This is a genomic window from Olivibacter sp. SA151 (assembly GCF_054130995.1).
In genome coordinates this window covers 1,960,829-2,018,499 of record NZ_CP096391.1, presented here as the reverse complement: position 1 = coordinate 2,018,499, position 57,671 = coordinate 1,960,829, and the positions used below count along the sequence as shown (strand labels likewise).

Below are 57,671 nucleotides of genomic sequence, written 5' to 3'. Positions count from 1 at the left end.
AAGGCAAACATATACGAACCCAGCTAAGACAGAATATTACAACAAATTAATGCAGGTATTTAAATTTGGAGGTGCATCTGTAAAGGATGCCGACGGGGTTAGAAATGTTGCCCGTATCGTAGAAGATTATAAAGATCAACAGCTTATTATTGTAGTTTCAGCCATGGGCAAAACTACGAATTTATTGGAAGAAGTAACAAAGGCCTATTATAACCAAGAGCCGGAGCTATACAACCTTTTCGAAAAAGCCAAAAAATTTCATGAACAGGTGCTAGACGAGCTATTTGAAGATAAACAGCATTCCATTTTTGACGAGGTCGCCAATTTATTTGTTGAGATCGATTGGATCATTGAAGAGGAGCCGCAAGACGCTTATGATTACTTGTATGATCAGATTGTTTCTATTGGTGAGCTGGTCTCTTCGCGCATTATAGAAGCATACCTGAGAAAAGTTGATATACATAGTCTTTGGATTGATGCTAGAAACTATATCCACACCGATAATACTTTTCGAGAAGGGCAGGTAAATTGGGAAAAGACCGAACGCAGCATGCGATCTTCGATTCCCGCTCTATTGGAGAAAAATATACTGGTTACTCAAGGCTTTATTGGTAGCACCTCTGAAAATTTCACGACTACCCTAGGCAGAGAAGGCTCTGATTATACCGCAGCCATTTTTGCTGCTTCCTTAGATGCAGAGCTAGTAACGATATGGAAGGATGTTCCCGGGGTGCTCAATGCAGATCCAAAATGGTTCGACTCAACTGAATTAATACCTGAACTTTCTTATTTAGATGCGATTGAGCTTACTTATTATGGAGCCACGGTAATACATCCGAAAACAATTAAACCTTTACAAAACAAGGGGATTGCGCTAGCCGTACGCTCTTTTGTTGATACCAAGAACAACGGCACAATCATAAGGGCAACCAATAATACATTACCGGTCTCCTCTTTCATCTTTAAAGTAAATCAGGTACTCATTTCTATTTTGCCCAAGGACTTTTCTTTTATAGTTGAGGATAACTTCAGTCATATCTTTGATGTGTTTGCCAAACATCGGTTAAAGATCAATATGATGCACAATAGTGCAGTTAGTTTTTCGGTGAGCGTCGATTATGATGAACAAAATATCGTTTCTCTGATTAAAGAGTTGAAAAAACAATATGATGTGGAGTTTACACGCGACTTGGAGCTCGTAACCATACGATATCATAATCCGCAAACAATTGAACGGGTATTGATAAATAAAGAAGTGATCATGCAGTTACAGGATAACTATACCTGCCAAATGCTTATTCGATCGGTGGGTAGTTAGTTCGTTGAGTTGAAGAATCGTCGAGTAGTTGATTAGCTGTTGTGATTATATGGGCGATGGTCGATTGCTGCAAGTTGATTACTAGTCCCTAAAAGCCCAAAAAAATGAACCAAGCGATTTTAAAACCGGAAGTGCAAAATTTCTTGCGGGATCATATCCAAGCATCTCCCGCTTCAATAGCCTTAGGGAAAAGTCCCTTTCCGGATGTAAGCGCCCCTGAACTGGCCGAGCAGCTAGATGGGATGAAGCGAGCTCAAAAAAAATTGCCGCAATGGTTTAATACAACGAATATCTATTACCCGGGCCTCTTGGGACTCGAACAGTCTTCTTCATCACTTACCGGTGCCTATAAAAGAGGATTAATAAATGTCGGCAGCTCGATTGTCGATATTACCGGCGGATTCGGCGTTGACGACTATTACTTTGCTCAACGCGCACAGCAAGTAATTCATTGCGAGCGCAATGCCTCTTTATCACGGATAGCCGAGCATAATGCCAAACAACTTGGCGTTATGAATATTCAATTTTTCCCGGATGACGGCATCAGCTACCTTCATTCCTCCGATAAAGTTTTTGATTTCATTTACATCGATCCCTCGCGACGAATCAAACAACAAAAGGTGTTTAGGCTAAGCGATTGTGAGCCCGACGTAGTTATGCATGGACCTTTGCTTAAACAGAGAGGTAAAACTGTGTTAATAAAAGCCGCACCGCTTTTGGATATACAGGCAGCTGTTCATGAACTTTCGGGAGTTACCGACGTTCACATTATCAGTGCACACAACGAATGCAAAGAGCTGCTATTTGTTTTGCGTAATAACCCTACAAACGCAATCACCTTTCATTGTGTGGCGCTTAGCAACAAGACTTCAGACATTTTGCGCTTCAACGAGGAACAGGAGAAAACGAGCCAGCCTGCTTTTGATAATCCCCGGAGGTATTTATATGAACCGGATGCAGCGCTGTTAAAGGCAGGGTGTTTTAAATATACGGCCGTTCATTTCAACTTATCGAAGTTGCATCAACATACCCATTTATATACCTCCGAAACTTTCAAAGAAGGCTTTATTGGCCGCTGTTTTGAGGTTATTAAAGTAGAAACGTATAGTGATTTCAAAAAAAATAAGAATTCAACTCAAGGAAATGTATCCACGAGAAATTTTCCATTGAAACCGCAAGAATTAAAAAAGAAGCACAAAATAAAAGATGGCGGTGATCAGTATCTATTTTTCTGCACCGGCCCCCAAGAGCAGCTTCTTGTACTATTTTGCAGGAAGCACCGTTAAATTAAGATCACCATTAACTATTCGGCAGAGGGCTTTATATCTTTCATCTCCTCGTGTTCTAATCCACTTACCCCACCCGAAACCACGAGCTTCATGGCATCTGTTGCGCTCATTTTTAGCGGTGTTACACGTTTTGCCTTTACCACACAAACTTGCCCGGCAAAAGAGTAGGAATACGGAAAATAAACAATAACATCTTCCGGCAAGTGTATTTTACGAAGATCGTGCTGCGTAAGAAAGCCGATTTTCTTGAGTCCCGTTTCATTCACTTCTACCAGAACCGGCTCGTTAAATTTTTTCTCATCCCCAACAAATGCTTCTGTAAAATCTTTAATCGACGAATACAATGTACTGAATAGCGGTACTCGGTTTAACAATTTATACAATCGATTATAGATTGGCTCGGTAATAAAATTGGTAACGATCACACCGGCAAGAATTAATATCAGAATCATTATGACAATACCTAAGCCCGGTATATACAGCGGTTGTCCTGTTTCGTCGCGTATCAGCCAACTTAGATTTAAAGCGGAATCAATTGTTGCTACGATCCAAAAGATCAATAGTAAGGCACCTGCTAAAGGCACCAAAAACAAAACTCCTTTGATTAGGTAGTTTAATAACAATCTCAACAATGTTCTATTCGACATTTTATGGGGTAGATTAAATTTATTCAAAGTAATAAACGCGTCTTACGCGTTGTGAAATACTTGTTAGGATTTCGTATGGGATAGTCCCGATCGCTTTTGCCAATGTTTCTGGAGAAAGTTCCTCTCCCATTACCAAAACCTCCTCTCCTTCCTTAACATCAATCCCTGTAACATCCAACATACACATATCCATACAAATATCTCCAACAGTGGGTACAAGCCTTCCTTTTATAAGCATCTTTCCAACGCCATTGCCAAACCTTCGACTGTATCCATCGGCATAACCGATCTTTACCGTAGCAATGGTGCCGTCGCCGTTTAAACGCCCGTTCCTATTATAACCCACTGTATCTCCCGCCTTTATATACTTAACTTGGGTAATCCCCGTACGGAGGCGAGTTACCGACTGCAATGGCAAAGAACGATATTCATCTGCTGAGACACCATATAGCCCGATGCCCAAACGAACCATATCAAATTGTGCTTGCGGAAAGCGGGAAATAGCAGATGTATTAGCTATATGCCTAATAAAATGATAACCTAAGCCACGCGCTAAATCTTGCGTAAAAACATCAAATAGCCGTATCTGTTCTGATGTAAAGTTATCGTGTTCCCGGATCCCGCTTGCCGCCAAGTGCGAAAATACACTTTTTACGACTATTTTATCGGTTCTTTTCAATTTGGCCAATAATCGATCCACATCGTCCGGTTCAAAGCCTAATCGATGCATACCTGTATCCACCTTAATGTGTACCGGATAGGCTTCCATCTTTTCTGAAGGCAACTTGCTGATAAAAGCTTCGAGTTCAGAAAAGCTATATATCTCCGGTTCAAGACGATACTCAATCATTTGTTCGAAAGTATCCTCTCCGGGGCTCATTACTACGATAGGAAGCGTGATACCACTTTTTCGAAGAGCAATCCCTTCATCGGCATAAGCAACCGTTAGGTAATCCACTTTATTAAATTGTAACAAATTAGCAATTTCAAAACTTCCACTCCCATAGGAAAAAGCTTTTACCATTACCATCAATTTCGTGCCTTGCTGCAACAATGATTTATAAACATTCAAATTGTGCTCCAGCGCATTTAGATTGATTTCCAACGTAGTTTCGTGCGTTTGTAGCGTAAGCGCTTTACTGATGTTTTCAAAGCCGAAAACCCGACTGCCTTTAATGAGTATTGTACTATCTCGAATCTCAAGCTTAGGTATATTTGTCAGCAATTGTTCCGTTGTATCAAAGAATTGGGTATCCATACGAAATAATGCTGCATGTTGACGAAGGTGTTTTCCTACGCCAATCAATCGATCAAGTCCTTTGCCTTCGAGCATGGAGGCTACTTTTGTATAAAGTGCCGTTTGATTTTGCCCTACTGTCGGTAAATCGGAAAGTATCAGCATTTTACGTGAATGTTGTTGCTGTTGTTTCAGAAAGTCTAAAGCGATCAGTAAAGATGACAGATCGTTGCTATACGAATCATCGATAATCGAGTTGTTATTAATGCCCTTTTTAAGTTCTAAACGCATACTTACAGGAAGGAGACGTTTCACACGATCAACGATAACCATCGCTTCATAACCTATTGCTAACATAAGGGCCCAGCAACAAACGAGATTTTCTATAGAAGCCTTATCCACGAATGGCACAGTTAGCACATAAGACTGTTGAAGGTACGTTGCTTCTAACACGTATTGCGATCCGTTTTCCTTGAGAGAAGCAGTTACCTCCAGCTGAGCGCCTTTGCCGATTCTCCATGTAAAATGATGTCGACCAGGTACCTCTATTGCTGAATCTACGTATGTCGGGTTATAAACGATTTTATCAGCATCTTTAAAAAGCTTTAACTTTTCAATGGTCTTTTCTTTAGTGGAAGCAAAACCATCATCATGAGCATGGCCGATGTTTGTTAATATACCAATTGTTGGCTTCACCATTCTTTCAATGGCTTCCATTTCACCTACTTTACTAATACCGGCTTCAATAATGGCTAAATTATGTTGTCCATCCATTTGCCAGAGTGATAAAGGTACACCAAGCTGTGAGTTATAACTTTTTGGGCTCCGAACAATGTGGTATTCCGGAGATAGTAATTGATAAAGCCATTCCTTTACGATAGTTTTGCCATTACTTCCTGTAATCGCAATCACAGGATATGCAAATTGCTTCCGATGGTAGGTAGCCAACTGTTGTAATGCATGCAGTGTATCCTGCACAAAAAGCCAATTGCAATTAAGGTAATCGGTAATGTTAATAGCTTCTGGTCTGACAACAAAATTCCTGACACCTGCACGGTAGGCCTCTTGCACATATTGATGTCCGTCTCTCCTTCCAGGCAGCGCAAAAAAAAGAGCGTGTTTCGCATCCGTTATTTTGCGACTATCATAGGCTAGCGTATTAACAATGGCTGAAGGATCAATTAATTCGGAAGCTGCTGCAACAATAGTTGCTATATCTTGTACAGTATAAATCTTATTGCTCATTTCATGCTATATCTGGATATTTGGAAAGACCAAAAGAAAGCCGTCTTTCTTTGAATAGGCAGTGGTTTTAGAACCTTTTTCTAACCATTTACCATTGCAGGTCCAAAATTGAGTATTTTTTAGGAATACGGCAATTTTTTACGACTTTAGAAGTATGGACTACGAGAAAGAGATAAAACAAAAAAAGCTGACAAGACAACAGGCCAAATCAAAAGCGGAAAGCTACTGTGCCTATCAAGAAAGGAGCCAACAAGAAATGCGTGATAAGCTTTACAGCTGGGGGCTTCATCCAGTGGATGTTGAAGAAATTATTGCTGACCTTATTACCGAAAATTTCTTAAACGAAGAACGCTTTGCTTTAGCCTATGCTTCGGGAAAGTTTACGATCAAAAGTTGGGGTAAGATAAAAATCAGACAGGGACTAAAATTGCATCAAATTTCACAGCGACTTATTCAAGATGCTTTGAACCAAATCAACCAACAAGCATATTATGACAAGTTGCGTGGATTGTTAGAAAAAAAAGCAGCGCATTTGAAAGAATCAGACCCTTATAAACGAAGAAATAAGTTGGCTCAGTACGCACTGTCCAAAGGCTATGAAAACGACTTTATTTTTGACATACTGACTAACAATAACTTATAAAATACTTTACATTTTTTTAAAAAATAATTTGCCAGAAATTGAAAACTGCCTATATTTGCATCACCAAAACGGAAAAACGGTCTCAAAAAGATCGAAACAAGCGAAAGTAGCTCAGTTGGTAGAGCGCAACCTTGCCAAGGTTGAGGTCGCGAGTTCGAACCTCGTCTTTCGCTCCGAATCCTTTCTCTCGAGAAAGGATTTTAATTTTAAAAGCTAGTATAGCTGCCTAGGTGGTGGAACTGGTAGACACGCAGGACTTAAAATCCTGTTCGCCTTAAAGCGAGTGCGGGTTCGATTCCCGCCCTAGGTACGAAAGCCGCAGTTTAGCAACTGCGGCTTTTTTTGTTATAAATTATGACCTCTTCGGCTTCGATTGAATAGTAAAAATGTCCAAAATGGGTTTGGCGCGCTGGGGATGGTTATCTACGCTCATCACTTCGTTCTTTGGTTTGGTTCCTTCCGTCAAGGAAAAGAGCACTTTCGTAAAAAACAAAACCGATAACCATATAAAATTTTATCTTAGCATTTTAAATAGCTGTATATATGGCGCAAGAACTACTTCATCATTTACGAAAATTCATTAAAATATCTGCAGAAGACTTTCTTGACGTGATTCCTTATTTTAGCGGCAGAAGTTTACAAAAGAAAGATTTTCTATTAACTGAAGGTCAAATATGTAAATCCAATTATTTTGTGATAAAGGGTTGTTTACGAATGTACTTTGTTAATGAAAAAGGAGTTGAACAGACAACACAGTTTGCCATCGAAAATTGGTGGATAAGCGATTATATGGCTTTTCAATATCAGGCAGCGACGTCTTTTTTTATTCAAGCGGTAGAAAAAACAGAAGTCTTGACTATCGACCGTATCGCGCAAGATAAACTACTTGATCGATTTCCGATTATGGAAAAATATTTCCGTCTAACTTTTCAGCATGCTTTTGCAGCTTCTCAAATGCGCATGAAATACCTATATGACTTCTCCAAAGAAGAATTGTACCGGCATTTTAGTACGAATTATCCTTCCTTCATCCAGCGAATCCCGCAGTACTTATTGGCATCCTACCTTGGCTTTACACCTGAATACCTTAGTGAACTCAGAGCTAAAATACGTTCTTAAACCAGTTTAAGATTTATCTCCAGCTTCTTCCCGACCTTTGAATCCATAAAGAAATACAAATTGTAAGATTATGAAAACGAGAGTCAATGTGCAGGCTGTAGAACCGGCCGCTTATTCAGCTATGTTTGGATTGGAAAAATATTTACAGGGAACTTCACTGAAGAAATCGCATAAGGAGTTGCTAAAAGTGCGGGCTTCGCAGATAAACGGTTGTGCCTTTTGTTTGGATATGCATACAAAAGATGCCATAAAAGGTGGTGAAACAGCACAGCGTTTGTTTTTGCTTAGTGCTTGGCGTGAAACCGATCTATTTGATGAAGAGGAAAAGGCTATATTGGCCCTGACAGAACAAATGACACTTATCCATCAGGGAGGCGTATCTAATGAAGTATATGAGCAAGCCGCCAACCTATTTGACGAGCATTACTTATCACAGTTAATCATGGCTATTGTTACGATCAATGCTTGGAATCGAATCGCGATTACCACCCATTTACCGATTTCCAAATAAACATCCAGTATATATGCGGTGATAAAGAAGATGTCTAAAAAAGTGTCGCTCGACACGCGAAGAAAATATCTTTTTAGGCATCTTCTTTCATTTTTAGTTTTAATTTTGCACCCGCAAAAAAACATTAATGAACTGGAAGAAAACGATCCGCATATCTTTTGTACTCTTTTTATTAATTATCCAAAGTTTATTTCTTATTGCTATTCTTTTAGAGCATCAGCGTACTACTTTCATTCCGATTTTTGTTATCTTCATTTCCATCGCGCTCACCATAACGTATCTTAGGGCACCTCTCCACCACGAAGAACATACTTATGAGCACGTTTTCGTTGCTCTCTGGATTCCTGTTGGTGCTTTATGCTCCTATTATATAAATAACATACTACATTTAGGGCCTGTCATGGCGGCGGGCATGGTAGGAACAAGTGCCTCCTTTCTTCCGAATTTAAATAAGCGTTCACATTATTTAAAACAGCTTCCGCCCGCTTTTTATTGCGGAGCCTTTATCGGGATGTCAAGTACCAAGGTGGCATCAAGTATGCTTTTCATCTTAGCCGCCAGTATATTCACGGGCATGTTGATGATTCTCTCCAAGAGCCTTTTTTCAGGTCTTGGTGGCAAGTTAGGTGTTCTCGCATTTGCCGGTGTAACCATTACATCTTTGATTTTTTTTCTTATTTTCTGATGTCTGTACTGATTTTATTCATTGTAAGCTTTGCTGCCGCAATTAGCACTTTCTATGTCAACGAGCATCTAAAGCAAGGTCCTGTCCGCTCATCAGCCTTTTTATCTTTAACTATTGCGATCTTCTTCTTTTTATTTCCCAAGCTTTTATCCCCATACCTCACGACGAATATTCCTGTGGTTTTTATCGGTTCGTCCTTTATTGGTATGGTATCCGCACGTCTTGTTTCAAATTATTTTTTGATCGGTGCTGCCGGACTTGTCTTTTGCACGGTTTATCTCAATACGAGTAGTTTTTTTAACGGATATGGGGGAGCTTTGGGGACGTCTGCGGCGATTTCGTTACTCGCAGTACTCAGTTTACCTATACTGAAAGCAAGCGGCAAGTTCACAAACGGCTTTCATCTTTTGCGTAAAATCGTTTTTAACAGAAAACTACGAAAATGACCTTGTTTCCATTAACCATCGAAAATGTCAATTACGTACACGATTTTGAAAACAATTAAGAAAAAATTCGCGAAAAAATTATTTTTGCCTCTGCTTTATGGAAGATACGATTTTACCTGACGAGACATATTTTTATAAAAGCCAACCCCTAAGGGTAACTTTCAAGAACATAGACTACGAGGTTAGAATACTAAATAAAGACATCAAGAAGACCGATACATCGGTCAAAATCTTATTAGATGGTATCGTGCAAACCTTAGAGAGGTCAGCATCACAATGGTATTTTAGCGGATCAGATGATGATCCTGCTTTCGCGCAAGCTATCTGGCATTCCATTTCGCTACGATACCGGTTATAATCAATTGCTAAAAGTCGAACTTTCGCCCTTTAAACAATCATTACAATTCTGTTCTTCCTGAAAAATCAGATGGAATCCGAGTTGAAATCGTAATCCTCAGTCCTTGTTGCTTTGGCATTATTTTTAGACAAACACTGGAACCGGATATATTTAGCGTTGTATAAACTACATGTTCCATTCGCTTCAATATGGCCATATTAATTGTCTGATAATGATAGGCGGGTAGTTTTTCGCACAATACATCCCACAAGCTACTTCCTTCCAGATTTACATCGGAATATCCCAATAATTCGGCAGCTTTTTTATCTACCTTTACAATTTGATGCTCGCTGTCCACTTCTAAGTGGCCTACATCCGGCGATACTGTTCGGAGCATAACCTCGTGGAACCGGTCCGGTAATGAGGGAGCAGATGTCCTCTTCATACTTTCTGATCTAAACTATCTATGAAACAATTAAGGGGTATAATTTGTTTGCAAAGTTTGATGCTTAATAAGGCCAACATATTTTTAACAAGTTCGTTACGTAGGCCATACGGCAACGATCATCCTTTGAATAGACAACAAATATTAAACCACGTATTGTAACTGGCTCCGAACACAGCGAAACTAAAATCAAAAAAACTTGTATATCAATAAATTATACGTATCTTTATAGCAATTAATATATTTTTTTATTTTATCTATTACACCATGCAAAAAGGCATAGTAAAATTCTTCAATGAAACCAAAGGATTCGGTTTTATTACTCCACAAGATGGCGGACGCGAAATTTTTGTTCACAGCTCCGGATTGAAAGACCGTATTCGTGAAAATGATGATGTTTCATTTGAAGTACAACAAGGCCAAAAAGGTCCAAATGCAGTAAATGTTAAGTTGATTTAATACAACTCCATGATATTGTCTTTAAACCGCATCAATGCAAATTGATGCGGTTTTATTTTTGATAATTGCTATTCGGTAAACAATGAATAACTCGCGTATCGTTACAGGATCGATAGTACCCCTTAAAAAAGTTTATTGATATCTTTGCAATAAAGTATTTAATATGGATCATACAAGATGATGCAATGGGTATAAAAAAAGAAAATGCAGATTTGAATATTGCCGTTCTTATTGATGCAGATAACGTTTCAAGTACTAAGATAGAAGGTATTTTAGATGAGGTAAAGCGGCATGGCACTCCTTCTATCAAACGAATCTATGGCGACTGGACTAGCACCTATGTTGCCGGGTGGAAAGAACCATTACTTACTCATGCCATCACGCCCATACAGCAGTACAGTTATACCACGGGGAAAAACGCAACCGATTCTGCACTTATAATAGATGCAATGGATATACTCCATACCCAAAAAGTGGATGGTTTTTGCATTGTCTCCAGCGATAGCGATTTTACAAGACTTGCCATTCGACTCAGAGAGTCAGGAAAGCTTGTATTAGGCATAGGTCAAAAGAAAACACCTAAACCATTTATTGCTGCTTGCGATAAATTCATTTATATTGAGATTCTATATAATAGCCGCGAGTCTACAGGCAGTGGAACACAAGCGCTAAATAAAGAAAAGGAACCTACCGAGCGGGAATCTCTTCGGAGTGCGGACGCAGAAAGCATCAGCCATAATTTTCTTAAATTAATAAAGAACACGATTGATGACGTTGCCGATGAAAGCGGATGGGCATCACTCGCTGAACTTGGTGCCTTGCTGAACAAAAGGAAACCCGATTTTGATCCTCGTATATACGGGTTTAGCAAACTGACCCCCTTCTTTAAATCACTTAGTCGACATTTCGAAATCGAAGAAAAGAATGTCGAAAATTCTAAAATCAAACACGTATATATCAAGAATCGGGAACTTCTAAAGCCAAGTCGTAAAAAAGCAAAATAATGACGATGATTAACTCTTCGACAAATAGTGATTATTCAAGCCTATATTAATTCGCTACGCCAAAACTTACGCAAAAAGATATTAGAGATTACTCACCGGGAGGGAATCGCTTTTTTAGCGCTATAATCAGCTCCCGCTTTATTTTCTCATAAGCGGGATCATCTGTCAAATTATAGAACTCGTTGGCGTCCGTTTCATGATCATAAAGCTCGGCTCCTGCTTTACCGGCATCCCATTCGGTATATCGCCATCGCTCCGTACGAACGCTTCGTCCGACTACTCCATTTGGCCTTTTTACCTGAGTATAAGCGGCATTGGGCCATAGGGCGCGCGGATGTTTCACTACGGCTTACGAAATCCAATAGCTCATGTACCTGCAATTAAAACGGCTATACTTTAGGCGGCGGTCATAATTAAAAAAACATTGGTCGATTAATCGCTTCATTTCCCTACTTTCTACGATACAATAAAGGTTGCCCTTCCTTCCGGGCAACCTTTTTAGAAACCGCGTCTAAAAAACCGCTTATCCAAATTGACCTACTTTATAGTCACCAGGCACCGTATGAAAAGCAATATTAAGTCGATTCCATACATTGATTGCGCCAACGGTTAAAGTTAAGTCCACAAGCTCCTCATCAGAAAAATGGGCCTTTGCCTCTTGGTAGATGTTATCAGGCACATCGCAATGATTGACCGCTTCTGCCCAAGCCAAAGCAGCCCTTTCGCGTGCAGAAAAATAAGGTGTTTCTCGCCATGCACTTAAACCATACAGACGCTGCTCTGTTTCGCCTGCGGCTCGAAGTTCCTTGGAATGCATATCCAAGCAATAGGCACATTTATTTATCTGTGATATTCTAAAATGTACTAATTCTTGAAGATTTTTTTCAATTGACGATTTTTTCAAATAGGCACCAACACCGAATAAAGCCTTTAATGCATTCTGTCCTTTAGTCTGAAAATTAATTCTCTGTTCCATGATATATTTTGTTTTTATACCCCTATGACAATTGAGTATTCGCGATTGGACATATTATTTGTTTTTTTTTAACAAGTCAATACAAATTTGAAATTCAACAACTTCGTAGTTATTTATGTTTCTCAGAACAATGAGCTATAGGATCTGTTATTAAATAGACGAGTGTTTTTCGTCTCGTTTTAGTAGCATAGTTGTAAAATCCCTCATCGCCTGTTGAGGGATTTTTTAGTAGGCTTAGCTTATCTGTTTTTCTATCTCTTTGGCAATCTTCTCCAAAAGCTTTACTTCAATATCCGCATTGGTTGTAATAGCAATAATGCCATCCCCACTGTCCTTGAATAGTACTTCACTATTATCGACATCGGTTGTGAAAGACAGCTCCGAACTGTTAAGTGCGGGTTTTATCAGATAGACCTTGCCGGCCACCGTAATATCAAAGGAATCCATGGGTAAATAGTTTACTATAAAACATAGAGACCATTTTAATTGTTTCACCTGTAGTTTTCGATGGGTGCTATTTAGTTAACTACCTTATAACCATTAAATTCATCACAATTAAAAAGTAGCAGGTCATCCAGCAAAATAATCTCTTCTTCTCCCAAGGCAGCAAATTGATTACTGTTAATTGCCTCCAAGTCCCACTTTTTTGGCGTCAATAGGCAATAATTCCCAGTTGAGTGCATTGAAGAAACCAATACAGTATACCCTTTGACAATAAGTTCATCGATCAATTTTCTATCTAGATTAACTTCCATTTCAATAGACTTGATGAGAAAACAAGTGATACCACTTAACTCGTGTGCAAAATGCATCAGACATTTTCATAATTTAAATATTACTTTCCCATCCTACATACTTCTGAGAAAGCTATTGGTTTTGCTGTATAACAAACGATTACAAAAGAAAGTTTGCTATATATATAGTGAGTCAATATAAAAACAGCTTCCACACTGGAAATGCAAGCATCGCTCACAAAATAGTGCGAAAGAAAAAATACGACCATTTGTCATGCCACTTGTCAGTGACAAGAAATTATAAAACAATGCTAGCTAAGCCCTGTCTCCCAAAAATTTACAACAACATTAGTACGGAAAGAACACCATTAAATGAACCATGGCTTAATTTTTGACAACAGCCTTACCTATTACAAATTTTCACACATGATTTTTATTTACTCCATTAACGAAAAACAACTTATCCAAAAAAACATTCAGGGAAAGCTCAAGAACGCGCAAGTTGAAGAGTCCTTCGTATTGGCAATTAGCCAACATTATATCTCTTGGTTGGGACCTTGGTTCCCAGCGAGTGTTAAGAAAAGTCGGCTTTATACGATTCAAGGAAAGGAAATTCTAAAAGCAGATTGGAGTGACCTTATAAAAAAGGAGGCTGAAGTACTAAAGGAGGCTGTCCCTTTTCAAATTGGCTTCTTCAGAAATACAATCATTTTCTTAATCGCTATTGCTGTCCTATCGGTTGTAATGCCAAAGATAAATGCAAAAAAATCAGCGGAAGCTGCCACTCGGAAAGAAACGTTGTACAATCGTTTAAGGCAGTTAAAACAGGGAGATATTTTACGTGTATCTTTTATTAATACCGCAGATGAGCAAAGTATAAATGGAATCGGATTGGTTAAGGTCATGAAGATTGAAGGTGATTCCATCTTTATTGTCAGAAGTAACACCCTAGTAGAAGATAATATGGATAATAGGCAAAATGAACTATCAATCGGGAATTTCGGAGCTAGCCAAGAGCGCGTTATTAAACATCTAATGGAAGAAATTGTACAAGAAGATGTGCTTATTGCTTACCCAAAAGACATGCAAAGAGCTAACTATACTATAGGACGGGTTATTAAATTTGAGAATTGAGATTATGGGTTTTTTACATAGTTTAGGAAGTTCGCTACAGCAAGTGGCGCACCTCAAAGAACAATTACTTTATTGTCATCAATGGATTGATCAACATCAAATTCCGGTAAAAAAAATTGAAGATAATTTAGATGAACAATTGGTTGAGCTGGAAAAATGGAGTCATACGAATAGCTATTCAGCCGTTCTGAAAAAAGGCAAGCTGTGGAAATCAATCACGGTATCCATAGCCCTGTTGATAGGTCTCGTTATCGGGGGAATATACTTGACAAACCTTCTCTTTCCTGAGTATTTTATTCAAAAGCAGGTATTTAGTTGGATGTTTAGTCATATACTACCGGTGACCATTATACTAGCAATTGTTCTTCTTTTTCTCCTAGTAAGTGTTCAAATAGGAAATAGCTATATGAGAAGCACTCGGGGTGGTGGCAAAGCTTATCAGCAAGCATGGAATGAATTCCGTCAACATTTAAAAAATTCTCACACTTCATAACGAATAAATGAACAAGCTGTATTAAGATACCAACAAAAACAAGCAGATAATACTTAATTCTTTTAAATGCATTCTTAAATGTTTCAAAGCATAGGTGAGTTGATTTTCTACCGTTCTTTTTGAAATTCCGAGCTGTTGGGCAATCTCCTCATTAGACAACTGGTCAAATCGGCTCATCGAAAAGATCTCCTGACATCGAGCGGGTAGTGCCGATAAGTAATATTGAACAAGTTGCATCGATTCGTCTTGTACTAGCCTTTCTTCTCCCCTGTTAGTTGTATCATCTTTCAACTTTCGTTCTAAATCGTCCTCATATTCCATTAAATTTTTTCGAAGCTGGGACAAATTCCGGAAGATAATGTATTTGGTAGCTCTCGTTACGTACGCTTCAAATGATTGGATCATCAACGCGTCTCTTCGTAACCAAAGCGAAGTAAACACATCGTGTACTACATTTGCAGCTAATTCTTTATCGCGCAGATACCTATAAGAAGTCGTATAGATTTTTGACCAATATCGATCGTACAAAAAACTAAATGCTCGTTGATCGCTTCGCTTTACCGCGAGCCATAATTCAAGGTCGGTTAGTTTGCTGCTTGACATAATTGGTTTCTGCAAATAAAACACATTCTCGAAAAAAAATAAAATTTTTATGTGTGTGTCTTTAATTTTTTGTCACTACCATAATAACCAGTTAATCTTATGAATCGGGAAGATTTTATTGCACTCTATAAAAAATATACCCAAGGACTGTGTAGCGCCGAGGAAAAGCAACGTTTACGAGAGTATTGGCAGGAGTTTCGGCTAGACGATAAGCCATGGGATGAAAAGTTCGGTATTGAGAACGACATAAAAGAATCCATTTTCGAACGTATTAAAGAAACCACCGCACTTTCATCTTCAGGAAACACGCGAACGGTTAAGAAATTGTGGTACTATGCGGCAGCCGCCATTGTCGGTGTTTTACTAATCGGTTCTTATATCCATCTTTTAAAACCAATGAAACAATCAACGCGGCATATAGCGAAAGCAAGTGAATCTCCTATAGTTCCTGGAAAAAATAAGGCAACTCTGACACTTGCCGACGGTAGCACCATTCAATTAGACGACACCCAAAACGGTACAATAGCCAACGAGGAAGCCTTGATTACAAAAGACGAAGGGCGTGTAGTATATAAAGCAAAGGACCAAAAGACAAAGCAAGATGCAAATATAATTAACACACTTCATGTCCCAAAAGGTGGTGAATATCAATTGGAATTAGCAGATGGTACGAAGGTGTGGCTTAATGCTGGTTCAACGCTCAGTTTTCCCAGTTCATTCGCCAATCTGAAAGAAAGAGTTATCACACTAGCGGGCGAGGCCTATTTCGAAGTTGCTAAACGGACTCAACAGCCTTTCGTTGTCCGAAGTGAGGGCAGCATCGTGCAAGTGCTGGGCACCAGTTTCAATATTAAAGCGTACCCAGAAGAGTCCCTTGTCCAAACTACCTTGCTATCTGGGAGTATAGTGGTGAAAGAACCTACATCAGCAAACACTAAACAACTATATCCAAACCAGCAAGCAGTCGTCCAAAAGAATCGCGGAAATATGCAGTTACGTACAGTAAATCCAGCAGATATTATTTCTTGGAAAAACGGCTACTTTATATTTGATAATCAAAGTATCCAACAAATTATGCCCGTAATTGAACGTTGGTATGATGTGGAAGTAAGCTATCAACAAACTGACAACACCGATCGTTACGGAGGGACCTTTTCTCGCAATGCCAACCTACAAGATATTCTCCGTGATTTGACGACACTCGGCAACATTCGGTTTAAACTTCAGGGAAGAAAGCTTATTGTGATGGATAACAACGAGTACAAATAATGAAATACGTCAACGTTACCAAATAAAGAAAGGAGAAAAAAGAAACCGGAAATGTTGGCGCATTTCCGGCTCAGTAGCACAGGCTACAGTTAGGTAAATAAATTCATTGCTTCTAAACAATTTTAAACCCAACAATCAAATGTATAAAAATTTTATCGAAACGTCATTCGGTACGATACCGTATTGTTTCCGTCACATCTTGTTAAAAATGAAACTGACCGCATTGCTAGTTGTACTAACCATGTTGCAGGTGCATGCATCCAGCTTTGCACAGAAAATCACCCTTAAGGCTAAAAATGCAACACTAAAAGAGATCGTCGCAAAGATCAGGCAACAGGCAGATTACGATTTTCTCTATAATAATCGTGTTGCACAAGAGTTGCGACCTATTACGGTAGATATGCGAAACAAAGATATCAGAGAAGTACTCGACGCCTGTTTTTCCGATCAGTCGTTAGACTATAATATCCGCGGTAAGACAATCCTGTTGCAAAGAAAAGTATCCGTTATATCACAACAAGAAGAATTACTGACAGGAATTGTAGTAGACGAACGGGACAAACCCTTAGCAGGTGTCACGATAAAAAACAAAAGCAGTGGCGAAACAATTACAACCGATGACGAAGGCCATTTCCAATGCAAAATCAACCTTCACACAGGGGTTATCCTGATTCAATTTTTAGGATATGAAAGCCAAGAGATCAATCTAAATGGCAAGCACACATTACAGGTTTCAATGAAACCTTTGATCAATGATTTGAATGAAGTAGTTGTCGTTGGCTATGGAACGCAAAAAAAGGAGAATGTCATTGGGTCTGTTGCTACGATTAATGCGTCATCTATAGAGAACCGTTCTACTTCCACTTTATCTTCTTCTTTGGCGGGCCTTGCAGCAGGGGTCAATGTGCAAGCGAGCACCGGAAAACCCGGAGCGGATGGGTCCAACATTTTAGTACGTGGAACAGGAACCTTAAACGGCACCTCCCCTTTAGTGGTTATTGATGGTATTGTAGGTTCTATGGATGCCGTCAACCCAAATGATGTGGAGGCAATTTCCGTTTTAAAGGATGCGGCGAGCGCAGCTATTTATGGATCGCTAGGTTCAAATGGTGTTATTTTGATTACAACCAAGAAGGGCACAAAGGGAAAAACAAGCGTATCCTATACCGGCATGACTTCCTTGCTTAGGCCTAACAATGTGCCCGAATTTGTCACTGACTACACCAGGCATATGCGACTGGTAAATGAAGGTTTTATGAATCTTGGACAAGCTGCTATATATACGGACGCAACAATCGATAAATGGGAGACAGCGGCGAAAGATCCGAATGGTTTAACCGAACACGGTATTCCCAATTATGTCGCTTATCCTAATACAAATTGGGGAAAAGAACTTTTCGGAGAACGGAAGTTATTGCAAAATCATAACCTTGCTTTGAACGGTGGAACAGAAAACACGCAATATCTTTTCTCCGTTGGTTATTTTGATAATCCCGGAACAATGCCCTTAACCAGCGCCGACAATATTCGGCTGCGCGTTAACCTCCAAGCTAAAGTAGCCAAATTTCTGACGGTGGGCACCCAAACTTTCGGTGACATCCAGAATACCAGTGTCGTTGACGTTGCAACGGCATATTCTTACTTAACGCAAACGGTTCCAGGTGTATACCCTAGCTACCGCGGTGTTTATGGATTCCCTGCCGCAGCCGAGGAGTCGGCAACGGCCAACAATGCATTAGCCTTCTTAAACAGCCAAGGGGGAAAAAACCAGGTGAACCGCATTAATAGCACAATCTTTGCAAAATTGGACTTGGTAAAAGGCTTAACATTTGAAACAAAAGTTCACTACGACAATTCGTATACAGAGAATAACACCCATCCTATCCCCTATGAGAAATGGAATTTTGCAACCAATCAGCTAAGTACAGCTGCACAAACTCCAGCACAAATGACAACCCGATATTCTTTGTACAAAAGCTATAATGTGATAATCGATAACGTTTTACGTTACAACAACACCCTTGGAAAACACGACTTTGGTGCGATATTGGGTTACAACGAGCAATATTATAACCAATATAATTTTGATGCTGCTAAATTAGGCTTGATACATCCTGATTTAACGACATTAAATTCAGGTACAACCATGACTGGCATTAACGGAGATGAAACAGATTATGGTTTGCGATCGGTATTCGGTCGTCTCAATTATGCTTTTAACCAGCGCTATCTTGGAGAAGTAGTCATACGCTATGACGGCTCGTCGCGCTTTGGAGCCGCGCGTCGCTGGGGCTTGTTCCCTGCATTTTCTGCTGGTTGGCGGATTTCCGAAGAGCGCTTTATGTCGTCTATTAAATCCTTTATCGATGATCTTCGCATTCGCGCCTCTTGGGGCCGAACCGGCAATAATGCTTCCGGCAATTATGACCATTTGCCGACATATGGTACCGTTCCCTATTCTTTTAACAATCAAGCGGTACGAGGCTTGGCGCAGACGAAACTTGGTAACGATTTACTCCATTGGGAAACAACCACGACAACCAATCTTGGCATCTCCGGTATCACGTGGAAAGGGAAGCTTAATTTCGAAGTTGATTTTTACCGGGGGTATACGGACGGAATCCTCTTTGTTCCAAATATTCCCGCAACTACCGGCACTGCGGCAGCGGCGACAATGAATATTGCTGAGGTAAGCAAAAAGGGGGTCGAATTGAGCTTGGGATATCAGGGAAAAGCTAACGATTTCCAATATTCAATTTCCGGCAATTTTGCATACAACACCAATCGGGTTGAAAAATACAAAGGACGCTTGCAGGAGGGCTTCATAACTGATGCCACGGGAAACCGTGTTTATCAATCCAACATTGGCCAGGTTTCAAATGGAAGCAACACACGAATTTTGGAGGGGCATGCTATTAACGAGTTTTACCTGTACAATATCTATCAAGGTACGGGTGACCATTTTTTGGCCGACGGTTCTGTCAACATAAACGGTGGACCGCATGATGGCATGATCCGCACACCGGAGGACATGGAATGGTTAAAGCAGATGGTTGCGGCCGGTTACAGCTTCCAGCCGGCAGATGGTATTGATCCTACTAAGATCTGGTATGGCGATCTGATCTATGCGGATTTAAATGGTGATGGTATATACGGCAATGTCTACGATCAACAGTTTATGAACAAACGTGCCACACCCGCTTACAACTTCGGTTTAAGCGTTAACATGGCTTATAAAGGATTCGACTTTTCTATGATTTGGTCGGCGGCCACGGGAATGTCCTATTATTGGAATACGATTTATTTAAACCAATCGATCGTTGCACAAGGTAAATCAGTTCCACTTTTAGTGGCTGACAATCATTACTATTACAACGAAACAAATCCCAATGATCCGGCTAACAATATCCAAGGACATTATCCGCGCCTAAAGGGAGTCACCGATGCACAAAACGGCCGAACCAGTAATTTCTATTTCTATGATGCATCCTTTGTCAAACTTAGAAATTTACAGATCGGTTATACCATACAGAGTAATTTTGCTAACCGATTTTCCATCTCCAAGCTTCGGGTTTACTTAGCTGGCGAGAATTTGTTAACGTTCACCAAATTTCCGGGTTTGGATCCTGAAGTTGGGCCCGACTCAAATTACCCCACCATGCGTCAATATTCATTAGGCATAAATCTAACCTTTTAAACTCAGATGATCATGAAAAAAATATTCGCGATATTAATGATTAGCGCTCTTTGTAGTTGCAAAAAAGACCTATTGGATACTTCCCCCTATTCTTCTGTTTCCAGCACCACGATGTGGACTACGGATAACCTAACCGATTTAGGTGTCGCCGGCGTCTATAATGCGTTACGATTAAAAATGGGGCATAGCGGACTCGTTTCGCCCTATGAACTGTATCAGATGGACAGATTCTCATTTACAGGACAAGGACGTTGGGATGAGCCCTTGTTAACAGGTACGATTACTGCCGGCGATCCTTTGTTCTTAAATATCTGGCAGATGATGTATGAAGGCATCCAACGGGCCAATGATGGCATAAAGAACATTCCGCAGAAGTCACCATCTAGTACGGAAAAGAAGGCAAGGTATATTGCTGAATGTAAATTTTTGAGGGCCTACTTCTATTTCCGATTAAATCAAGTATATAAGGGGGTGCCTATCTATTTGGAACCTTTCACGGCAACAGAAGCGGTTAAGCCAAGAAATACCGAAGAAGAGGTATGGGATCAGGTTTTAGCTGATCTTAGCGACTGTATTAATGAACCACAACTACCGGAACGATACGCTACCGGAGATGGAAACTATGGACACGTCACCAAGGCAGCGGCCTACGCCTTGCGTGGAAAGATTTATCTATACAAGACCGATTGGGCATTGGCCGCTGCAGATTTCCAAAAAGTGAAGGACGCCGGACATACTTTATTCGCTGACTACAAAGCTCTGTTTAAGGAAGCCAATGAACAGTCGTCAGAGATGATATTTTCAATTCAAAATCGTAGTGAATTTGGTTACGGAAACAATTTCCAGCTATTCTGCGGATGGCCCTCCGCTTACACTCGCGGTTGGAACTATTATATGCCCTCTCCGCATCTCGTGGATCTTTATGAAAACAGGGATGGATCGAAATTCAGCTGGGACGCGGTTATTCCCGGCTACACAAAACTTTCCGTTAATGAAAGGGAGGTGTTTTTCTTACGCAATAACCTAACCGAAAGTGAAAAAGCCGCTGCTGCATTACGTGGTGCAAAAATGGAGCTTTATCTACCACAGGGTAACGAAGAACGCATTAAGGCAGCCTATGATAACCGTGATCCCCGTTTGCAGGCGAATATAGTTACTCCTTATGCAACCTTCCGCGGTGCCTATAATTTTACTAATGTGGAAAGTATACAACATATGCGTTGGCCCTTTAGGGCGCAAGCGCCAATCGATGGTGATATTCAAAGCGACACACAGATCAATTTCTTTTACTTTTATAGAAAGTTTGTAGCCGAAGGGGTTACTGAACTAGTAGACCGGAATTTTGGGCCGATCGATTTTCCTATTCTGCGGTACGCAGATGTGCTATTGATGTGGGCCGAGGCCCTCAACGAACAAGGGCTGCTATCAGAGGCAGTCGAAAAAGTGAATGAAGTACGGGCGCGGGCGGGTGTTGCCTTGTTAAATTCAAATACAGCCACTACCGTGACAGGACAAGAAGACTTGCGCGAGCGTATTCGCAATGAACGAAGAGTGGAATTTCCTAATGAAGGTATTAACTATTTCGATGAATTACGATGGGCTACTTGGAAAGAAAAGGTTTTCCAGGTCGGAAATGGTCGAAAGCAGATTTGGGGTGCCAATGTCAGCGATTATAGCTATAAAGGTGATCATCTGTATACCTGGCCCATACCATCAAATGAAATCCAAATGAATCCCAACTTGAAACAGAACCCAGGTTGGATTGATTAAATCAGCATGCCGTAAATTATTAAAGATGAAAAAGTTTTTATTCCCATACACCTTATTATTGACTTTGCTACTGGTTTCATTTAACCATGACAGGCAAGATATTGTCCAACGAAGTTTCGATCGGGCAGCGCGACAATACACCCTCCTGTTATCCACTGCAACCGATCTAAGTCGCTATCCACGATCGACCGATGCCAACGGAAAAACTAGCTATACTGATATCCATGATTGGACCGGTGGTTTCTGGCCAGGGTGTCTGTGGTATCTATATGAGTATACCAAAGACAATAAGTGGAAAGCAGCCGCTCAAAAATGGACCCATTCATTAGAAGCAAATCAATACAATACAGATCATCATGACATCGGATTTATGATGAATTCTAGCTATGGCAATGCATACCGGCTAACCGGCGACACGTGCTATAAGAAAATACTGATTCAAAGTGCCAAATCGCTTGTTAGTCGCTACAATTCAAAAGTCGGTGCCATCCAATCGTGGAACAGTTTTAGTTCGTGGGATGGCCAATCGGTTTATCAATTTCCGGTAATTATTGATAATATGATGAACCTGGAGCTGCTTTTTCTGGCATCACAGCTTTCAGGCGATAGCTCTTTCAGAACCATTGCCATAAAACATGCTGAAACAACGCTAAAAAACCACTATCGTCCAGATTATAGTTCTTATCACGTGGTCAACTATGATCCTTTAACGGGAGTGGTACTGAGTAGAGAAACGGCTCAGGGTTATGCCGACAATTCGGCTTGGTCAAGAGGACAAGCTTGGGGACTTTATGGTTTTACGGTTATGTATCGGGAAACTAAAGACACGAAATTTCTCCATTCCGCCATCAAAATGGCGGAATATTATATCAATCATCAACACTTGCCCAGTGACCTTATCCCCTATTGGGATTTCCATGTCGGACAAGCAGGTTATCAGCCAAACTGGGATTATGATGCCTCCAAGTTTAAAGAAATTCCAAGGGATGCATCAGCGGCTGCAATTACCAGCTCGGCACTGCTTGAGCTCAGTACTTATATAGAAGAAAGGCATAAACGCTTATTTTACAGCACTGCAAAGAAAATTCTGCAATCATTGAGTACGGACAGGTATATGGCTCAAGCCGGCACAAATGGCTATTTTCTGCTAAAACATAGCGTAGGCAGTATTCCTCATGGAGGTGAGATTGATGTACCCTTAGTATATGCCGACTATTATTTTCTGGAAGCACTTTTACGCATCCAAAAGAATTCACACACTTAACTTATTCACTTATTCAAACCATGACGATCCGATTCTACTTGCTTATCAGTTTATTTTCTGTTATAACCTCTGTTGCCACGCAGACAGCCATTGCGCAGTCTGAACAGACAATGAAGGAACGTTGGCGAGAAATGAATAGAAGTAAGGCCACTGCTTTGGAGGAATTTCAAGACCTAAAATTCGGGCTGTTCATTCATTGGGGGTTGTACGCCATTCCCGGCGGAATTTGGGAAGGAAAAAAAATGGAAGAAATGGGAAGTCCCAGCGTTGCAGAGTGGATTCAGCTTGTCGCGAAGATTTCACGAAAACAATACGCCAAATTGGCGGACGAATTTAACCCAAGTACTTTTGATGCCAATGCTATTGCTAAAATGGCAAAGGACGCCGGGATGAAATACATCGTCATCACCGCAAAGCATCATGACGGCTTTGCGTTGTTCAAATCGAAAGCAAGTCCATTCAATGTTGTTGACGCCTCTCCATTTAATCGCGATATTATAGCAGAGTTCAACCAGGCCTGTCGAAAATTCGGTTTACGTTTCGGCGTTTACTATTCTCATAACATTGATTGGGCCGATGGTGCTGATGCGCAGTATAAAGAAACCAAAACGATGAATGATAGAGAGGGAAAACGAACCGACGCTTTTGGTGCTAACCTGTGGGATCCCAGTCCAAATACTTTTCAGTCATACCTAGACAACAAATCGGTACCCCAAGTCAAAGAATTACTTTACCAATTTAAAGACATACGTTACATCTGGTTTGATATGCCGGGCTTAATGAAACCCGAACAAAGTTTCCGATTCTATAAAACAGTTTATGATATTAATCCCAAGATTATTATTTCAGAACGCATAGGTAATCAGATGGGCGATTATGCTATTCCGGGTGATAATAAGATCCCCACAGAAAAGGACCAATACGCTATTCCCTGGGAAACTGTCGGAACCTTCAATAATTCATGGGGTTATAAGTCCTATGATCAGGATTGGAAAAGTAAAGAGGAGCTACTTTATTGGTTGCTGGAAATAGTTAGCAAAGGTGGGAATTATATGCTCAACATCGGTCCACGTGCCGATGGTTCCGTACCCGAAATGGTCATTAACAATCTGCAATCGATTGGCAAATGGCTTCAGGTGAATCAAGAAGCCATTTATGGCACAAGACCATGGCGTATAAACCATGAAGGCCCTGCGGAATATAAAATTACCGATACAGAACAGCGGGAGAAAGAAGGTTTCACGCTACAGATCAGCCCGACCGATTTTTGGTTTACACAAAAAAACGGTTCGGTATATGCCATGGCCTTGAAAGTCCCATCTAATAAAAACATATTCATAAAAGCACTTAAAAGGACAAATGGCATTGTACAGGAGGTGGAAGTGCTTGGTGTTGGAAAAATCACATTTTCCCAGACGGAAGAGGGATTGAAGGTAGCCTTACCCATGAAGATTGCAGATTTAGCTAACGGATATGCATTGAAAGTAAAATTTAGACCGTAGTTCTTCCTACGCGATCCGTATTTATACTTATTCGTATAAATACGGATTTACATAATAAAAAAAACCTGCATCTCATTCCAACGTTTATCCCATTAAGAATTGAAAGCTTAATGGTTACTATATGTTAGCAATGAACTACCGAGGACCGTTTAGAGTCAGGATTGATGAAAAACCATATCCAAAAATCCTACATCCGGAGGACGCTATTGTTCGAGTTACTCGCTCCTGCATATGCGGTTCTGATCTACACTTGTATCATGGACTAGTACCCGATACACGCGTCGGCAGTACTTTTGGCCACGAGTTTATCGGCATTGTAGAAGATGTGGGATCGCAAGTAACCGAAATTCAGGTTGGCGATCATGTGCTTGTACCCTTCAATATAGCTTGCGGTAAATGTGCCTTTTGTAAACAGGAATTATATGGCAATTGTCATGAATCAAACCCTGAAGCAACTGCTGTTGGCGGTATCTTCGGTTATTCGCATACAGCAGGTGGTTACGATGGTGGACAAGCGGAGTACGTCCGTGTCCCTTACGCTAATGTCGGACCGACCCGCATACCTCCCGAGATGGATCCGGACGATGCGGTATTATTAGCCGATGTGGTGCCTACCGCCTATCAGGCAGCCGAGATGGGAGGCATCAAAAAGGGTGATACAATAGTTATTTTTGGAGCCGGGCCAATAGGTATTATGACGGCAAAATGCGCCTGGCTATTCGGTGCCGGCCGTGTTATCGTTATTGACCACTTGGAATATCGACTGGAATTCGTTAAAAATTACGCACAATGCGAGGCTTATAATTTTCGCTCGATGGATGACCCGGTTCTCTTCATTAAAAAAACAACCGATTGGTTTGGTGCTGACGTGTGTATTGATGCTGTTGGTGGTGACGCTGCCGGTAATGCCATGCAAACCATCACTGGAAGAAAATTGCTCTTGCAAGCAGGTTCGGCTACGGCACTTCATTGGGCAATCAATTCGGTTAAAAAAGGAGGCATTGTATCCATTGTAGGCGTATACGGACCTACCGACAATCTGATCCCCATCGGCAACGTAGTAAACAAAGGCATCACCATTCGCGCTAACCAAGCGTCCGTAAAACGCGTATTACCTAAGCTTATAGATCATGTTATGGCAGGGCGGTTAAATCCCAAAGGCATTATCACACATCGGCTACCACTGGAAGAGGTATCCGACGCTTATCGTATGTTTTCATCTAAGTTAGACAATTGCATAAAACCTGTACTCATACCACCCAAAGCAAAAATATAATATGAAAGAGACAAAGGATTATTCACACATAAAAGGTTGGGGTATCGACGCAGATCCTGAAAACGAACCTACTTACCCCCTAAAAAACTATACAGGTGACGACCATGCTCGTACTCATTGGGACCGCCCAAGTCTACAGGTAAAGGACGTGGAAATCCTCCACTCTAACGAAAGGCCAACTATTAGCGCTGTATTTGGCAATACCTTACCTCCAAAAGGTTTAAGTGGAATCGTTAGACGTTTTGCCTTCAGATACAGCGAAAATCGATACCGCCATTGGTTACCCTTATTGTTGGCCGACCGGATTGATGTGATAGAGGGCTTGTTTGACGACCTACGCCGTGGGCATATCCCAAACATCTTTGCAGAGAAAGGGTATAAAGCACGTTGGAAACATGATCGAAACGGTGTCATTAAAAAAGCGGCAACGGTTGTGGTGGTAACAAGCTGCCTAATGCTTCTTCTTCGACACGGAAAAAATAAGCAGTAATTTATTTTTTTGCCCCAAGGCTTTTCCTATTTTTGGTGCTCAAATGCATCATTATGAAAATATTCGCCCTTGTACCTTTATTCTGTTTGTTACCGCTCGCACCTAAAGCTCAGACCCTCGAAAAAATGACTTGGTTTAATGAGCCCGCCGAATGGAAAATAGATGGTCGACAATTCACGATGGAGGTGACCCCTAAAAGTGATTATTGGCGAGTTTCGCATTACGGATTTACCGTAGATGACGCACCTTTTTATTATGCTAACTATGGAGGTGAATTCGAAGCGAAGGTGAAACTCATTGGCCAGTACCAGGCGCGCTTTGATCAAATGGGTTTAATGATCCGAACCGACCATGAAAACTGGATCAAGGCGGGGGTCGAATTTGTGGATGGTAAACTCAATGTCAGTGCGGTAGTAACGCACGGAAAAAGCGATTGGAGTGTGGTACAATTGGAAAAAATCCCGCCCCACATTTGGATAAAAGCGATAAGACGCTTGGATGCCATTGAATTTTTTTACTCCTTCGACGACAAAAACTATATTATGCTGCGCAACGCTCCCTTAGAGGACAATCGGCCTGTGCAGGTTGGTTTGATGGCAGCTTGTCCCGATGGCGATGGTTTTACGGCCAAGTTCGAAGATTTTACCGTCAAGCATTTACCTGATCAACGTCGGATTGAGTGGTTGAAAAAGAACGCTTCAGAATAATTGCAAGAATTAAAAATATCCTTCCTTTTCTAATTTATTAGACAATGATTATCGTCAATGCTTGGAATTCTGCATTGATTGCCTATTTTTGTTTGCAGTAAACCAAATCGCAGACCTAGTGGCTTTCGAGGAAAAAGAATTGATATTACAAGTATCAAAGGGCAATGAACATGCCTTTTCGCTTCTTTTTCGTCAATATCATTTACACCTAGCTACCTTTGTTTATAAGCTGACAGACTCCTATGAGCTTACGGAGGAAATTGTGCAGGATGTCTTTCTCAAAATATGGACAAACCGAGCGCAATTAACCGCTGTTAAAAATTTTAAAGCCTATCTATTTACTGTTTCGAAGAACCATAGCCTCAATTGTCTAAAGCAGGCGGTAAAAGAAAAAGCAGTCCGCCAACACTGGAAACACGAACACAGTAGGCTGTTTAGCGAAGATGAATTAACAAACTATCATCTTTTGCTTGATCAGGCGATCGATACGCTTCCTCCCCAACAGCAAAGAGTTTATTTGCTAAGTAAGCATGAACACTTAAAATACGCGGAGATAGCCGATCGAATGGGGATTTCTAAAGAGACCGTTAAAAGCTACCTAAAACTTGCAACCAGTACGGTTATCAGCTACCTGAAAAAGCATATTTACCTTCTCCTCTTTTTGCTCATTAAAATAAAGTTTTAATTTTTCGCTAGTCGCTACCCCCTTTTTTTATTTTTTATTGTCTTTTATATAGTCTCGCTTGCTAGCAAGGGACATAACCATTTATAATAATATGAACAGCGTTTCAGAAAGATTTTATTTTTTGCTAAATCGTTTTTTAAATAAAAGCATTCATCGTGAGGAGTTAGATGAACTGTTGTTACTGTTAGATACCCTTCCGAAAGAAGAGATCGATCAAGTGTTACAGGCCATCTATGAGGAGACTCTTGTATCGCCCCTGTTAGCAGAAAAGCTAAAAAGCGAAGAGATGCTCAAACAAATATTAGGAAAGAAAGTAGCGCGCCCGATCTCCAAGCGTCATTCTCTGTCCCTATATGTCAAACTTGCGGCTACCGCGGCAGTCTTAGCGGGACTTGCTTTCGGACTTTTTATTCTCCAGCAAAAAAACAAACCGCTGAATTTGCAAACGACAAACACTGCGCCAAGTAAGGAAAGCGATATTTTACCGGGAGGAAACAAAGCCACCTTAAGAATGGCAGACGGAACTACCATTATACTGAACGACTCACCGAACGGCCTTTTAGCCAATGAGAAAGGTATATCTATAAAGAAAATAGCTGACGGAGAACTCATCATTGATGCCGGTACAATAAAAAATGATGAAACGCCAACACAGCGTTGGAATATCGTAGCAACACCTAGAGGGGGTCAATACCAAATACGGCTCCCCGATGGAAGTAAAGTCTGGTTAAACGCAGCAAGTTCCTTACGATTTCCTTCGCAGTTCCACGGCAATGAACGCAAGGTAGAATTAAGTGGTGAGGCTTACTTTGAGATTGCTAAACATTCAAACAAGGCATTTAAAGTGATTAGTAAGCATTTAGAAGTGCATGTATTGGGCACTGATTTTAATTTATTGGATTACGATAACGAAACGGTAGTTAAAACAACCCTGATTAACGGAGCAGTTAAAATAAAGCGCGGGACACAGGCGAAGTTGTTAAAACCGGGCCAACAAGCATTACTGCATCGCAATGAGACCATTACTATAACTGATCATGCCGACATAGAAAGTGAAATTGCCTGGAAAAATGGCGTCTTTATATTTAAGGACGCTAGTATTCAGCACGTTATGGAACAAGTGGCCAGATGGTATGATATTGAAGTGGAATATACCGGTGTTCGATCCAAGAAATTACTGAATGGAAGCGTTTCCAGAAATGTCAATCTATCTGAGTTGATGAATATGCTTGCCTATACCGGCGTAAATTACGAAATACGAGGAAGAAAAGTCTTGATTAAAAACTAACTGCAAAGCTTCGTCTTTGAGCCTAACCAATAACGTAAACCCAAACATGATGAGCGAATAAAAACAATAAGAATGACAGTAAAACGGAGAGTGCTGGTACCACTCTCCGAAAGCTTGGAGTTATTTCCACATTGGTCTGACAACATTTATTAACCCAAACACAACAAAAGTAATGAAATTTATTTCAAAGGCCGCGCTATGTGATCGGCCGTTCCTGCAGCAATTATTATTGACTATGAAACTTACTGCGTTTATACTACTATTAGCCCTGATGCAGGTCAGTGCCAAAAGTTATAGTCAAGGGATAACCTTAAAAAAGGAAGAAGCTTCCGTCACTGAGATCCTCAAGTTAATTGAACAGCAAAGTGGGTATCATTTTCTGTTCGATAAGATGGATATAGAGAAAGCCAGCCCCATCACCGTCGATCTTAAAAACGTATCCATTGAAGAAGCACTGAAAAAAAGCTTGGAAAACCAACCGCTATCATTCAAAATCATGCAACGAACGATTGTTTTGAAAGGCATCCATCGGGTAGTAAAAAGCGTTGCTACCTTTCAGCAATTTGTCAGTGGAGTAGTGAGAGACGAGAAAGGACTACCCCTACAAGGCGTTAGTATAAAGATAAAAGGTACTAACACCGGTACAACAAGCAATGTAGATGGGCTTTATAAGCTCTCGATTTCTCAGGAAAATGCAACTCTTTTATTCAGCTATATTGGTTATGTTACACAAGAAGCACCCATTAAGAACCAAAACACGATTGATATTACCTTAAAAGAAGATGCGAATACGCTTAATGAAGTGGTAGTAGTAGGATATGGCACACAAAAACGCGAACAAATTACCACCGCCATTGCCAGTGTTAAGTCAGAAGATTTCGTGCAAGGTTCGGTAAATGACGCAGCACAACTGATTCGTGGTAAAGTTGCCGGTCTAAGTGTAGTATCACCCGATGCCAATCCGGTTGCAAGTGCTCAAGTTAATCTCCGGGGAGTACCCTCTATTTTAGCCAGTAGTGCCCCTTTGGTGTTAATTGATGGTGTACCTGGAACGCTGTTTACCGTTGCACCGGAAGATATCGAGTCCATCGATATCCTGAAAGATGGCTCTGCGGCAGCCATTTATGGTACACGGGGCACCAATGGGGTTATTCTGATTACCACCAAAAAAGTAAATGGGGAAACACCCGCAACTATTGACGTCAACACCTATTTTACCACACAAAGTATTGCCAGAAGACTGGATTTTATGGATGCTGCTCAATACCGTCAACGGGTGGCTGAGGGAAGGCCCGGTGCTACTGATTATGGTTACGAGACCGATTGGTTGGACGAAATAACACAAACACCTATTTCACAAGTATATAATATCAGTTTAAAAGGCGGAAACAGTAAAACCAATTATATCGCTAATGTAAATTACAGAAATCTTGAAGGTATTATCAAAAGGTCGAACAACCAAGTACTTTTCCCACGCATTGAGTTTAATCATCAGATGTTTGACGGTAAGTTAAAATTGAATGCCAATATAAATGGTTATCAACAAAAATATTTTTCCGGCGCAGACGGTACGAGCTTCCGAGGAGATGTGTACAGAAACGGACTTACTTTTAATCCGACTGATCGTCTAAAAGATGATAACGGGACGTGGGTAGAGCGGATAGAGAAAACCGACTATATGAATCCCGTAGCGCTCTTAGAAGAAACACAGGGACTCATTCAGAACAACAATTTCAGAACGTTTGGCAATATCACTTATTCGCCTACACAAGATATCCATGTAAAGCTTTTACTTTCGCGCGATCTTTATAATAGCACCCGGGGTTACTACGAAACAAAGAAGCATTTCTCAACCATTCGAGATGGAAGAAATGGCTACGCTTCCAGAGGCACTACACGCACGCAAGAGGATCTGTTAGAATTGACAGCTGACTACCATACAATTATTAAAGACCATGAAATTACCGGCTTAATCGGTTACAGTTGGCGAAACAATAATTACCAAGATTATTGGATGCAAAATTGGGATTTTCCGACGGATGATTTTTCATATAACAATATGGGAGCCGGATTAGCCTTAAAACGCGGACAAGCGCCTGAGAATTCCTTACAAAGCGAGAACAAGTTAGTCGGTTATTTTTTCAGACTAAACTACAATTATAAAGAAAAGTACCTACTAATGGCCAGCATTCGTCATGAGGGGTCTTCTAAGTTTGGACGAAACAGCAAATGGGGTAATTTTCCGGCAGTTTCAGTAGGGTGGAATGCCATTCGCGAGCTTTTTTTCCAAGATGTCAAAGCTCTTAGTAACCTAAAATTTCGGGCAGGGTTCGGCATCACCGGTACGGAACCACCCGATCCGTATCAATCCTTAAGCCTAGTTAACTTTGATACCTATAGTCTTGTTAATGGACAATGGATTCAGGTAGTGAATCCTTCGCTAAATCCGAATCCCGATCTACGTTGGGAGAAGAAAGAGGAGTTAAATATGGGTCTTGATTTTGGGTTCTTTGACAACCGTTTGTCCGGTTCGGTCGACTACTACAGAAGAACCACAAAAGATTTGTTAATGGATTATCCGGTACCTACCCCACCCTATTTGTACAATACGATTCAAGCGAATGCAGCCTCTATGCAGAATAAGGGAGTTGAGTTGCAGGTGAACGGTGTACCTCTGCAAACGGGCGACTTTCAGTGGCGTACATCCGTAAACTTTTCCACCAACAGTAATAAGATTTTATCCTTATCTGATGAGAACTTCCAGCTCGCTAGCGGTTACTTTGATACCGGAGAAACGGGTGAACCGATTCAACAACGTACCCATCGCGTGCAAGTGGGTCAGCCCATAGGCAATTTCTATGGATTTAAGACCGTTGATATTGATGAGAACGGCTATTGGATTATTGAAGGTAAAGATGGCAACCCAAAGCCCATAGCCAATCAACAAGCCGATGACAAGCAAATTATAGGCAATGGGTTACCGAAATATTACGCAAGCTGGAACAACACTATAGTATACAAAAATTTCGATTTGAATATTACTATGCGTGGTGCCTTCGGTTTCCAAATCTTGAATATGCCCGAAATGTTCTATGGCAACCCGGTGATGCTTACACGCGGTAATTTACTCAATTCAGCCTATAACAACGTCTTTGACAAACGTCCACTTGCCGATGATCAATCCCTTAATTACGTAAGTTATTATATAGAAAATGGCGACTACTGGAAAATCGACAATGTCACTTTGGGCTATAATCTTCCGGCTACCGGCAAATACATTAAGCGCGTACGTCTGTATGGATCGATTTCGAACCTAGCTACCATTACCGGTTATAAAGGGATAGATCCCGAAGTAAGTATTAGCGGCTTATCTCCAGGTATTGATAATAAAAATCGTTATCCGTCTACTACTAGTTACACCTTGGGTGCATTCTTAACTTTTTAAGTCCTTGAAAGATGAAAACACTAACATATTATATACCGTTTTTTTTATTCGTCATTATGCTCTCTGCTTGCAACAATGACCTAGACGAAATCTTATATACTGAGGTAACTGATGATCAGTTAACCTACACCAATGCTTATCAGGCAACCGGCATTCTCTATGCCAATATGCGTGAACTTTTCGACCATCACAATTGGGCGGGCGTACAGGAAACTTCCTCGGATGAGTTGGTCATGCCTGCTAATGCCTCTGGTTGGGATGATGGTGGCATATACAAGAGAATCCACTTACATACATGGAATTCAGAAAACGAGCAGATGAGTGCCATGTGGAACAGCTTCTATAAAGGTGTAATCAACGCCAATCGCATTATAAGCTTATTTGAAGCGGACAAAATTCCCTTAAGCGACGGATTAACAAAAGAAAGCATCATAGCAGAAGTAAGAGTAATACGTGCTTTTTTTTATTGGCTCGTTTGTGATAATTTTGGCGATGCACCCCTCGTTACAACAGTCAGCACTCAGCTCCCGGCTAAAGTGTCGAGAGCTGAACTTTATCAATTCATTGTTTCGGAAATCAACGCTGCCATCCCTGCACTAAGTGAAGATCGTGATCAGCTTTTCTATGGTCGATTTAATAAATGGGCCGCGAAATCCCTGTTAGCTAATGTGTATCTCAATGCAGAAGTTTACAGTGGTGCACCCGCTTGGCAAGATTGCATACAACAATGCAATGATGTGATCAGCTCTGGTAAATACAGTCTAAACACCAACTTTAGGGAGATATTTAGCACCTTTAATGAAAATTCTCCGGAAATTATATTTGCCGTTCCCTTCAATGAAACTGTTGGCGGTGGTTTTCTCTTCCATATGTTTTCTTGGCACGCCTCGCTAAAAGCCAAGGCGAATATGCAAGCCACCCCTTGGGGTTCCGGTTCAGCCATGGCCGTACCGCAATTTATCGACAGCTATGATCCAGTTGACGGACGCTTAGCCGACACTTGGTTGATGGGGCCTCAATTTGCCGCCGATGGCAAGACAGCACTTCTGGGTGCATACGATCAAGCCGGCAAGCCGCTTGTATTCACAAAAGCAATTCCGGACGGATTGTACACCGGTGAATCAGAAGGCTATCGGATGAATAAATTTACCGTCAAGATGGGGGCCATGCATAATTTAGATAATGATTTTCCTTTCTTCCGATATGCTGATATCCTGCTGATGAAGGCCGAGTGCCTGTTGCGTAACGGCAGCGCAGATGAAGCAGCGATGTTAGTTAGCCAAGTAAGAAACCGGGCTTTCAGAAATAATCCTGAAAAAGCGAATGTAACCGGTAGTGAGCTACAGCAGAACAGTCGTTATCCTTATGGTTATGTAGAAGATTATAAAATAATAGATGAAGGCAACACGGCACCCATACAATATGGACGCATGCTTGATGAACTCGGGTGGGAATTCGCTTGGGAAGGTCACCGTCGACGCGACATGATTCGCTTTGGCATATTTACCAGCAAAAGTTGGCTATCACATAAACCAAATGGTGATTATCGTATTATCTTCCCGATTCCGCAGCAGACCATCAACTCGAATCCTAATTTAACACAAAACCAAGGTTACTAACATCATGCTTCATACAACGATGAAAACAAAACAAGTTATATGCTTTATTCTTCTTGCTTTCGGCCTAGGCGTTGCAAGCGAGGCGCAAGTACAGAATCGTAGCCCCCTACGTCCTAATCCTTATCTCGAGCTCCCGCTGGGTAATATACAAGCAAAGGGTTGGCTGGCAGATCAACTTAATCGAATGAAAGCCGGACTTACCGGACACCTGGATGCACGTTATCCGCAAGTAATTGGCTCGCGAAACGGCTGGTTGGGTGGCGATGGCGATGCGTGGGAAAGAGGCCCCTATTGGGTCGATGGTTTACTTCCTTTAGCGTATATTTTGAAAGACCAAGCTCTTATTAACAAAGTGAAACCTTGGGTTGAATGGACTTTGAACAACCAGCGTGAAGACGGTTATCTTGGACCTAAACCCCTTGCGGAAAAACCAGAGCCCGAACCCGGTATTCAAAAAGAGCCCGTAGAAGATTGGTGGCCTCGTATGGTTATGCTAAAAGTGCTCCAACAATATTACAGCGCTACAGGCGATAAACGCGTTATTGAAGCGCTGACTAAATATTTTAAATATCAGCTGCAAGAACTTCCCCAACATCCCTTGGACCAATGGTCTTTTTGGGGAAATCGCAGAGGAGCTGACAATTTAATGGTCGTTTATTGGTTGTACAATGTGACGGGCGAAAACTTTCTATTGGATTTAGGTAATCTGATTTATCAACAGACTTTTCCCTATACAAAGGTGTTTTCAGGCGCTTACGGTACAAAGCAGGATGGTATTGAACATCTCTACCCATATAACACCGGCAATACTTATCCATTTAAGCAAGCGCTTATCGATAAATTACATGTTGGTCAGTTGCAAAGCTTCCACTGTGTTAATCTTGCTCAAGGTATTAAAACACCGGTTATTTATTATCAACAGCATCCCGATTCGACCTATATCGAAGCAGTAAAAAAAGCCTTTAATGACATCGCTATCTTTCACGGTCAAGCGCAGGGCATGTACGGTGGAGACGAACCTCTCCATGGGAACGCGCCTACGCAAGGTATTGAATTCTGTTCGGTGGTCGAAATGCTCTTCTCCTTAGAAAGTATGCTGACCATTACAGGCGACACGGAATTTGCCGATCGAATCGAAAAAATCGCCTATAATGCCATGCCTACACAAGCTACGGACGACTTTAATTATCGGCAATATTTTCAAAGCGCAAACCAAGTTATGATTTCCCGCGCCAAACGTAATTTTTTCGAAGATGATGGGCACCAAGGTACTGATCAATGTTATGGATTACTTACGGGGTATCCCTGTTGTACAGCCAATATGCACCAAGGATGGCCCAAGCTTGTGCAAAACCTCTGGTATCAAACGGCCGACGGAGGCGTAGCGGCGCTTTTGTACGGTCCTAGCCACGTAAAAGCACAAGTAAACGGACAGCCCATCGAAATCTCCGAAGACACCTATTATCCTTTCGATGAGCGTATTCATTTTACCATTCATAGCAAAAAGGATTTAAGTTTCCCTTTTCATCTACGCATTCCACATTGGGCAAAAAATGCACAAATTAAGATAAACGGCGAACTAAGTAATGAAGCGGTTAAGCCAGGCAGCATCGTAAAAATCAGTCGCCTCTGGAAAAATGGAGATCAAATAACCCTTGTTTTGCCTATGCAAATTGAAACCAGTCGCTGGGCTGAACTATCCGTTGCCGTAGAGCGCGGACCGCTGGTATACGCGTTGAAAATCGATGAGGATTGGCGTAAAGTGAACGACGGCGACTATTTTGGAGACTACCTCGAAGTGCATCCCAAATCGGATTGGAATTTCGGTTTACTATCGAAAACGATCGCAGATCCTCAGAGCGGCTTTGAAGTCATAAAGAACAAGGCAAACGGTCAATATCCATGGAATTTATCCGGCGCACCGATTATCCTTCAGACCAAAGCTAAAAAAATTCCGGAGTGGAAACTCTATAAAAACATGGCGGGCCCGCTTCCCCATCAATTTACGGAAGCAGCGGAAGAAGAAATCCCAATCACCTTGATTCCCTATGGTTGCACTACCTTACGAATCACACAATTCCCTGTAATTAATTAAAAATATCATGACGAGAAAAAGAATTCTTTGTATCAGCAGTTACTTCCTGTTCGCAATAGGAAATGCTTATGCGCAGGAGACATTGTCCCCTATACGGCCCGTCAACTTTTCGAAGGTTGAAATAACTGATCAATTTTGGACGCCAAAAATCAAAACAGTGAGCGAAGTAACCATTCCGGTCTGTATAGAGCAGACCGAGGTTAAAACACCCCGTATTCGAAATTTCGAGAAAGTGGCACAACATTCGGGCGAAAAACACGAAGGAATTTATTACGATGATTCGGATGTTTACAAAGCCTTGGAAGCGATCGCTTATTCGCTCAAAAACCACCCCGATCAGCAATTAGAGCAAAAAGCCGATGAGTGGATTGATAAAATAGCCGCTGCACAGCTGCCTGATGGATATTTGAATACGTACTATACACTTAATGGATTAGATAAACGATGGACGGACATGGATATGCATGAAGATTACTGTGCGGGCCATCTTATCGAAGCTGCTGTTGCTTATTATAATACCACCGGCAAAACAAAACTCCTGGAAGTTGCTACTCGTTTTGCCGATCATATAGATTCTACTTTTCGGCAACAAAACCGGCCTTGGGTGAGCGGGCACCAGGAAATCGAGTTAGCTTTGGTCAAGCTGTATCATACGACCAAAAGAGAACGCTATTTACAGTTAGCAGATTGGTTTCTTCAACAGCGAGGACGCGGTTACGGCAAGGGCCATACATGGGACGACTTAAAAGATCCGGCTCGCTGCCAAGACGCCGTGCCGTTGAAAGATCAGAAGGAAATTACAGGACATGCGGTGCGGGCAATGTATCTTTATACAGGCGCCGCTGATGTGGGAGCCGCCACAGGCAATACCGAGTACATGCAAGCGATGCAAACAGTTTGGCAAGATGTCGTATACCGTAATATGTATATCACCGGAGGCATTGGGTCCACTGCAAAAAATGAAGGTTTTAGTCAAGATTACGATCTTCCCAATGCCAGCGCTTATTGCGAAACCTGTGCCTCCGTCGGCATGGTTTTCTGGAACCAACGAATGAATCTACTTACCGGCGAAGCTAAATATTTCGACATACTCGAACGAAGTTTGTATAATGGCGCGCTGGACGGTCTCTCCTATAGCGGCAATCGTTTTTTCTATGGAAACCCACTCGCATCACATGGCGGCTACGGTCGAAGCGAGTGGTTCGGCACTGCTTGCTGTCCTTCCAATATTGCGCGTTTAGTGGAATCTTTGGGCGATTATATTTATGCACATTCAGATAAAGCGGTTTGGGTGAACCTATTTGTAGGCAGTAAAGCTGCCATTCCTTTATCTCAAGGTACTGTTGAAATAGCACAACAGACCGGTTATCCATGGCAGGGCGATGTTAATATTCGGGTAACGCCCGATAGAAAAAGAAAGTTCCCGTTACATATCCGCATACCCGGCTGGCTGCTCGGTCAACCAGCTCCAGGCGATACTTATCGATTTTTGGACACTACGGAAAACAAATACACCTTGCAAGTCAATGGTAAGAATGTTCCTTATCACATCGAAAAAGGTTATGTTGTTATAGATCGAATTTGGGACAAGAACGATGCTGTCAGTATTCAAATGCCATTGGAAGTAAAAAAGATTGCGGCCAACGATCAAGTCGTCGCCAATAAAAATCGTATTGCCCTACAACGCGGACCACTCGTTTACTGTGTAGAGCAAGTTGACAATCAGGATAACGCTATGAACTTCATCGTACCTCCGGACGCCCATTTTACAGCAAGCTTTCAAAAAGATCTACTGGGCGGGGTAGTTACTTTACAAAGCAAACTGCCGGCAGCCACTCCATCGAGTGATGGAAAATCGATTCAGGTTACCAAGCAAACGATCACAGCGATTCCTTATTTCTGTTGGGCTAACCGAGGCAATGGTGAAATGCAAGTGTGGTTACCTACTAAAATAAAAAATGTGCTGATTAATTCGAAGGGTCTTTAGTTAAGCTAGCTGTACCGACAATATTAAACTGTACTGTCCTGTTTTCCAATAGTTAAAATGGTTATGTTTGCTTCTAAAGCAACATATACTTAAACAGGCAGTACAGTTATATGAGGTCGTATAAATTTGAAGTATTCACTGTATCCATTGAAAAAAATATTCGTAAGGGTATTTATCAGCCAGGGCAAAGATTGCCTTCAGTACGCGACTTAAAAAAAATGCACCATTTGAGTACAACTACTGTGCAACACGGTTATGAACGACTTGTAAGCCAGGGATTAGTGACCAGCGTTCCAAAGAAAGGCTACTACGTAAGTGAACCGATTACAGACCTGGAAAACACCGTATATCCGATTGTAAGAGATCCGATATTTGTAAATAATCGCTTCCATACTACTTCAGCAAATCTGAAGAGGTCTGTATCCGAGTTTAATGTCGCTGCTCCGGGAGACCTCCTAATTCCTCAGAAACTGTTATTACGCACCATGCAGCAAGTGATCAGGGACAAAAGTGCTGGTCTGTTGCGTTATTACGATTCAAACGGTTTACAGGATTTAAAACATAAAATTATCAGTCATGCGGCCATTTACCGAACGATTATCTCGCCTGACGAATTACTAATTACTGACGGAGCCCTACAAGCTCTTTATATTGGGCTCAGTTCAGTCTGCGAAACCAATGATGTCATTGCCATCGAAAGCCCTTGTATCTTTTCCGTTCTTGAAGTTGCAAGGGTGCTTAAGTTAAAAGTAATAGAGATTCCTTTTACCAACGAAATAGGATTCGACCTCGATTTTTTACGGAAAGCCTGTCTCAAAAACAACGTAAAGGCACTCGTCATTACGCCCAACTTTCACAATCCTACGGGAGCGATGATGACGGATGAGGAAAAAAAGGCCCTACTTTCCATTGCACAAAAAAATGGGCTTATCGTAATAGAGAATGATATTTATGGCGACCTTCCTTTTAATGGAGAACGACCTTCAACTATTAGGAGTTTCGACGTAAGTGGTTCGGTAATGACCTACTCTTCTTATGCTAAAACCTTGGCTCCGGGGCTTCGGCTAGGATGGCTATCGACGGCTCATTTTATGCATCGCGCCGAACAGATTAAGTTCGCTCTGGGAAGTACAGTATCCCCTATTTATCAGGAAACTGTTCATCGCTTGCTATCGAATGCCAGCTATCAACGACATATTCGTTCTTTTAGAGCACAACTCGCAAAAAATGCACAATTTACCATTGACTTACTAAATGAATGTTTTCCAAGGGGAACGCAAATCAGCGATCCAAAAGGGGGGTATAATCTCTGGGTAAAACTGCCAAAGCATATCGATGTTGACCTATTTTATCGTAAATGCGAGGAGACAGGAATCAGGTTTACACCCGGTGACACTTTTTCTTTTTCCAACGCCTTTGAAAATCATTTTAGGATCGTTTTCTCGGACAAATATTCATCTAAGAAAATTGAGGCAATAAAATCAATTGGAAAATATATTCATTAAATGCTGTACTGAAGAGTCTTAGTATTTCTGTATCGAGGATGCTACTGAAATGTTATATACTTTCGTATACTTCATAATGCTACAAGAATGAGAATCATAACTAAATTTACCGTAGGAACGGAGCAGGGAATAAATGACTTAATGCAATTAACAAACACTATTGCCACCGAAAAATATGTACATTTATTGAGCCCGGAAACACTCGAGAATTATCTATCAAAACATTTCAATGAAGATGAGCTTATTCGCGAAATAAATAGTTTATCGAATCAATGGCTCGTTGTATATGCGAACGACAAAGCGGTTGGTTATGCCCGTTTAACCACCAAAGGAGAAAGACCCACCTATTTAAGCCAACAGCGCCTGATCCGAATTGCCGACTTCGGCATTTTGCAAGACCATAAAGAACAGGCGATAAAAGAATCATTATTAGATAAATGCGTATCCGTTTCGAAGTCCTATGATCTTATATGGATTAACGAATATTTGGAGAACCCCTTCGTTTCGTTTTTCGAACAAAATGGCTTTTGTAGAGAAAACGGCGTTTATCAAATGGAAGAATTACCATTAGCATCAACGTATCTGATCAAACGTATCCATTAAAACACAAGAAGCTGTTTAAAAAGTACATGACCGTCGTCATTGCGAACCAAAGGAACGATGGTGAAGCAACATGAAGACGTCAAAAGCGCAGATTGCTTCGTCATTCTTTCTCGCAATGACGCGTTTTTTTGATGGTTAAACATATATAAATTACGTATAACCAATTCAATCGCCCTAAAATCTCAATATCGGCAGCTTCATATCATGATATAGAAGTACGGCCCAATGCTCTTTATTGGCCTTCCGTTCCCACTCTTGACGAAGCATCATTGCCTTTTTACCATCATAATCACTTTTATAGGCGATATGTAACTTTAAATAACCACGTTGCGGTAAATTATCGGCCCCATAGAAGGCTGTTTGTCTCTGTTCTCGTATCCAAAAAACTTGATGAAAAGGAGAATGTCCACCAGTTACCTGATAAGAGATTTCATTACTGATCATCCCCTCACCGTCCTCCATAAAAATCAGGTTTGGTAATTCAGCTAATTTTTCAAGCAGTCGGGGATTGTAAGATGGAACATCCTTCTGTTCCAAGGCAAAAGCCAATTCACGTTTCTGCAAAAAAATCTTCGCTTCCGGAAAATTGGGTACAAACCTTCCCTCTTCCATTCTACCGAGCCCCGCCATATGGTCCTTATGTAGATGAGAAAGTAATATTTTCGTAATTCGCGAAGGCTTTACTTGCTCCTGTTCCAACAAGCTATGTATCAGCGGCTTATTTACATCATCCACTAAACCCAGGCCAACATCTAACAGAAGATATTCCTGATCTGTAATTACTAAAAAGGGATTAATTGCCATCTTTAGATCGGCGGCAGGTGACAATTCATTCAGTTTTGTAAATTCTTTATTTTTACTGACACTGTAGTTACCTTCTTTTAGTGGTATGATTTTCATATTGGAAATAAGCTCCTATGTTTCAGTTAATTTATTCTACTTACCATACTAATACTATGGTTCATTCCGCATTTGAAAGAACCTGGTCGAGCAGCGCCATAAAAATAGCTTTTTTAAGAGAGATTTTATCCCCTTCATATTTAATCAAATTCCCATGGTTTTATGGGGCCTTTTACTCTGATGACTCTATAAGGTTTCCATACGCCTTGAACTAAATAGTTGTTGATAAATCGCTCATTAAAAATTCAGTTCCCACAGAAAAGGAATTTTCAATAAGAAATGGCCTTAGATAGCTTGAAGAAGCGTTGTGTAAAGTTATCGTACACGAATAGTCGCATTATGTACACTTTTTTTTTGCATATAAAAGCAATTTATCTATGTTTGCTCTGGGAACATTGTTTCATAACGTTGATCCTATGAATTTAATCAACCATAATAAGGTCTTAAAAATGCGAACATATAGGGATTGTTGCGATCTCAATTAATATATGAAAACCTTCACTACACACCTTCAGGCGATCAATCCTGACACGCAGGAAATACAAATGTTTATCGGGCCGAATATATTAGCCCAGAACTGGGATGAGGCAGAAGATTATTGCTACAGGAATGGTCTCGGCTATTTAGTAATAGATGGCGAACTTGGAGATCCACTAAGCGAAGATAACTCGGTTAAATCAGTTCTACATCTCCCGTTGAATTAATGATTGGCATTGAACCTAAATAACTCTATCCGTGGATGTTTCCCTATATTCGTTAGCGCACCACGAACTCGCGTGAAGTTTTGGATATATCAGAAACAGGCCCTGTGCAGATATGTTACATTTACGCAAAAACAAATTACGCTTGCTCATTTTATATACAATCAATTAGCTCATATTAAAATCTAAAACTAATAATCACATTAATCAAACAAAATTCGAGTCGACCGGCACGCTCCTTCTTAAAAGGAAAATGACGATTTCACATTTGCGAAGTCATGAAATAACTTCACAAAATTCCCCATTCAATCGTTGATAGTCAAACCGATATACCAAACATCAGAAATTTGACCTAATTTTATCCAGGTTATTAGCGACACTAAATCTACAAGCATGATACAATAAACATATTTTTTTATAACATTTTCAGAGTTATGACTTTATAAGTGAAGTTATAGATTCACAAAAGGATAATGGCATAAAAACATTAATCCACTGTCCTTTTTATTTATTTTCCCAACATCCATTAGACATAAACCAATTATTTTTAAATTATGATTAAAATGAAATTTACATTATGGCTTATGCTTATACTTATAGTCCCATTTCTGCTCAGGGAAAAGTGGGGACATAATGGCGAAATCTTTCCTGCAGTAATGTTGCCGACCGGAGCTATAAAAGTACCTGTCAATCCCGAGGAAAGGGTAATTAAAGACATAAGCTTATATGGTCAGAAAAAATCAGGGGAATGGGAAAAAATCGATACAAAGACTTTACTCGCTCCAATCCCCACTCAATACCATAAGCCTATTATACTTCAAGCATTCGGGTTAAAAAAAAATTCCATTGATACATTACGTTCATCGGGTTTAATTGGAAAACTGAAGAAAAGACTTAAACCTAGAAATGCAAATACAGAGGATATAATCGCCGTTAAAAGATGGCTAAGGGATTGGTTAATAACAGAGGAGTTCGAAAGTTCGGCAGTTAAGGTCGTGCAGACGACAAGACGTGGAAAAACCGCGGGCCATTTATCAGACTTAAAAAACAATTCTTATGAAAGCATTATTAACTTGGACTGAATCTATCCATATTCTTTTATGGAGTCGTATTTTCAACACTACGCAGCTCGGCATTAAATCGCTATGTGCCTTTAGAATTATATTTGGGTTATTTTTCCTATTTGTGAACACACCAAATTTCGCGTGGATTGCCAGCGTTCCCAAAGCGCTATTTTCGCCTCCTCCTTTATGTCTCAGCAATCTATTCAACAGTTTTCCAAATACTGTTTTTTTTCAATCGATCGATATTATCATACTTCTTGGTTTGATTTCCATTACGTTAGGGATTAAAGCACGAATAGGTTCTATTTTCTTTTTGGCTGCCTGCCTGTTAGGGCTTAGTTTTCAATATTCATTTGGCAAAGTGGATCACGAAAACTTAATTTATGCCTTACTATTATGCATGACTTTTTCAAATTGGGGTTGCGACTTAGCTCTTTGGCCGGACAAAGCCTTAAAAACCGAATGGACCAATATGGCATTAGCCGTTCTTAGTGTATTTATCTGCTTCGCAATGTTCACGGCGGGGGCAGGTAAAGCACTTGCATGGGTAGATTTCGATCTGTCAACCAATGGCTTTTTGGGCTGGTCGCAACGTGGAATTTCAGATCAAGGCCGTAATTACTTATTATCAACATATGTTGCTAGTTTTCCACCTCTTCTTTTGGAATCGATGGACTATGCTGCTGTGATTTTTGAGCTCTCTCCGATTTTCTTTCTCTTACATTCAAAGCGAGCTTGGCGATTATGGTTACTTATAGCGTGCTTCTTCCATTTAGGCAATACACTGTTTTTGAATATTCCGTTTATGAGTCAAAGTCTATTGTACTTAATTTTTGTTGACTTTTCGTGGCTATACAAAAAAATAACGAAGTTTTTTTCTGTTAATAAGCTAAAACCCGTCATTTTCAGCTGCGTTGCTATTATAATTGCCTTACGAATAACTTTTTACTTCCTTCAGCCATCGCCATTGTATGGGGAATCCTATTCAGCAAAAGTCAACATGGGCTTAGTTGTTTGGATCGTAGCTATCTTCGTAACGTTAAAAAGTTTACTAAAAGGTGATCCTAAATCGGACAGTTCCAGCTTCCAGTCAAGTACACGTGGTCAGCAGCAACTTACTAAAGGATTAATTCAAAGAAATTGGGCACAATATCGCATTTAATTTGGTAGAAGAAACATATCGTGAGAGCGGCAACTTCAAATACGGTCATTAAATTAGCATCATTCAGCTAAAAACGTCAATTTTTCAGGTATTGCAAAATTACTCGCTCTAACTGTTCAACATCAAAAGGCTTCTTTAGGTAAACATCAGCTTGTGAATTTTGTGCTATTTTATCAAAATCGTTATTAGCTGAAAAGAAAATGATTGGAATATGCTTAAACCGGACGTCCCCCTTTAATAAGGCAATAGACTTTAATCCACCCGGCCCAGGCATCCAATTGTCCAAAAGAATGATATCCGGCGATTTCGCTTGGACTTGCGAAACAATATCCTCCGTTGTATTGCTTGTTTCTACTTCAAGCCCTAATTCCTCACTAATGATGGAACAAAAATATAAAATGTCTTTATCGTCGTCTAGGATAAGGATGCGTTTCGCCATAGTCCACAAAAATAGCACTTGAGAAGCAATTCGCAAATTAACTACTAATTAAATTCATTCTTTTTTCAATTATTAGTGATCATTAACAAGAAACACCTCTCCGTTTCCGTTGATTTCCCAAACGGTGATCGGATTGAAATGATATCCACCCTTGCTTTCCCTTGCTTTAACTAACTCACGATAACTCGGCTGCCGGTATCCTGTTTCATCTATGGCTCTGCTCATGATCAATGTTGCTCTGCCATTCCAATGCCACAAATATCGAAATGCAGTATGGGCCTTACGTAAAATCGGTTCCTGTAGTGAAGCTTCCTGCCAAGACCTTCCCGCATCCACACTTACCTCTACCCGCCGGATCCTGCCTCTCCCGCTCCAAGCAATTCCTCTAATTTCAACCCATCCCCTGGAGATTTGCAACGGATAAGATGGAAATGTAATGATAGAGCGTGCATCCATGACGAAACTAAACTGCCTGATTTTTCCACCGGCTATAGGTTCTGTATACTTCGATGTCTCTTCGCGTGTCATATAAGGCTGATCGGTCAATTCAATTCGTTTTAACCACTTAATTTGCGTATTACCTTCCCATCCGGGCAATAACAGTCGCAGGGGATAACCTTGCTCAGGCCGTATAGCCTCTCCATTCTGTGCATACACAATCATGGCATCATCAAATGCCTTGTTTAAAGGAATACTTCGTGTCATCAAAGCCGCATCCCCTCCTTCTGCAATAAACCAACTAGCTTTACTCTTGATGCCAACTTCTCGAAAAAGTGTCGACAGCATAACGCCGGTCCACTCACTTTGACTGGTCAATCCGCAAATTTCCTGTGGTGTCAACGTCGTCTTTCCGGTCCGAAAATTTCCTGAACATTCAATAAAGCAGATGCGCGTAAATACAGGAAAACGCTTGATATCCTCTAGGGTAAACGACATTGTTTTTTCAACCATCCCATGAATAAGCAGGTCATGCTTGGAGGGGTCAATAAACGGCACACCTGCGTGATCTCGCTCAAAGTGCAAGTCGGCAGGTGTAATTGTTCCATACAGGTCTTGCAAAGGGGTTCTCGCCGAAGTAAAAGATGGCAATTTAACCGGTTTCTCAAAAACTGAACGCGTGCCTAAGATACCGGGAGGCGCTCCTTGAATTTTAGTAGGGTTGGTTATCGGTGCCGGGAGTGTTTGCCTTGCCACTTGCGTAACCCGGCCCAAAGAGTCTTCAACCAATACCAAACCGAGCGCTGCGGTACCCTTTAACATACTTCGCCGATTCATTTTTAAGTTGGATAAGTTATCAGCTGCCCGCGTATTTATTATTTTGTTATCCTCTTTCATATTCACTTAATCATTGGCCCATCACGCCTATCATCCGAAATAAATTTGTATCTATTAGGCATTTTTACTTTAGGCAAAGTAATCGAGTTAATGTGCAGTGTATCCGCAATTAATGAATTGGCCGACAATAAATAAGCCGTCAAATGATAAACTTCATCATTAGTAAGCGAGCCCGGTTCATTATAAGGCATTGCTCTCCTTATATAGTCGAACAAGGTAGTAGCATAGGGCCAGTAATTTCCGATGGTTTTTTCCTTTACGGTACTATCGCCGACTAAGCGATCGTAAGGGTTTCCCTCTCCTTCTGTGCCATGGCAAGAAGCACATTTCTGTTGATAAATTAGCGCTCCTTCTTTTGCATTTCCGTTGCCTGCTGGTAATCCCTTACCATTCGGAGCAACCGAAATTGCGAATTGGGTAATTTCATTTTCTTTTACTATCCTTCCAAAACCAAAACTTTCCGGGTAGTTTTCCTCTCGTGGACGAATAGCTACATCTTTAGGTGATGGTTGGCAGCTCCAAAAAGTACCTATGAAAAATAGAATGGCTGTATACAATTTATTCTTTACGATCATAGGATCCTGCGTCCAAGGTGCTTTTGGTTAAAATATAATTCCGATGCTGACGCTTTAATACCACTTTAATGGAATCTCGCAACTCATTTAATCCCTCTAGAACCACCGTCGAGCCATTATCACTCGTCCTATATTGCAAGACCATTTTATTTCGAATAAGGGGGAGCGGTGCTTTGGCGAAGTCTCTGGATCTTCTAGCCGTTGCCCCTCGTGGGTCGATCATTTGATCTTCCTTTCCAATATGCTGCCAAGCCGTAGAACTTATCCAATCCGCTGGATAAATATCATCAATCGCAGTCTGCCCGGCTCCTTGCCTATTTGGATAGTCAACATTTCGTCTTTTAACGCTTGCAGGGAAGCGTGCCGCAGCAATATTCTTATCTTCCAGATAAAGCGTTTGCGTAATCGTATCTGCATAATAGTGATAAACCCGGCGCCCACCAGCAACACCGGCAATCTCGAAGGTACGATCCACATCGCGGATCGGGCTACCACCCCCATTGGATAAATCCAATGGTTGCGCCTTATTAACTTTAAAGGTTAAGCTACTCCACTTCTCGAAGGTTAAATCCTGCCACCGTAATGAGTCATTTGGATTAAAAGGAATTAACTTGCCATTTAGATAAAATTCATCAACCTGATAATAGCCTCGGAGTTTTGCAACGCCCGGAGATGACGGTTGCTTATAAGGATCATACCAAAAATTGAGCAGTTGCACATAAAACAGTACGCCTAAGAACAAAACGAGGACCACTGTCTTTAAACCGAAACGGACAATATGCTGCCAATTTCTTCGAAATTTAGGGTAGTAATGTCTTGGCACGGTTACTTGTTCCAAAATCATTAAGCGATAGATATCAGGCACATAATAGCTCAGAATAAATGAGCCAAAGAGCACGAAATAAGAAGCATAAATATGCACACCTCCGTCATAAGCAAAATTTACAAAAGTAATGCTGCCTAGTGCACCGACCAGCAGGGCTGCTCCGTAAAAAGTTGTTTTTCTAAAAAACAACAAACTACCGGCCAACAATTCTACAATACCTGCAAACACCTGATACCAGGGTACAATACCGATAGATAACCAGTAGATTTTTTGTGGCGTCAAATCACCAAAATTTGTATTCAACAAGCCTTCTGACGGATAAGGCATTTGAACCGGGAGCACTTTTGTGAAGGCAAAACCGATGATACCGATTCCGGCGCGATAACGAGCAACGACCATTAACCAGTAATACAATTTACGATAATCCCTTGCCTTTTTGTCAACTGCGCTCCATAATAGCGCACCAATTAAGGAAAACAACAATACGATAATCCAGTCATTATAGCCATACCACTCGGGAAGCCACTTAGTTAACATAGGGAAAGAAGGTTGAAACCGCGCAATGTCATATAAGTCACGATAGTGGAGACTCGTCCAATCAATTGCAAATAGATCTGTATACCAACGGATATTCCAAGGAATAGACATGAGAACAAAAAACAAAAACAGCAATCGGAAACCGAACTTCTGCCCCTTGTTCCAAACATGGCCACTAGGGCTCACTGCATTTTGGACAGCTTCTTCTGAAATCGAAGAATGAATAGGTGAAACAATTGATGAATCCATGGCTTTTAAAATTTATAATATGAGTTGGCTGCGTCTGCCCACTTTCTTCGCTTCCTTTAATAGGTATTTCTTATCTATTTTGCGCAAGTGTATATCGATCACTTTTTGAGCAGCATCCTTTCCAATCAACCGGATGGTGCTATCCGAAAAGAAGATCGTTGAAAAAGAAAATTTCGTCAATTCGTTATGGTTTTGTAGGGCATTCAGGGTAAGTCCTCCTCCATCGTTTTTTTCACAACGATAGTAGCGCCTAGCACCATTACCGGCAAATTCATAGGCCTTATCTTCGTCATTGCGATGTATTACTTCGACGTTATGTGTGTCGGGCTTCAGTCCAACTGCCGTTTGTATACTAAGGGTTGGCCATTTTTCCACAACCACATTTAGCCAACGTAAACTGCTTTTGTCGATATACGGAAGTTCCTTTCCATCGTATACAAAAGAACTTACATCATAAAAGCCTTCCCTTAATAAACCGGAACGGGAAGAAAATTGATAGCCCCCCATTCGATATAGCGTATAAGCTCGTTGCCCATAGAGTACGACAAAAAACAATAAAAAGCCGAGTTTTAACACCATTCTTCCAATAGATCTGTAATTTGTTACATATTCGGGTTTGAATCGGGCGGGTACTGCAGCGCGTTCAAGCGTGAGTAACGTATACAGACGAGGCGCATCATAGGCCAGCAAAACAAGGGCAAATTGAATGAGGTATAAGCTATATGTTGCCTCTCCCCCTTCATAAGCCAAATTGGAAAGAAACACATTTCCTGTAAAGCTAAGGATAATGAAAGTTGCGATGAATACAGTTTTTCGATATAATAAGAGCAGTCCGGCTAGGATTTCCACAAAGCCCAAAAAACTTTCAAAAGAGGGGGCTACACCCAAACTAAGCGAAAAAATTTTCCAGGCTGACAGATCACCATAAGGGGTATTCAAATCACTCAGTGTTGGTGGAGGAGATTGCAAAGGAAATAGTTTTAAATAGCCGTAAGCAATGACACCCAAAGCCAGGCGATAACGTAAAATTACGCGAAGAAAATAGTACCAGCGATCATACGCGCGTGGCGTACCACGATCAAAAACACTCCACGCTAGCGTACCAATAAGCGCAATCAATGCTAAAATTGACCAATCAGCAAAGGTATTCAAACCCCAATAATCGCCTGCCATATAAGAAGATAACAGTTGGGGCGTATACCGACTTATATTGAACAGATCGGTTAAAGTTGGGTGAAACCAATCGATTTTGAAAATATTTGCCCAATACTTCCAATCCAACGGTAAAGCTTGAAGTAGTAAATAGATCAAAAAGAAACGAAAAATAATCTTTTCAAAGCTACTCCAGTACGATGGTTTCTCAGTAGTTGAATTTGCCATACTATATCTTATTTTAATATCCCGGATTTTGTTCTAGCGCGCTGTCTACTAAAATCTGTTCGGCTGGCAAGGGCATCAATAAACGATTAGTATCACTGATATTAAGCACGGTCTGTGCCCTGCCTGTTCGTACCAAATCAAACCATCTATGGGCTTCCAAACCAAACTCTAACCGTCGCTCATTTTCAATAGCCAGTAAAAGCTCATTTTGCGTACCTACAGCCGTTTGCGGTACACCGGCACGGTTCCGTATTGCATTTAAATCACGAACTGCTTCTTCCAGTTTTCCGAGCTGTGCATTAGCTTCCGCGCGGATTAAGTACAATTCAGCTATCCTAATGACATAGGTGGGATCGGTGGCAGGGCTACGGTAATAAAGATTACCATACCATCTGTTCTGATTGTCTTTCGCCACAAGCGCACTGCGCGAACCACCTATTGTTGGATCGTTCACTAAATTCACGAACGTGTTATTGGGCGCCCATTGACGTGTCCCTCCATTTTGTTGTGGCTGCCATTGCCCACGATGAGGATTCACCTCATTGGCATTGTAAAAAATTTCAAAGACCGACTCACGGGTTCCAGTCACTCCGTCCGCAAAAAAGGAATAATAGGGATTTAATAAGCTATAATTAGCTTGATCGTCGATTAAGAGGCTAGCATAGTCTGCTGCCTGTTGCCAATTTTCCCGATAAAGAAAATAACGAGCTTTCAAGGCCCGAACCGTTTTCTTTGTAGCCTGGAATCGGTTGGTAGTCTCCTGCAGTAATTCCTCTGCTCGATTCAGATCAGCCAGAACCAGATTATAAGTCTCCTCTATTGAACTACGTGCAATACCCACGTTGTCGGTAGGACCGGCCGTAGGTTCAGTAATCAGCGGAACACCACCCCAAGTACGAGCCAAGTCGAAATAGGCAAGCGCCCGAATAAAGTAAGCTTCGCCGGCAATTCGCTTTCGTACATCTTCACTAATAACGTTGGCTGCCAACTCATTTACGTTTTTAATTACTTGATTTGCTCTGTTGACGGCTACATAAATTTCCTTCCAGGTATTCGTGATTGTTGCGTTCTCTGCATTCACTTGATGGTTTATAAATTCCTGCACCTGCGATTGCGAACCTGTCCACTGAATATTATCGCCGGATAGATAAGCAATTGACTGGAAGTCGACACTGTAATAAGTTCGCAATGCACTATACACACCATTCAAAGCGGCATTTGCAGAAGTTTCGTCTACAATAATATTTTCGCCTGAAATAGAAGCCTTTGGTTCAACATCTAAAAATTTACTGCAGGAAACCATAGTCATGATAAAGGCAACAAAAGTTGTATTTTTTAATGTCGTCATGAAAAAATCCATTAAAGCGTTAAATTAATCCCCAGTTGAAAGCTCCTTGGTTGCGGAGGTGTTCCCAAGTCAATACCCTGCTCATTTGGATCGCTGCTAGCAGCAGCTTCCGGATCCAAACCGCTGTACTTAGTCCAGGTAAACAAATTATTCCCTTGCAAATAGAAGCGTAAACGATCCAAATGCCAGCGATCTGTTACATGCTTCGGCAAGGTATAACCGATAGTAAGCGACCGCAAACGTAGGTATGAACCATCTTCCAACCACCTGCTGCCACCATCTTTGTAGTTATTCACATTTACACCATCCGATCGGGGCACATCCGTTATATCACCGGGCTGCTGCCATCTGTCTAAGTTGGAGGCAAAGATGACCCGAGCTGCGTCACGCGCGCCCCCCGCTTCCCCGAAAAATCGATTATGGTTATAGATCTCATTGCCGTAAGAGAATACGAAGAAGATATTTGCGTCGAAACCTTTAAAGGTGAAATTGTTGGTTAGGCCGCCATAAAAATCCGGCCAAATACTGCCCATAATTTTCCGATCAGCTACTGTAATCCTACCATCTTCATTTACGTCCTCATAAACCACATCCCCTGTTTGCGGATCTACATATAATTGATTATAAACCCAAAAGGAATATAGTGGGTGCCCTTCTTGAAAAAGGATGAGATCACGGCTACCGTAGTTTAAGGAATTCTCCAGCTTTTCTATTTTATTTACGTTTCGCGCAATATTAAAGGAACTTTGCCAGGAGAAATCCGTTTTTCGGATATTCCGACTGACCAATGCCAGCTCCAGTCCCTTGTTACTGATTTCCGCTGCGTTACTCGTATAACTGTCATAACCGGTTGTGGCTGCTAGCGTAACCGGAAGTAAACCATCTTTCGTATATTTACGATACCAATTGAACGAGATGTCCAGTGCCTGTTTGAACAAGGTTGCATCCAGTCCAATATTCAATTGGTCGGTCCGTTCCCAGCGGAGCTCGCTGTTTGCTAATTGCTCAGGTGCGATCCCTGGAATCCCTTGATAAGAAGAGCCGATGCCCGACCAAAGTCTGCGCGCTGCAAAAGCACCGATACCGTTCTGATTTCCGGTGCTACCATAACTTGCACGAATTTTGAGGTCATCTAAATAAGCGAGGTTCTTTAAGAAATTCTCACGTTTGATACGCCAGGCTGCACCTACCGCAGGAAAATAGCCCCACAGGTCAGCAGACCCGAAACGCGAAGAGCCGTCGGCACGCAGAGAAAAATCGATCAAATATTTATCGTCAAAAGCATAATCGATTCGACCAAAAAAAGAAGCCAGGTTGTATTTCTCCCAATCTTGACTGCTTGTAGTGGTTGCAGCTGAAGAGATCAATTTAAAGTCGTTACTGGCAAACCCCCTGCCTGTCGCCGAAGTGCGCTTAAGGGTTGAACCTTGTAAGGTATTACCTACCAATATACCAAAATCATGCCTTTGATTGACTTTTTTTCGATAGGTTATGGTTTGTTCATTGATCCACGTGGTAGACTGTCCGATAGCCGAGGTGGCTAAACCGTTCGGACTACCGGCAATAAGTAAGTTGTTCCAATATTCGCTTTCATCGTAATTGTTATAATCCAAGCTGAAAGTCGAACGGAATTTTAAGTCGGACGACAGCTGAATATCTGCATACAAATTTCCGATATAACGCAAACTGGTGCTATGTACGTCATAATTTTCCAATAATAGCGTCAGGTTGTCAAATCCAGCTCTGCCAACCAACACCCCCTGATCATTATAAGGGGAAAGGTAAGTAGGAGTATGTAAGGCTGCCTGTAATAAACCGCCCTGAGGGCCATCACCTGCACGAGCTTGATTTCTTCCGGTTCGGCCGATGGTATTACTGGTTCCTATCTGGACACGATCACTGATTTTTTGATCGAGGTTCACCTTAAAGCTAAGCCGGTCAAAACTGATGGGTTTGAGAATGGATTCCTGTCGATTGTATCCCCCACCAATATAATAACGGGTCCCGATAGCGCCTCCGCTGATTGACAGATCGACATTGGTTAATGCTGCCGTACGAAAAGCCTCACCAAGGCGATCATAGGTTTGCTGCTCTTCCGGCAAACCTCTGCCTGCAATGCCATTTATCACTTCCGTTACCGGACGAAAGGGCTCCGGTTGACCAATATTTCGATAGTATTCATTTACCAGCGTAGCATGCTCAGGCCCGGTTGTTAGCTCCCAAAGTTTCGCTGCCTTTGCTATTCCCTGTGAAAGATTGAGTGCCACCTTCGGTTTCTGATTAAAATTACCTCGTTTGGTTGTAATAATAATAACGCCATTTGCACCACGGGAACCATAGAGCGCCGTTGCTTCTGCATCTTTTAAAACCTCAATACTTTCTATATCTGCCGGATTGATATCGGCTATAGGAGATGTTGCCTTACCTCCTGTATTAACAGTTTGTAAACTGTTGGTATTTAAAAATACCCCGTCGATAACATATAAGGGATCATTGCTGGCATTGATGGAGGTTGCCCCCCGTAAACGTATATTTACAGCTTCCCCAGGTACACCTGTGTTGCTGGAAATTTGAACGCCCGATACTTTACCCTGCAATTGCGCATCAAAACCACCTGCCGGAATATCCTTACTCTCAGCAGGATTCACTTTCGTAACCGAACCGATTAAGTTTTTCCGCTGTTGTGTAGTATAACCTACTACCACTACATCGTTTAACTGATTGAACCCTGGCTTGAGCAAAATTTCAATCTTCGCTTCTGATGCGATTATTTTTTTCTTTTCATAACCGATATAAGAGATTTCAAGTGTATAAGGAAATATTTGTCCCGTAACAAAGCCAAATTTTCCTTCCTCGTCCGTGGATACACTATGCGTAGTGCCTTCTATGTGTACCAATGCACCCGGCAATGGTTCTTTTGTTATTGAATCGAGCACTTGCCCCTGAAGTGTAGAATTGATAAGCGGTTTAGTTTGCTGGGCAACTAACTGTTCCGTAAAAAAGATGATAAAAAGTAATGAAAGGAGAGATGGCACGGATTGTGCCCTCCTCTTTTGAATTTGCATAAAAAATGGGTTAAGTTACAAAGCTTGATCACGCAACGCCAATTGATCATGATCAATGATTAAAATCCTATAGTTTATTTATATTTTGGTCTCCAAATCAACATCGAAAAACGAAAGCATGTAAATTCTTTATCTTCATAATCGTTCTAATTTAAAATCAAGATGCGCATCTTCGAGCCAAAGTTACAAAAAAATTGAAAAGAATATAATATCTACCTTTTTTATATACTTTTTTTACAAAAACAGTTCTATCTTTCACTTGTGGACTAAATCGTTATGTTGAAAATATCCTTCAGTGCTTGTTTAGCCGCATGGAAACCGCCCATTCCATGCACTCCTCCTCCAGGCGGTGTTGAAGCAGAACAGATATAAAGTCCTTTGGCAGAAGTACGATAAGGTGAAAAACGGAGTGCAGGGCGTGTAAAAAGTTGCCTCAAATCCAACGCACCACCATTTACATCTCCACCTATATAGTTTGGATTATAATTTTCAAGGTCTTCCGTATTGGTAATATGACGGGCCAAGATAAGGTCACGAAATCCAGGAGCGTACCGTTCTACCTGATTTTCTATCTGCTCCGTCATATCTTTTGTCGAACCATTAGGCACATGACAATACCCCCACCCTACCTGCTTTCCCTTTGGCGCACGTGAAGCGTCGAACAAGCTCTGCTGTGCAAACAGCACAAAAGGTTTTTCGGGATGTCTACCTTGAGCCACCAGTTTCTCTGAAAATGCAATTTCTTCAAAAGTGTTACCGATATGTATAGTTCCTGCCTGCCTACACGATTCAGCGATAAACGGAACAGGTTCACTCAAGGCCCAATCGATCTTGAAGAGACCTGCACCATAACGGTAACGACTTAGTTGCTTGCGATACAAAGAGGTAAAACGGTGCCCTGCAATAGCTAGTAGCTGTTTGGGCGATATATCAAAAAAAACAGCACGTGCTTTGGGTAATTGTGCAAGCGACCGAATCCAAATACCTGTTTCAATCTTACCACCCAATGCGCAAAAATAAGCTGCCATGCTTTGCGCCAACTGCTGACTTCCTCCCTCTACAATTGGCCAACCGCTGCGATGGCCTGCCATTGTAAGTACCAAGGCAATTGCAGACGTAGTGAGTTGGTCAAGATTTAAGAGGCTGTGCGCAGCCATACCTGCAAATAAAGCTTTTAACTCTTTCCCTTTAAAGCGTTTTGAAAACAAGGTAGCTGGAAGTCCCGCCTTTAAACCAAACCCTAAGTATTTCCATGGGTGTTTAGGAAAACCGAACGGCCCTAATAAATCATTTACAATATCCGGCCACGAAGTTACCAGCGGTTCAATCAAGTCCGAATAATATACTCGGTCTATACCTAAAGTCTCCGCAGTTTGTCCAATATCCTTGTATAAGGCCGCAGCCGTTCCCCCGTCAAGTGGATGGGCCGCTAATACCGTGGGATCGATATAACGCAAACCATAATCCGCCAAAGGCAAGCTACCAAGAAATGGAGAGGCCGCTGCCATGGGATGCACTGCCGAACAAATGTCATGTATGAAACCGGGCAATGTTAATTCTGCACTACGCATACCACCTCCGATAACGTCCTTGCCTTCAATAATCAACACATTTAAGCCTTGTTGTTGCAATAAAATAGCGGCGGCTAAACCGTTAGGGCCTGAGCCAACTACTACTGCATCATAATCAGTATTAGGCATTCATCGCTCCTTTCTTCAGTGGACGTCTTTGCATATCATTTTATCGGCTTTTTACATCACTAAACCTCAGGACCCTACGAACCTTTTTGCTAAACTAATAAAAATCCACCAAATAGATATGTTTTTTTTCAGACGGACAACCTAGTCGCACTATATAGTAAAGCCTTTAACTGTGCCTCCCATGGGCAAACCGTTATCCATAGGACGCCGCAATTTTGGCAGCTGAACCTCCGTACACAGGAAATCTTATAAACAAATTATAAGTTGGTCGTAATCAGCATTTCCGTTACTCGGAATATGCGACACAGAAAAGTGTTTCACCCTTATTAACCGGGGGCGTTCCTACTTTATATAGAATAACACCCGGCACCCCTGCAATAACATCCTGCAATTTATTTCCGAAAACATCCGTGATATACCCCAGCTGTTGTCCCTTGGTAACCCGATCCCCTGCAAGCAAGGTCCTATAGAAAATGCCTTGGGCATGTGAGTTGATATATTCTTGCCGGTTATAGTGCACCTTGGTCCGGGTAAGGTCTGATTTTGTTGCATCCGTGTACATGTCCATTTCTTTTAAACAATTGTATACGGCTTGCTTTATCTTCTTTACCGCACTGACCTGTACCGTTCCCAGTTTGCCACATTCGATACTCAATGCGATTCTTCCATCTTGAACAGCTTGTTTAAATGCATAAAGTGCCGCTTCATCGTCGCTAATAGTGTATGGATATGATACGATATGCTCGAAGTCGCTTGCTTCTGCTAATCGCTTTGCCACCCTCGTTTGCTCTGCTTTATCCCGACGGTCATAATAACAAACAAAAGGTAACAAGTCTTCATTTGCATCACCGCCGTGAATATCGAGAAAAACATCACTGTTGGGGATAACCTGCTGACTAATTAGATGCGCTAAACGCTCCGTAGCGGTGCCATCGTATTTACCCGGGAAGGATTTATTAAGATTCTTATGATCTATCGGATTGACAAAGGGTGATCTACGGTAGAAAGAAGCAGTGTTCGCAACCGGAATAATGATAAGGGTGCCTGTCAATTGCTTTGTATCTATTTCCTTCATCAGCTCCTGAACAGCAATAATAGGCGGATATTCAAAGCCATGTATACCAGCAACGATTGTGAAGATTGGTCCGGATTTTGCTCCTCTCATTACCGATATAGGCAAAGCAAGCAAGCTATCCTTATGGTTATCAACTCGTAAACTGAGGTTTTCTTTCCCCGGTCTCGTTCCATCCAACGCTCCCTTTAAAAGGCTTTGCGCGAAAGTAGTTTGAAAATAAAGAGACATTACTATGAATAGGATATATCGCATCGATCGTGTTTTGAATTCTTGAAAGCCCGTTTAACACGTGCGAGGCTAATATACGAAATTCGAAAATGAAGAAATCGTACTTTTATCTTTCGACCATCTGCGTTCTATCCGGACCAACGGAGACATAGACAATTGGTATCCCGAGCTCTTTCTCCAAAAATGTAACATAGTCTATTAAGGTCACCGGCAATTGTGATTTTTCACGGATCCCGTTTACATTGCCCCAACTTTTAAATTCTTTAAAAACAGGTGTTGCCTTATCACTGTCCACCCAGGTTGACACGAGATCCATTCGTTTGCCATCTACCAAATAATGTGTACAGACCTGAACAGTTTCCATGGCGCTGAGAACATCCACCTTGGTAATGATCAATTTAGTGACACCGTTCAGCATAATTGCATATTTCAAGGCAGGGAGATCCAACCACCCCGTTCTTCGCGGCCTTTTGGTTACAGCACCGAATTCATTACCTAATTCCCTTAATTTTTTGGTGTCTCCATTTTTTATTTCGGTTGGAAAGGGCCCATTTCCAACA

Annotated in this window: 51 protein-coding genes and 2 tRNA genes (2 of these 53 running past the window's edge); 34 read left to right on the top strand and 19 right to left on the bottom strand. The window is 41.3% G+C overall.

Annotated elements, in window-relative coordinates; all coding sequences use genetic code 11:
* The 3 genes from M1D52_RS08185 to M1D52_RS08175 form a co-directional block, all read left to right on the top strand.
* Nucleotides 1-50 carry the 3' end of an RsiV family protein gene (locus M1D52_RS08185; RefSeq protein ID WP_041387737.1) on the top strand. The gene continues 727 nt to the left of window position 1, outside the view, so the window shows 50 of its 777 coding nt (coding positions 728-777); its start codon lies off the left edge, out of view; the stop codon is at nt 48-50.
* The gene (locus M1D52_RS08180) at nt 50-1,318 is read left to right on the top strand and encodes an aspartate kinase (protein ID WP_013667893.1); all 1,269 of its coding nucleotides are present in this window, start codon (nt 50-52) and stop codon (nt 1,316-1,318) included. Before M1D52_RS08185 ends, M1D52_RS08180 begins: the two co-directional genes overlap by 1 nt.
* A gap of 104 nt (nt 1,319-1,422) precedes the next feature.
* Nucleotides 1,423-2,604 (top strand): class I SAM-dependent methyltransferase, encoded by a 1,182-nt coding sequence (locus M1D52_RS08175; RefSeq protein ID WP_437392176.1) that lies wholly within the window; start codon nt 1,423-1,425, stop codon nt 2,602-2,604.
* A gap of 17 nt (nt 2,605-2,621) precedes the next feature.
* On the opposite strand, the gene M1D52_RS08170 is transcribed toward M1D52_RS08175, so the two are convergent.
* Complete coding sequence (locus M1D52_RS08170; RefSeq protein ID WP_013667895.1) at nt 2,622-3,254, bottom strand: DUF502 domain-containing protein; 633 nt, start codon at nt 3,252-3,254, stop codon at nt 2,622-2,624.
* 19 nt (nt 3,255-3,273) lie between these two features.
* Nucleotides 3,274-5,736: a bifunctional UDP-N-acetylmuramoyl-tripeptide:D-alanyl-D-alanine ligase/alanine racemase gene (locus M1D52_RS08165; protein WP_437392174.1), complete on the bottom strand. Its 2,463-nt coding sequence runs from the start codon at nt 5,734-5,736 to the stop codon at nt 3,274-3,276.
* A 154-nt stretch (nt 5,737-5,890) separates the two neighbouring features.
* Here M1D52_RS08165 and M1D52_RS08160 point away from each other — a divergent pair, with 154 nt between their 5' ends.
* The 8 genes from M1D52_RS08160 to M1D52_RS08125 all read left to right on the top strand — a co-directional run bounded on the left by M1D52_RS08160 (nt 5,891) and on the right by M1D52_RS08125 (nt 9,498).
* A complete protein-coding gene (locus M1D52_RS08160; RefSeq protein WP_377610989.1) occupies nt 5,891-6,379 on the top strand; it encodes a regulatory protein RecX in 489 nt (162 codons plus the stop codon).
* A 100-nt stretch (nt 6,380-6,479) separates the two neighbouring features.
* Nucleotides 6,480-6,552, top strand: a tRNA-Gly gene (locus M1D52_RS08155).
* Nucleotides 6,553-6,603: 51 nt separating this feature from the next.
* Nucleotides 6,604-6,689, top strand: a tRNA-Leu gene (locus M1D52_RS08150).
* 233 nt (nt 6,690-6,922) lie between these two features.
* Entirely contained in the window at nt 6,923-7,498 is a 576-nt protein-coding gene (locus M1D52_RS08145; RefSeq protein ID WP_437392173.1) for a Crp/Fnr family transcriptional regulator, read from the top strand.
* Nucleotides 7,499-7,568: 70 nt separating this feature from the next.
* Nucleotides 7,569-8,009, top strand: coding sequence for a carboxymuconolactone decarboxylase family protein (locus tag M1D52_RS08140; protein ID WP_013667900.1), 441 nt, complete (start codon nt 7,569-7,571; stop codon nt 8,007-8,009).
* A gap of 127 nt (nt 8,010-8,136) precedes the next feature.
* Entirely contained in the window at nt 8,137-8,694 is a 558-nt protein-coding gene (locus M1D52_RS08135; RefSeq protein ID WP_013667901.1) for a hypothetical protein, read from the top strand.
* On the top strand, nt 8,694-9,140 hold the full coding sequence (locus tag M1D52_RS08130) for a hypothetical protein (RefSeq protein ID WP_013667902.1): 447 nt from the start codon (nt 8,694-8,696) through the stop codon (nt 9,138-9,140). Before M1D52_RS08135 ends, M1D52_RS08130 begins: the two co-directional genes overlap by 1 nt.
* A gap of 97 nt (nt 9,141-9,237) precedes the next feature.
* Complete coding sequence (locus M1D52_RS08125) at nt 9,238-9,498, top strand: hypothetical protein (protein WP_013667903.1); 261 nt, start codon at nt 9,238-9,240, stop codon at nt 9,496-9,498.
* A 40-nt stretch (nt 9,499-9,538) separates the two neighbouring features.
* On the opposite strand, the gene M1D52_RS08120 is transcribed toward M1D52_RS08125, so the two are convergent.
* Nucleotides 9,539-9,922, bottom strand: a complete 384-nt coding sequence (locus M1D52_RS08120; RefSeq protein ID WP_083812330.1) for a PAS domain-containing protein — start codon at nt 9,920-9,922, stop codon at nt 9,539-9,541.
* Nucleotides 9,923-10,189: 267 nt separating this feature from the next.
* On the opposite strand from M1D52_RS08120, the gene M1D52_RS08115 reads away from it, so the two are divergent.
* Together M1D52_RS08115 and M1D52_RS08110 are read left to right on the top strand one after the other, a co-directional pair.
* A complete protein-coding gene (locus tag M1D52_RS08115) occupies nt 10,190-10,381 on the top strand; it encodes a cold-shock protein (RefSeq protein WP_013667904.1) in 192 nt (63 codons plus the stop codon).
* Between the two features lie 185 nt (nt 10,382-10,566).
* Nucleotides 10,567-11,385: an NYN domain-containing protein gene (locus M1D52_RS08110; protein ID WP_013667905.1), complete on the top strand. Its 819-nt coding sequence runs from the start codon at nt 10,567-10,569 to the stop codon at nt 11,383-11,385.
* An 88-nt stretch (nt 11,386-11,473) separates the two neighbouring features.
* On the opposite strand, the gene M1D52_RS08105 is transcribed toward M1D52_RS08110, so the two are convergent.
* The 4 genes from M1D52_RS08105 to M1D52_RS08090 form a co-directional block, all read right to left on the bottom strand.
* A complete protein-coding gene (locus M1D52_RS08105; protein WP_437392171.1) occupies nt 11,474-11,728 on the bottom strand; it encodes a hypothetical protein in 255 nt (84 codons plus the stop codon).
* A 180-nt stretch (nt 11,729-11,908) separates the two neighbouring features.
* On the bottom strand, nt 11,909-12,361 hold the full coding sequence (locus M1D52_RS08100) for a carboxymuconolactone decarboxylase family protein (RefSeq protein ID WP_377611095.1): 453 nt from the start codon (nt 12,359-12,361) through the stop codon (nt 11,909-11,911).
* A gap of 234 nt (nt 12,362-12,595) precedes the next feature.
* Nucleotides 12,596-12,808: a hypothetical protein gene (locus M1D52_RS08095; RefSeq protein WP_013667907.1), complete on the bottom strand. Its 213-nt coding sequence runs from the start codon at nt 12,806-12,808 to the stop codon at nt 12,596-12,598.
* Nucleotides 12,809-12,879: 71 nt separating this feature from the next.
* On the bottom strand, nt 12,880-13,173 hold the full coding sequence (locus M1D52_RS08090) for a hypothetical protein (RefSeq protein ID WP_013667908.1): 294 nt from the start codon (nt 13,171-13,173) through the stop codon (nt 12,880-12,882).
* Between the two features lie 348 nt (nt 13,174-13,521).
* Between M1D52_RS08090 and M1D52_RS08085 the strand changes: the two genes are divergently transcribed.
* Nucleotides 13,522-14,229: a hypothetical protein gene (locus M1D52_RS08085; RefSeq protein WP_437392170.1), complete on the top strand. Its 708-nt coding sequence runs from the start codon at nt 13,522-13,524 to the stop codon at nt 14,227-14,229.
* A 4-nt stretch (nt 14,230-14,233) separates the two neighbouring features.
* Nucleotides 14,234-14,722 carry a DUF6097 family protein gene (locus M1D52_RS08080; RefSeq protein ID WP_013667910.1) on the top strand — a complete coding sequence of 163 codons (489 nt, stop codon included), beginning with the start codon at nt 14,234-14,236 and terminating at the stop codon, nt 14,720-14,722.
* Between the two features lie 21 nt (nt 14,723-14,743).
* On the opposite strand, the gene M1D52_RS08075 is transcribed toward M1D52_RS08080, so the two are convergent.
* A complete protein-coding gene (locus tag M1D52_RS08075; protein WP_437392169.1) occupies nt 14,744-15,325 on the bottom strand; it encodes an RNA polymerase sigma factor in 582 nt (193 codons plus the stop codon).
* Nucleotides 15,326-15,424: 99 nt separating this feature from the next.
* On the opposite strand from M1D52_RS08075, the gene M1D52_RS08070 reads away from it, so the two are divergent.
* From M1D52_RS08070 to M1D52_RS07995, 16 genes are all read left to right on the top strand, one after another.
* The gene (locus tag M1D52_RS08070; protein ID WP_437392167.1) at nt 15,425-16,594 is read left to right on the top strand and encodes a FecR family protein; all 1,170 of its coding nucleotides are present in this window, start codon (nt 15,425-15,427) and stop codon (nt 16,592-16,594) included.
* 208 nt (nt 16,595-16,802) lie between these two features.
* Nucleotides 16,803-20,291 carry a SusC/RagA family TonB-linked outer membrane protein gene (locus M1D52_RS08065; RefSeq protein ID WP_437392165.1) on the top strand — a complete coding sequence of 1,163 codons (3,489 nt, stop codon included), beginning with the start codon at nt 16,803-16,805 and terminating at the stop codon, nt 20,289-20,291.
* 12 nt (nt 20,292-20,303) lie between these two features.
* Complete coding sequence (locus M1D52_RS08060) at nt 20,304-22,061, top strand: RagB/SusD family nutrient uptake outer membrane protein (protein ID WP_437365662.1); 1,758 nt, start codon at nt 20,304-20,306, stop codon at nt 22,059-22,061.
* 25 nt (nt 22,062-22,086) lie between these two features.
* The gene (locus M1D52_RS08055) at nt 22,087-23,325 is read left to right on the top strand and encodes a glycoside hydrolase family 88 protein (protein WP_437392163.1); all 1,239 of its coding nucleotides are present in this window, start codon (nt 22,087-22,089) and stop codon (nt 23,323-23,325) included.
* Between the two features lie 20 nt (nt 23,326-23,345).
* The gene (locus tag M1D52_RS08050; RefSeq protein ID WP_437392161.1) at nt 23,346-24,827 is read left to right on the top strand and encodes an alpha-L-fucosidase; all 1,482 of its coding nucleotides are present in this window, start codon (nt 23,346-23,348) and stop codon (nt 24,825-24,827) included.
* 121 nt (nt 24,828-24,948) lie between these two features.
* On the top strand, nt 24,949-26,103 hold the full coding sequence (locus M1D52_RS08045) for a zinc-dependent alcohol dehydrogenase (RefSeq protein WP_437392160.1): 1,155 nt from the start codon (nt 24,949-24,951) through the stop codon (nt 26,101-26,103).
* A gap of 1 nt (nt 26,104) precedes the next feature.
* The gene (locus M1D52_RS08040) at nt 26,105-26,593 is read left to right on the top strand and encodes a hypothetical protein (RefSeq protein ID WP_437392159.1); all 489 of its coding nucleotides are present in this window, start codon (nt 26,105-26,107) and stop codon (nt 26,591-26,593) included.
* Between the two features lie 53 nt (nt 26,594-26,646).
* Nucleotides 26,647-27,300, top strand: coding sequence for a DUF1349 domain-containing protein (locus tag M1D52_RS08035; RefSeq protein ID WP_437365652.1), 654 nt, complete (start codon nt 26,647-26,649; stop codon nt 27,298-27,300).
* A gap of 118 nt (nt 27,301-27,418) precedes the next feature.
* On the top strand, nt 27,419-27,985 hold the full coding sequence (locus M1D52_RS08030; RefSeq protein WP_437365650.1) for an RNA polymerase sigma factor: 567 nt from the start codon (nt 27,419-27,421) through the stop codon (nt 27,983-27,985).
* A 91-nt stretch (nt 27,986-28,076) separates the two neighbouring features.
* On the top strand, nt 28,077-29,273 hold the full coding sequence (locus M1D52_RS08025; RefSeq protein WP_437365648.1) for a FecR family protein: 1,197 nt from the start codon (nt 28,077-28,079) through the stop codon (nt 29,271-29,273).
* A 172-nt stretch (nt 29,274-29,445) separates the two neighbouring features.
* Complete coding sequence (locus tag M1D52_RS08020) at nt 29,446-32,718, top strand: TonB-dependent receptor (protein WP_437392158.1); 3,273 nt, start codon at nt 29,446-29,448, stop codon at nt 32,716-32,718.
* 11 nt (nt 32,719-32,729) lie between these two features.
* Nucleotides 32,730-34,337 carry a RagB/SusD family nutrient uptake outer membrane protein gene (locus M1D52_RS08015; RefSeq protein ID WP_377611110.1) on the top strand — a complete coding sequence of 536 codons (1,608 nt, stop codon included), beginning with the start codon at nt 32,730-32,732 and terminating at the stop codon, nt 34,335-34,337.
* Nucleotides 34,338-34,356: 19 nt separating this feature from the next.
* Nucleotides 34,357-36,432 carry a beta-L-arabinofuranosidase domain-containing protein gene (locus tag M1D52_RS08010; protein ID WP_437392157.1) on the top strand — a complete coding sequence of 692 codons (2,076 nt, stop codon included), beginning with the start codon at nt 34,357-34,359 and terminating at the stop codon, nt 36,430-36,432.
* Between the two features lie 7 nt (nt 36,433-36,439).
* On the top strand, nt 36,440-38,419 hold the full coding sequence (locus M1D52_RS08005) for a glycoside hydrolase family 127 protein (RefSeq protein WP_437392155.1): 1,980 nt from the start codon (nt 36,440-36,442) through the stop codon (nt 38,417-38,419).
* 110 nt (nt 38,420-38,529) lie between these two features.
* Entirely contained in the window at nt 38,530-39,924 is a 1,395-nt protein-coding gene (locus M1D52_RS08000) for an aminotransferase-like domain-containing protein (protein ID WP_437392153.1), read from the top strand.
* 87 nt (nt 39,925-40,011) lie between these two features.
* Nucleotides 40,012-40,527: an N-acetyltransferase gene (locus M1D52_RS07995; RefSeq protein WP_437392152.1), complete on the top strand. Its 516-nt coding sequence runs from the start codon at nt 40,012-40,014 to the stop codon at nt 40,525-40,527.
* Between the two features lie 174 nt (nt 40,528-40,701).
* On the opposite strand, the gene M1D52_RS07990 is transcribed toward M1D52_RS07995, so the two are convergent.
* Nucleotides 40,702-41,427 (bottom strand): MBL fold metallo-hydrolase, encoded by a 726-nt coding sequence (locus M1D52_RS07990; RefSeq protein WP_437392151.1) that lies wholly within the window; start codon nt 41,425-41,427, stop codon nt 40,702-40,704.
* Between the two features lie 488 nt (nt 41,428-41,915).
* On the opposite strand from M1D52_RS07990, the gene M1D52_RS07985 reads away from it, so the two are divergent.
* The 3 genes from M1D52_RS07985 (at nt 41,916) to M1D52_RS07975 (ending at nt 44,354) form a co-directional block, all read left to right on the top strand.
* Nucleotides 41,916-42,131 carry a hypothetical protein gene (locus M1D52_RS07985; protein WP_377611121.1) on the top strand — a complete coding sequence of 72 codons (216 nt, stop codon included), beginning with the start codon at nt 41,916-41,918 and terminating at the stop codon, nt 42,129-42,131.
* A gap of 560 nt (nt 42,132-42,691) precedes the next feature.
* Nucleotides 42,692-43,210: a hypothetical protein gene (locus M1D52_RS07980; RefSeq protein WP_437392150.1), complete on the top strand. Its 519-nt coding sequence runs from the start codon at nt 42,692-42,694 to the stop codon at nt 43,208-43,210.
* Nucleotides 43,185-44,354: a hypothetical protein gene (locus tag M1D52_RS07975; RefSeq protein ID WP_437392149.1), complete on the top strand. Its 1,170-nt coding sequence runs from the start codon at nt 43,185-43,187 to the stop codon at nt 44,352-44,354. Before M1D52_RS07980 ends, M1D52_RS07975 begins: the two co-directional genes overlap by 26 nt.
* Before the next feature lie 76 nt (nt 44,355-44,430).
* Here the strand turns inward: M1D52_RS07975 and M1D52_RS07970 are convergent, their stop codons facing one another.
* From M1D52_RS07970 to M1D52_RS07925, 10 genes are all read right to left on the bottom strand, one after another.
* Complete coding sequence (locus M1D52_RS07970) at nt 44,431-44,793, bottom strand: response regulator (RefSeq protein ID WP_377611129.1); 363 nt, start codon at nt 44,791-44,793, stop codon at nt 44,431-44,433.
* A 72-nt stretch (nt 44,794-44,865) separates the two neighbouring features.
* On the bottom strand, nt 44,866-46,128 hold the full coding sequence (gene soxC, locus M1D52_RS07965) for a sulfite dehydrogenase (RefSeq protein WP_437392148.1): 1,263 nt from the start codon (nt 46,126-46,128) through the stop codon (nt 44,866-44,868).
* Between the two features lie 2 nt (nt 46,129-46,130).
* On the bottom strand, nt 46,131-46,703 hold the full coding sequence (locus tag M1D52_RS07960) for a c-type cytochrome (RefSeq protein ID WP_437392147.1): 573 nt from the start codon (nt 46,701-46,703) through the stop codon (nt 46,131-46,133).
* Nucleotides 46,687-48,315 (bottom strand): hypothetical protein, encoded by a 1,629-nt coding sequence (locus M1D52_RS07955; RefSeq protein WP_437392145.1) that lies wholly within the window; start codon nt 48,313-48,315, stop codon nt 46,687-46,689. Before M1D52_RS07955 ends, M1D52_RS07960 begins: the two co-directional genes overlap by 17 nt.
* A 12-nt stretch (nt 48,316-48,327) precedes the next feature.
* Entirely contained in the window at nt 48,328-49,695 is a 1,368-nt protein-coding gene (locus tag M1D52_RS07950) for a DoxX family protein (RefSeq protein WP_437392143.1), read from the bottom strand.
* Nucleotides 49,696-49,708: 13 nt separating this feature from the next.
* Nucleotides 49,709-51,043, bottom strand: coding sequence for a RagB/SusD family nutrient uptake outer membrane protein (locus M1D52_RS07945; RefSeq protein ID WP_437392141.1), 1,335 nt, complete (start codon nt 51,041-51,043; stop codon nt 49,709-49,711).
* Nucleotides 51,044-51,054: 11 nt separating this feature from the next.
* A complete protein-coding gene (locus M1D52_RS07940; RefSeq protein ID WP_437392139.1) occupies nt 51,055-54,108 on the bottom strand; it encodes a SusC/RagA family TonB-linked outer membrane protein in 3,054 nt (1,017 codons plus the stop codon).
* Between the two features lie 266 nt (nt 54,109-54,374).
* Nucleotides 54,375-55,808 (bottom strand): phytoene desaturase family protein, encoded by a 1,434-nt coding sequence (locus M1D52_RS07935; RefSeq protein ID WP_437392138.1) that lies wholly within the window; start codon nt 55,806-55,808, stop codon nt 54,375-54,377.
* 286 nt (nt 55,809-56,094) lie between these two features.
* The gene (locus tag M1D52_RS07930; protein WP_437392136.1) at nt 56,095-57,135 is read right to left on the bottom strand and encodes a succinylglutamate desuccinylase/aspartoacylase family protein; all 1,041 of its coding nucleotides are present in this window, start codon (nt 57,133-57,135) and stop codon (nt 56,095-56,097) included.
* A gap of 82 nt (nt 57,136-57,217) precedes the next feature.
* Nucleotides 57,218-57,671, bottom strand: partial view of an adenylosuccinate synthase gene (locus M1D52_RS07925; protein WP_437392134.1) — the 3' end only. It continues 818 nt past the right edge of the window; the window shows 454 of its 1,272 coding nt (coding positions 819-1,272); its start codon lies off the right edge, out of view — the gene reads right to left on this strand; the stop codon is at nt 57,218-57,220.

Excerpts from the sequence above, each read along its gene's own strand:
- M1D52_RS08180 (WP_013667893.1), top strand. The coding sequence starts at position 50 with ATGCAGGTATTTAAATTTGGAGGTGCATCTGTAAAGGATGCCGACGGG.
- M1D52_RS08175 (WP_437392176.1), top strand. The coding sequence starts at position 1,423 with ATGAACCAAGCGATTTTAAAACCGGAAGTGCAAAATTTCTTGCGGGAT.
- M1D52_RS08170 (WP_013667895.1), bottom strand. The coding sequence starts at position 3,254 with ATGTCGAATAGAACATTGTTGAGATTGTTATTAAACTACCTAATCAAA.
- M1D52_RS08165 (WP_437392174.1), bottom strand. The coding sequence starts at position 5,736 with ATGAGCAATAAGATTTATACTGTACAAGATATAGCAACTATTGTTGCA.
- M1D52_RS08160 (WP_377610989.1), top strand. The coding sequence starts at position 5,891 with ATGGACTACGAGAAAGAGATAAAACAAAAAAAGCTGACAAGACAACAG.
- M1D52_RS08145 (WP_437392173.1), top strand. The coding sequence starts at position 6,923 with ATGGCGCAAGAACTACTTCATCATTTACGAAAATTCATTAAAATATCT.
- M1D52_RS08140 (WP_013667900.1), top strand. The coding sequence starts at position 7,569 with ATGAAAACGAGAGTCAATGTGCAGGCTGTAGAACCGGCCGCTTATTCA.
- M1D52_RS08135 (WP_013667901.1), top strand. The coding sequence starts at position 8,137 with ATGAACTGGAAGAAAACGATCCGCATATCTTTTGTACTCTTTTTATTA.
- M1D52_RS08130 (WP_013667902.1), top strand. The coding sequence starts at position 8,694 with ATGTCTGTACTGATTTTATTCATTGTAAGCTTTGCTGCCGCAATTAGC.
- M1D52_RS08125 (WP_013667903.1), top strand. The coding sequence starts at position 9,238 with ATGGAAGATACGATTTTACCTGACGAGACATATTTTTATAAAAGCCAA.
- M1D52_RS08120 (WP_083812330.1), bottom strand. The coding sequence starts at position 9,922 with ATGAAGAGGACATCTGCTCCCTCATTACCGGACCGGTTCCACGAGGTT.
- M1D52_RS08115 (WP_013667904.1), top strand. The coding sequence starts at position 10,190 with ATGCAAAAAGGCATAGTAAAATTCTTCAATGAAACCAAAGGATTCGGT.
- M1D52_RS08110 (WP_013667905.1), top strand. The coding sequence starts at position 10,567 with ATGGGTATAAAAAAAGAAAATGCAGATTTGAATATTGCCGTTCTTATT.
- M1D52_RS08100 (WP_377611095.1), bottom strand. The coding sequence starts at position 12,361 with ATGGAACAGAGAATTAATTTTCAGACTAAAGGACAGAATGCATTAAAG.
- M1D52_RS08095 (WP_013667907.1), bottom strand. The coding sequence starts at position 12,808 with ATGGATTCCTTTGATATTACGGTGGCCGGCAAGGTCTATCTGATAAAA.
- M1D52_RS08090 (WP_013667908.1), bottom strand. The coding sequence starts at position 13,173 with ATGCATTTTGCACACGAGTTAAGTGGTATCACTTGTTTTCTCATCAAG.
- M1D52_RS08085 (WP_437392170.1), top strand. The coding sequence starts at position 13,522 with ATGATTTTTATTTACTCCATTAACGAAAAACAACTTATCCAAAAAAAC.
- M1D52_RS08080 (WP_013667910.1), top strand. The coding sequence starts at position 14,234 with ATGGGTTTTTTACATAGTTTAGGAAGTTCGCTACAGCAAGTGGCGCAC.
- M1D52_RS08075 (WP_437392169.1), bottom strand. The coding sequence starts at position 15,325 with ATGTCAAGCAGCAAACTAACCGACCTTGAATTATGGCTCGCGGTAAAG.
- M1D52_RS08070 (WP_437392167.1), top strand. The coding sequence starts at position 15,425 with ATGAATCGGGAAGATTTTATTGCACTCTATAAAAAATATACCCAAGGA.
- M1D52_RS08065 (WP_437392165.1), top strand. The coding sequence starts at position 16,803 with ATGAAACTGACCGCATTGCTAGTTGTACTAACCATGTTGCAGGTGCAT.
- M1D52_RS08060 (WP_437365662.1), top strand. The coding sequence starts at position 20,304 with ATGAAAAAAATATTCGCGATATTAATGATTAGCGCTCTTTGTAGTTGC.
- M1D52_RS08055 (WP_437392163.1), top strand. The coding sequence starts at position 22,087 with ATGAAAAAGTTTTTATTCCCATACACCTTATTATTGACTTTGCTACTG.
- M1D52_RS08050 (WP_437392161.1), top strand. The coding sequence starts at position 23,346 with ATGACGATCCGATTCTACTTGCTTATCAGTTTATTTTCTGTTATAACC.
- M1D52_RS08045 (WP_437392160.1), top strand. The coding sequence starts at position 24,949 with ATGTTAGCAATGAACTACCGAGGACCGTTTAGAGTCAGGATTGATGAA.
- M1D52_RS08040 (WP_437392159.1), top strand. The coding sequence starts at position 26,105 with ATGAAAGAGACAAAGGATTATTCACACATAAAAGGTTGGGGTATCGAC.
- M1D52_RS08035 (WP_437365652.1), top strand. The coding sequence starts at position 26,647 with ATGAAAATATTCGCCCTTGTACCTTTATTCTGTTTGTTACCGCTCGCA.
- M1D52_RS08025 (WP_437365648.1), top strand. The coding sequence starts at position 28,077 with ATGAACAGCGTTTCAGAAAGATTTTATTTTTTGCTAAATCGTTTTTTA.
- M1D52_RS08020 (WP_437392158.1), top strand. The coding sequence starts at position 29,446 with ATGAAATTTATTTCAAAGGCCGCGCTATGTGATCGGCCGTTCCTGCAG.
- M1D52_RS08015 (WP_377611110.1), top strand. The coding sequence starts at position 32,730 with ATGAAAACACTAACATATTATATACCGTTTTTTTTATTCGTCATTATG.
- M1D52_RS08010 (WP_437392157.1), top strand. The coding sequence starts at position 34,357 with ATGAAAACAAAACAAGTTATATGCTTTATTCTTCTTGCTTTCGGCCTA.
- M1D52_RS08005 (WP_437392155.1), top strand. The coding sequence starts at position 36,440 with ATGACGAGAAAAAGAATTCTTTGTATCAGCAGTTACTTCCTGTTCGCA.
- M1D52_RS08000 (WP_437392153.1), top strand. The coding sequence starts at position 38,530 with ATGAGGTCGTATAAATTTGAAGTATTCACTGTATCCATTGAAAAAAAT.
- M1D52_RS07995 (WP_437392152.1), top strand. The coding sequence starts at position 40,012 with ATGAGAATCATAACTAAATTTACCGTAGGAACGGAGCAGGGAATAAAT.
- M1D52_RS07990 (WP_437392151.1), bottom strand. The coding sequence starts at position 41,427 with ATGAAAATCATACCACTAAAAGAAGGTAACTACAGTGTCAGTAAAAAT.
- M1D52_RS07985 (WP_377611121.1), top strand. The coding sequence starts at position 41,916 with ATGAAAACCTTCACTACACACCTTCAGGCGATCAATCCTGACACGCAG.
- M1D52_RS07980 (WP_437392150.1), top strand. The coding sequence starts at position 42,692 with ATGAAATTTACATTATGGCTTATGCTTATACTTATAGTCCCATTTCTG.
- M1D52_RS07975 (WP_437392149.1), top strand. The coding sequence starts at position 43,185 with ATGAAAGCATTATTAACTTGGACTGAATCTATCCATATTCTTTTATGG.
- M1D52_RS07970 (WP_377611129.1), bottom strand. The coding sequence starts at position 44,793 with ATGGCGAAACGCATCCTTATCCTAGACGACGATAAAGACATTTTATAT.
- soxC (WP_437392148.1), bottom strand. The coding sequence starts at position 46,128 with ATGAAAGAGGATAACAAAATAATAAATACGCGGGCAGCTGATAACTTA.
- M1D52_RS07960 (WP_437392147.1), bottom strand. The coding sequence starts at position 46,703 with ATGATCGTAAAGAATAAATTGTATACAGCCATTCTATTTTTCATAGGT.
- M1D52_RS07955 (WP_437392145.1), bottom strand. The coding sequence starts at position 48,315 with ATGGATTCATCAATTGTTTCACCTATTCATTCTTCGATTTCAGAAGAA.
- M1D52_RS07950 (WP_437392143.1), bottom strand. The coding sequence starts at position 49,695 with ATGGCAAATTCAACTACTGAGAAACCATCGTACTGGAGTAGCTTTGAA.
- M1D52_RS07945 (WP_437392141.1), bottom strand. The coding sequence starts at position 51,043 with ATGACGACATTAAAAAATACAACTTTTGTTGCCTTTATCATGACTATG.
- M1D52_RS07940 (WP_437392139.1), bottom strand. The coding sequence starts at position 54,108 with ATGCAAATTCAAAAGAGGAGGGCACAATCCGTGCCATCTCTCCTTTCA.
- M1D52_RS07935 (WP_437392138.1), bottom strand. The coding sequence starts at position 55,808 with ATGCCTAATACTGATTATGATGCAGTAGTAGTTGGCTCAGGCCCTAAC.
- M1D52_RS07930 (WP_437392136.1), bottom strand. The coding sequence starts at position 57,135 with ATGCGATATATCCTATTCATAGTAATGTCTCTTTATTTTCAAACTACT.